General features: G+C 70.3%; 58 protein-coding genes and 4 pseudogenes (1 of these 62 only partly in view). 45 read left to right on the plus strand and 17 right to left on the minus strand.

The genetic code is table 11. The annotated features are described in order from the left end of the window. Positions 1–570 precede the first annotated feature (570 nt). Positions 571–1,368: an SAM-dependent methyltransferase gene (locus ACIHCL_RS31360; RefSeq protein WP_399867316.1), complete on the plus strand. Its 798-nt coding sequence runs from the start codon at positions 571–573 to the stop codon at positions 1,366–1,368. A gap of 526 nt (positions 1,369–1,894) precedes the next feature. Here the strand turns inward: ACIHCL_RS31360 and ACIHCL_RS31365 are convergent. The 4 genes from ACIHCL_RS31365 to ACIHCL_RS31380 form a co-directional block, all read right to left on the minus strand. Continuing rightward, positions 1,895–2,200, minus strand: a complete 306-nt coding sequence (locus ACIHCL_RS31365; RefSeq protein ID WP_399867318.1) for a DUF6087 family protein — start codon at positions 2,198–2,200, stop codon at positions 1,895–1,897. Positions 2,201–2,680: 480 nt separating this feature from the next. After that, positions 2,681–2,968, minus strand: coding sequence for a hypothetical protein (locus tag ACIHCL_RS31370; RefSeq protein ID WP_399867320.1), 288 nt, complete (start codon positions 2,966–2,968; stop codon positions 2,681–2,683). Positions 2,969–3,342: 374 nt separating this feature from the next. Further along, a complete protein-coding gene (locus tag ACIHCL_RS31375) occupies positions 3,343–3,573 on the minus strand; it encodes a DUF397 domain-containing protein (RefSeq protein WP_399867322.1) in 231 nt (76 codons plus the stop codon). Next, positions 3,564–4,433 carry a helix-turn-helix domain-containing protein gene (locus tag ACIHCL_RS31380; RefSeq protein WP_399867324.1) on the minus strand — a complete coding sequence of 290 codons (870 nt, stop codon included), beginning with the start codon at positions 4,431–4,433 and terminating at the stop codon, positions 3,564–3,566. The genes ACIHCL_RS31375 and ACIHCL_RS31380 overlap by 10 nt, the downstream gene beginning before the upstream one ends. A 487-nt stretch (positions 4,434–4,920) precedes the next feature. On the opposite strand from ACIHCL_RS31380, the gene ACIHCL_RS31385 reads away from it, so the two are divergent. From ACIHCL_RS31385 to ACIHCL_RS31440, 12 genes and pseudogenes are all read left to right on the plus strand, one after another. After that, positions 4,921–5,280 carry a hypothetical protein gene (locus ACIHCL_RS31385; RefSeq protein WP_399867327.1) on the plus strand — a complete coding sequence of 120 codons (360 nt, stop codon included), beginning with the start codon at positions 4,921–4,923 and terminating at the stop codon, positions 5,278–5,280. Between the two features lie 65 nt (positions 5,281–5,345). Beyond that, on the plus strand, positions 5,346–5,708 hold the full coding sequence (locus ACIHCL_RS31390) for an ATP-binding protein (RefSeq protein WP_399867453.1): 363 nt from the start codon (positions 5,346–5,348) through the stop codon (positions 5,706–5,708). A 62-nt stretch (positions 5,709–5,770) separates the two neighbouring features. Further along, complete coding sequence (locus ACIHCL_RS31395) at positions 5,771–6,130, plus strand: hypothetical protein (protein ID WP_399867330.1); 360 nt, start codon at positions 5,771–5,773, stop codon at positions 6,128–6,130. Then, on the plus strand, positions 6,127–6,330 hold the full coding sequence (locus ACIHCL_RS31400; RefSeq protein ID WP_399867332.1) for a DUF5999 family protein: 204 nt from the start codon (positions 6,127–6,129) through the stop codon (positions 6,328–6,330). Before ACIHCL_RS31395 ends, ACIHCL_RS31400 begins: the two co-directional genes overlap by 4 nt. After that, on the plus strand, positions 6,327–7,007 hold the full coding sequence (locus ACIHCL_RS31405; RefSeq protein WP_399867334.1) for a hypothetical protein: 681 nt from the start codon (positions 6,327–6,329) through the stop codon (positions 7,005–7,007). Before ACIHCL_RS31400 ends, ACIHCL_RS31405 begins: the two co-directional genes overlap by 4 nt. Before the next feature lie 82 nt (positions 7,008–7,089). Continuing rightward, the gene (locus tag ACIHCL_RS31410) at positions 7,090–7,974 is read left to right on the plus strand and encodes an endonuclease/exonuclease/phosphatase family protein (protein ID WP_399867335.1); all 885 of its coding nucleotides are present in this window, start codon (positions 7,090–7,092) and stop codon (positions 7,972–7,974) included. 16 nt (positions 7,975–7,990) lie between these two features. After that, positions 7,991–8,449, plus strand: coding sequence for a helix-turn-helix transcriptional regulator (locus ACIHCL_RS31415; protein WP_399867336.1), 459 nt, complete (start codon positions 7,991–7,993; stop codon positions 8,447–8,449). A 198-nt stretch (positions 8,450–8,647) separates the two neighbouring features. Continuing rightward, entirely contained in the window at positions 8,648–9,286 is a 639-nt protein-coding gene (gene tmk, locus ACIHCL_RS31420) for a dTMP kinase (protein WP_399867338.1), read from the plus strand. 5 nt (positions 9,287–9,291) lie between these two features. Continuing rightward, complete coding sequence (locus ACIHCL_RS31425) at positions 9,292–9,726, plus strand: NUDIX domain-containing protein (RefSeq protein ID WP_399867340.1); 435 nt, start codon at positions 9,292–9,294, stop codon at positions 9,724–9,726. A gap of 72 nt (positions 9,727–9,798) precedes the next feature. Then, positions 9,799–10,500 carry a peptidase gene (locus ACIHCL_RS31430; RefSeq protein WP_399867341.1) on the plus strand — a complete coding sequence of 234 codons (702 nt, stop codon included), beginning with the start codon at positions 9,799–9,801 and terminating at the stop codon, positions 10,498–10,500. A gap of 57 nt (positions 10,501–10,557) precedes the next feature. Further along, positions 10,558–10,719 (plus strand): hypothetical protein, encoded by a 162-nt coding sequence (locus ACIHCL_RS31435; RefSeq protein ID WP_399867342.1) that lies wholly within the window; start codon positions 10,558–10,560, stop codon positions 10,717–10,719. Between the two features lie 137 nt (positions 10,720–10,856). Further along, positions 10,857–11,081, plus strand: a pseudogene (locus ACIHCL_RS31440) (NUDIX hydrolase); the annotation flags it as partial. Between the two features lie 405 nt (positions 11,082–11,486). Here the strand turns inward: ACIHCL_RS31440 and ACIHCL_RS31445 are convergent. Then, positions 11,487–12,800 (minus strand): XRE family transcriptional regulator, encoded by a 1,314-nt coding sequence (locus ACIHCL_RS31445; RefSeq protein ID WP_399867343.1) that lies wholly within the window; start codon positions 12,798–12,800, stop codon positions 11,487–11,489. 315 nt (positions 12,801–13,115) lie between these two features. Here ACIHCL_RS31445 and ACIHCL_RS31450 point away from each other — a divergent pair, with 315 nt between their 5' ends. From ACIHCL_RS31450 to ACIHCL_RS31515, 14 genes are all read left to right on the plus strand, one after another. Next, positions 13,116–14,036, plus strand: coding sequence for an HpcH/HpaI aldolase/citrate lyase family protein (locus ACIHCL_RS31450; protein WP_399867345.1), 921 nt, complete (start codon positions 13,116–13,118; stop codon positions 14,034–14,036). Next, positions 14,036–14,569 carry a MaoC family dehydratase gene (locus ACIHCL_RS31455; RefSeq protein WP_399867347.1) on the plus strand — a complete coding sequence of 178 codons (534 nt, stop codon included), beginning with the start codon at positions 14,036–14,038 and terminating at the stop codon, positions 14,567–14,569. The genes ACIHCL_RS31450 and ACIHCL_RS31455 overlap by 1 nt, the downstream gene beginning before the upstream one ends. 17 nt (positions 14,570–14,586) lie before the next feature. Beyond that, a complete protein-coding gene (locus ACIHCL_RS31460; protein ID WP_399867349.1) occupies positions 14,587–15,207 on the plus strand; it encodes a GNAT family N-acetyltransferase in 621 nt (206 codons plus the stop codon). Beyond that, positions 15,204–15,749: a sterol carrier protein domain-containing protein gene (locus tag ACIHCL_RS31465; protein ID WP_399867350.1), complete on the plus strand. Its 546-nt coding sequence runs from the start codon at positions 15,204–15,206 to the stop codon at positions 15,747–15,749. The genes ACIHCL_RS31460 and ACIHCL_RS31465 overlap by 4 nt, the downstream gene beginning before the upstream one ends. A 129-nt stretch (positions 15,750–15,878) precedes the next feature. Beyond that, positions 15,879–16,766 carry an aminoglycoside phosphotransferase family protein gene (locus ACIHCL_RS31470; protein ID WP_399867352.1) on the plus strand — a complete coding sequence of 296 codons (888 nt, stop codon included), beginning with the start codon at positions 15,879–15,881 and terminating at the stop codon, positions 16,764–16,766. An 89-nt stretch (positions 16,767–16,855) separates the two neighbouring features. Continuing rightward, positions 16,856–17,083, plus strand: a complete 228-nt coding sequence (locus ACIHCL_RS31475) for a hypothetical protein (RefSeq protein ID WP_399867354.1) — start codon at positions 16,856–16,858, stop codon at positions 17,081–17,083. 75 nt (positions 17,084–17,158) lie between these two features. After that, entirely contained in the window at positions 17,159–18,217 is a 1,059-nt protein-coding gene (locus tag ACIHCL_RS31480; protein ID WP_399867356.1) for an Ldh family oxidoreductase, read from the plus strand. Positions 18,218–18,233: 16 nt separating this feature from the next. Next, positions 18,234–19,364 carry an LLM class flavin-dependent oxidoreductase gene (locus ACIHCL_RS31485; protein WP_399867357.1) on the plus strand — a complete coding sequence of 377 codons (1,131 nt, stop codon included), beginning with the start codon at positions 18,234–18,236 and terminating at the stop codon, positions 19,362–19,364. Then, complete coding sequence (locus ACIHCL_RS31490) at positions 19,361–20,887, plus strand: Gfo/Idh/MocA family oxidoreductase (protein ID WP_399867359.1); 1,527 nt, start codon at positions 19,361–19,363, stop codon at positions 20,885–20,887. Before ACIHCL_RS31485 ends, ACIHCL_RS31490 begins: the two co-directional genes overlap by 4 nt. After that, positions 20,884–21,894 (plus strand): phosphotransferase family protein, encoded by a 1,011-nt coding sequence (locus ACIHCL_RS31495; RefSeq protein WP_399867361.1) that lies wholly within the window; start codon positions 20,884–20,886, stop codon positions 21,892–21,894. Before ACIHCL_RS31490 ends, ACIHCL_RS31495 begins: the two co-directional genes overlap by 4 nt. After that, positions 21,891–23,186, plus strand: coding sequence for a phosphodiester glycosidase family protein (locus ACIHCL_RS31500; protein WP_399867363.1), 1,296 nt, complete (start codon positions 21,891–21,893; stop codon positions 23,184–23,186). Before ACIHCL_RS31495 ends, ACIHCL_RS31500 begins: the two co-directional genes overlap by 4 nt. Further along, on the plus strand, positions 23,183–23,911 hold the full coding sequence (locus ACIHCL_RS31505) for a PIG-L deacetylase family protein (RefSeq protein ID WP_399867365.1): 729 nt from the start codon (positions 23,183–23,185) through the stop codon (positions 23,909–23,911). The genes ACIHCL_RS31500 and ACIHCL_RS31505 overlap by 4 nt, the downstream gene beginning before the upstream one ends. 155 nt (positions 23,912–24,066) lie before the next feature. Continuing rightward, positions 24,067–24,975 (plus strand): hypothetical protein, encoded by a 909-nt coding sequence (locus tag ACIHCL_RS31510; RefSeq protein WP_399867367.1) that lies wholly within the window; start codon positions 24,067–24,069, stop codon positions 24,973–24,975. Positions 24,976–24,992: 17 nt separating this feature from the next. Beyond that, the gene (locus tag ACIHCL_RS31515) at positions 24,993–26,333 is read left to right on the plus strand and encodes a protoporphyrinogen/coproporphyrinogen oxidase (protein ID WP_399867369.1); all 1,341 of its coding nucleotides are present in this window, start codon (positions 24,993–24,995) and stop codon (positions 26,331–26,333) included. On the opposite strand, the gene ACIHCL_RS31520 is transcribed toward ACIHCL_RS31515, so the two are convergent. Both ACIHCL_RS31520 and ACIHCL_RS31525 read right to left on the minus strand, forming a co-directional pair. Next, positions 26,267–27,226, minus strand: a complete 960-nt coding sequence (locus ACIHCL_RS31520; RefSeq protein ID WP_399867370.1) for a hypothetical protein — start codon at positions 27,224–27,226, stop codon at positions 26,267–26,269. The two genes, ACIHCL_RS31515 and ACIHCL_RS31520, sit on opposite strands and share 67 nt — an antisense overlap. A gap of 120 nt (positions 27,227–27,346) precedes the next feature. Continuing rightward, entirely contained in the window at positions 27,347–28,687 is a 1,341-nt protein-coding gene (locus ACIHCL_RS31525) for a hypothetical protein (RefSeq protein WP_399867372.1), read from the minus strand. 251 nt (positions 28,688–28,938) lie between these two features. Between ACIHCL_RS31525 and ACIHCL_RS31530 the strand changes: the two genes are divergently transcribed. Together ACIHCL_RS31530 and ACIHCL_RS31535 are read left to right on the plus strand one after the other, a co-directional pair. Continuing rightward, a complete protein-coding gene (locus tag ACIHCL_RS31530) occupies positions 28,939–29,157 on the plus strand; it encodes a hypothetical protein (RefSeq protein WP_399867373.1) in 219 nt (72 codons plus the stop codon). Positions 29,158–29,225: 68 nt separating this feature from the next. Further along, positions 29,226–29,582: pseudogene (locus ACIHCL_RS31535) on the plus strand (GNAT family N-acetyltransferase); the annotation flags it as partial. Between the two features lie 138 nt (positions 29,583–29,720). Here the strand turns inward: ACIHCL_RS31535 and ACIHCL_RS31540 are convergent. Together ACIHCL_RS31540 and ACIHCL_RS31545 are read right to left on the minus strand one after the other, a co-directional pair. Then, positions 29,721–31,077, minus strand: a pseudogene (locus tag ACIHCL_RS31540) (ISL3 family transposase). Between the two features lie 96 nt (positions 31,078–31,173). Next, positions 31,174–31,449: pseudogene (locus ACIHCL_RS31545) on the minus strand (transposase); the annotation flags it as partial. Here ACIHCL_RS31545 and ACIHCL_RS31550 point away from each other — a divergent pair. The 6 genes from ACIHCL_RS31550 (at position 31,388) to ACIHCL_RS31575 (ending at position 35,298) form a co-directional block, all read left to right on the plus strand. Continuing rightward, positions 31,388–31,951, plus strand: a complete 564-nt coding sequence (locus ACIHCL_RS31550; protein ID WP_399867374.1) for a hypothetical protein — start codon at positions 31,388–31,390, stop codon at positions 31,949–31,951. The pseudogene ACIHCL_RS31545 and the gene ACIHCL_RS31550 sit on opposite strands and share 62 nt — an antisense overlap. Positions 31,952–32,133: 182 nt before the next feature. Further along, positions 32,134–32,589 carry a GNAT family N-acetyltransferase gene (locus ACIHCL_RS31555; protein WP_399867376.1) on the plus strand — a complete coding sequence of 152 codons (456 nt, stop codon included), beginning with the start codon at positions 32,134–32,136 and terminating at the stop codon, positions 32,587–32,589. 247 nt (positions 32,590–32,836) lie between these two features. Next, positions 32,837–33,625, plus strand: coding sequence for a calcium-binding protein (locus ACIHCL_RS31560; protein ID WP_399867378.1), 789 nt, complete (start codon positions 32,837–32,839; stop codon positions 33,623–33,625). Positions 33,626–33,848: 223 nt separating this feature from the next. Continuing rightward, a complete protein-coding gene (locus tag ACIHCL_RS31565) occupies positions 33,849–34,250 on the plus strand; it encodes a phosphotransferase (protein ID WP_399867380.1) in 402 nt (133 codons plus the stop codon). Further along, the gene (locus ACIHCL_RS31570; protein ID WP_399867382.1) at positions 34,247–34,369 is read left to right on the plus strand and encodes a hypothetical protein; all 123 of its coding nucleotides are present in this window, start codon (positions 34,247–34,249) and stop codon (positions 34,367–34,369) included. Before ACIHCL_RS31565 ends, ACIHCL_RS31570 begins: the two co-directional genes overlap by 4 nt. Positions 34,370–34,716: 347 nt before the next feature. Next, positions 34,717–35,298, plus strand: a complete 582-nt coding sequence (locus tag ACIHCL_RS31575) for a class I SAM-dependent methyltransferase (protein WP_399867383.1) — start codon at positions 34,717–34,719, stop codon at positions 35,296–35,298. A gap of 684 nt (positions 35,299–35,982) precedes the next feature. On the opposite strand, the gene ACIHCL_RS31580 is transcribed toward ACIHCL_RS31575, so the two are convergent. The 3 genes from ACIHCL_RS31580 to ACIHCL_RS31590 all read right to left on the minus strand — a co-directional run bounded on the left by ACIHCL_RS31580 (position 35,983) and on the right by ACIHCL_RS31590 (position 39,648). After that, on the minus strand, positions 35,983–36,204 hold the full coding sequence (locus tag ACIHCL_RS31580; protein WP_399867384.1) for a DUF397 domain-containing protein: 222 nt from the start codon (positions 36,202–36,204) through the stop codon (positions 35,983–35,985). Then, positions 36,201–37,058 carry a helix-turn-helix domain-containing protein gene (locus ACIHCL_RS31585; protein ID WP_399867386.1) on the minus strand — a complete coding sequence of 286 codons (858 nt, stop codon included), beginning with the start codon at positions 37,056–37,058 and terminating at the stop codon, positions 36,201–36,203. Before ACIHCL_RS31585 ends, ACIHCL_RS31580 begins: the two co-directional genes overlap by 4 nt. 1,189 nt (positions 37,059–38,247) lie before the next feature. After that, entirely contained in the window at positions 38,248–39,648 is a 1,401-nt protein-coding gene (locus ACIHCL_RS31590; protein WP_399867388.1) for a Twin-arginine translocation pathway signal, read from the minus strand. A gap of 367 nt (positions 39,649–40,015) precedes the next feature. Between ACIHCL_RS31590 and ACIHCL_RS31595 the strand changes: the two genes are divergently transcribed. The 9 genes from ACIHCL_RS31595 (at position 40,016) to ACIHCL_RS31635 (ending at position 51,932) form a co-directional block, all read left to right on the plus strand. After that, positions 40,016–41,329: a hypothetical protein gene (locus ACIHCL_RS31595; RefSeq protein WP_399867390.1), complete on the plus strand. Its 1,314-nt coding sequence runs from the start codon at positions 40,016–40,018 to the stop codon at positions 41,327–41,329. Positions 41,330–41,546: 217 nt separating this feature from the next. Continuing rightward, positions 41,547–43,088, plus strand: a complete 1,542-nt coding sequence (locus tag ACIHCL_RS31600) for a condensation domain-containing protein (RefSeq protein ID WP_399867392.1) — start codon at positions 41,547–41,549, stop codon at positions 43,086–43,088. 67 nt (positions 43,089–43,155) lie between these two features. Continuing rightward, positions 43,156–44,166: a sugar phosphate nucleotidyltransferase gene (locus ACIHCL_RS31605; protein ID WP_399867393.1), complete on the plus strand. Its 1,011-nt coding sequence runs from the start codon at positions 43,156–43,158 to the stop codon at positions 44,164–44,166. After that, entirely contained in the window at positions 44,163–45,722 is a 1,560-nt protein-coding gene (locus tag ACIHCL_RS31610) for an AMP-binding protein (protein ID WP_399867395.1), read from the plus strand. The genes ACIHCL_RS31605 and ACIHCL_RS31610 overlap by 4 nt, the downstream gene beginning before the upstream one ends. Beyond that, positions 45,722–47,605, plus strand: a complete 1,884-nt coding sequence (locus ACIHCL_RS31615) for a transketolase-like TK C-terminal-containing protein (protein ID WP_399867397.1) — start codon at positions 45,722–45,724, stop codon at positions 47,603–47,605. The genes ACIHCL_RS31610 and ACIHCL_RS31615 overlap by 1 nt, the downstream gene beginning before the upstream one ends. Next, positions 47,602–48,738 (plus strand): 3-dehydroquinate synthase family protein, encoded by a 1,137-nt coding sequence (locus tag ACIHCL_RS31620; RefSeq protein WP_399867398.1) that lies wholly within the window; start codon positions 47,602–47,604, stop codon positions 48,736–48,738. Before ACIHCL_RS31615 ends, ACIHCL_RS31620 begins: the two co-directional genes overlap by 4 nt. Next, a complete protein-coding gene (locus ACIHCL_RS31625) occupies positions 48,735–49,736 on the plus strand; it encodes an N-acetylglucosamine kinase (protein ID WP_399867400.1) in 1,002 nt (333 codons plus the stop codon). Before ACIHCL_RS31620 ends, ACIHCL_RS31625 begins: the two co-directional genes overlap by 4 nt. Then, positions 49,733–50,572, plus strand: a complete 840-nt coding sequence (locus ACIHCL_RS31630) for an inositol monophosphatase family protein (RefSeq protein ID WP_399867402.1) — start codon at positions 49,733–49,735, stop codon at positions 50,570–50,572. Before ACIHCL_RS31625 ends, ACIHCL_RS31630 begins: the two co-directional genes overlap by 4 nt. Positions 50,573–50,585: 13 nt before the next feature. Continuing rightward, complete coding sequence (locus ACIHCL_RS31635; RefSeq protein WP_399867404.1) at positions 50,586–51,932, plus strand: hypothetical protein; 1,347 nt, start codon at positions 50,586–50,588, stop codon at positions 51,930–51,932. On the opposite strand, the gene ACIHCL_RS31640 is transcribed toward ACIHCL_RS31635, so the two are convergent. The 4 genes from ACIHCL_RS31640 to ACIHCL_RS31655 all read right to left on the minus strand — a co-directional run bounded on the left by ACIHCL_RS31640 (position 51,916) and on the right by ACIHCL_RS31655 (position 54,390). After that, positions 51,916–52,476 (minus strand): NUDIX hydrolase, encoded by a 561-nt coding sequence (locus tag ACIHCL_RS31640; protein WP_399867406.1) that lies wholly within the window; start codon positions 52,474–52,476, stop codon positions 51,916–51,918. The genes ACIHCL_RS31635 and ACIHCL_RS31640 overlap by 17 nt on opposite strands. Before the next feature lie 95 nt (positions 52,477–52,571). Beyond that, complete coding sequence (locus ACIHCL_RS31645; protein ID WP_399867407.1) at positions 52,572–53,246, minus strand: hypothetical protein; 675 nt, start codon at positions 53,244–53,246, stop codon at positions 52,572–52,574. Further along, positions 53,243–53,833 carry a hypothetical protein gene (locus tag ACIHCL_RS31650; protein ID WP_399867408.1) on the minus strand — a complete coding sequence of 197 codons (591 nt, stop codon included), beginning with the start codon at positions 53,831–53,833 and terminating at the stop codon, positions 53,243–53,245. Before ACIHCL_RS31650 ends, ACIHCL_RS31645 begins: the two co-directional genes overlap by 4 nt. Further along, positions 53,830–54,390, minus strand: coding sequence for a hypothetical protein (locus ACIHCL_RS31655; RefSeq protein ID WP_399867410.1), 561 nt, complete (start codon positions 54,388–54,390; stop codon positions 53,830–53,832). The genes ACIHCL_RS31650 and ACIHCL_RS31655 overlap by 4 nt, the downstream gene beginning before the upstream one ends. 80 nt (positions 54,391–54,470) lie before the next feature. On the opposite strand from ACIHCL_RS31655, the gene ACIHCL_RS31660 reads away from it, so the two are divergent. Next, positions 54,471–55,250: an isoprenyl transferase gene (locus ACIHCL_RS31660; RefSeq protein ID WP_399867412.1), complete on the plus strand. Its 780-nt coding sequence runs from the start codon at positions 54,471–54,473 to the stop codon at positions 55,248–55,250. 2 nt (positions 55,251–55,252) lie between these two features. Here ACIHCL_RS31660 and ACIHCL_RS31665 read toward each other — a convergent pair whose 3' ends face one another. Continuing rightward, a protein-coding gene (locus tag ACIHCL_RS31665) for a hypothetical protein (protein ID WP_399867414.1) crosses the window boundary here: on the minus strand, positions 55,253–55,407 show its end. The gene runs 691 nt beyond the window's last position; 155 of the gene's 846 nt are visible here — the last part of the coding sequence; its start codon lies off the right edge, out of view; its stop codon occupies positions 55,253–55,255.

The raw sequence follows: 55,407 nt of genomic DNA on the forward strand, positions 1-55,407 counted from the left end.
CGACACCCTGAACATGGCCGCGACCTCCGCCCGGTCCCGGCCCTCCACCAGCGCGGACACCGCCAGCAACCGCACCGCCTCCTGCGCGTCCGGCGGCCACGTCCGCGCATCCCCCACCAGATCACTCACACACAGCCAACGAGCCTGAACCCAAAGCGTTTCGGATCAATATGACAGGCCCGCAGCAGCCTCCTCCCAACCGGCCGGTCGGACGCCGACGACCTCGAACAGCATCCCTGTCCCACGTGCGCTGCGCAGCCCTGCACACCGTGATGCGGGGGCCGTGGACGCGTTACTGTCCGCTCTGCCGACCTCCCTGTCTGATCTGCTGCGCGCGGGGGAAACGCGCGTCGGCTCGCGCGGCCTGCCGAGCCTCGGGGCACCCGGCTGTCGACCAGCACCATCTCGAGGCGTCGGTGATCTGCAGGCCGCCTTCCGCCAATTACGGTTCTCAGGAGGGCTCGTTGCCCCACGCTGCTCGCGCATCGGCTTCTCCGGCCAGCGGATGAAATGGGCTGAGCGCGGGGGTACCGTGACTGGACCCGGACTACCGCACGAGGTGACGAACTCATGGACGACGCACTGCGCTTACCGCACCCGACGAGCGCTCATCCCGCCCGCGTGTACAACGTCTGGCTGGGCGGCAAGGACCACTATGCGGTGGACCAGGAGGCGGCCGAACTCGCCGCCCGGGCGAATCCGACGATTGTGCCGTCGGTCCGGGCCAACCGGGCCTTCCTCGGCCGAGCCGTGCGTCACCTCGCGGCGGCAGGAATCCGGCAGTTCCTCGACATCGGCACGGGCATCCCCGCCTCGGCGAACACGCACGAGGTAGCCCAGCGAGCCGCGCCCACATCACGTGTCGTCTACGTCGACAACGATCCGATCGTGCTCTCCCACGCGAGGGCTCTGCTGGTCAGCGGCCCCGAGGGCCAGACCGACTATGTACAGGCCGACGCACGGGACGTGGACACGATTCTCGAGTCCGCCTCTCGCACCCTGGATCTGGACCAGCCCGTCGGTCTCATGCTGGTGGCCATCCTGCAGTACATCAGGGACTCCGAGGACCCGTGGGACCTCGTCCGCCGGATGCTGGACCGCCTCGCCCCCGGCAGCCACCTCGTCCTGTCTCATCCGGCCGTCGACATCGCCGTCCGTGAAGTCGCCGAGTCCATGCAGATCTACAACGAGCGCGCCGCCGCCCACGCCTCCGCCACACCCCGAACCCGCGACGGGGTCCAGAGGTTCTGCCACGGTCTGGACATCCTGGAACCGGGGATCGTCACCCTGACCCAGTGGCGCCCCGACCCGGCCGATGCCCAGGACGACACCCTGCCCATGTGGTGCGCTGTCGCCCGCAAGGCCTGAATACTCGATCGCCACCCGGCGGACAGCCCCTCACGGCCGTAGAGAGGAAGCCCTCAGTGGCGGCGCGGTGGATCAGGCCTGTTGGGATGTGTTGAGGCGGTCGATCACGTCGGCGATCCCAGGATGGGCCGAGTGATCAACCAGTCCTACGCCTCGATCTTGCCTGGTCGCACGGACATTCCGGCCGGGCGTCGGGTTGGCGCTCCTGGCGGGCCGGGCCACCGAGGAAACGCTCGGACGTGCCAATGGCGCAGAAGCCTGCTGGCTGGCCGGCGAGGCCTGGACCAAGCAGGAGAAGCGGTGGGACGACGAACGCCAGCCGCACATGCCGCCCTAAAACTCGCGCCGCACGACCGATCCGGCCGCTGTGCGTAGAGACAACGCGACTGGGGTGGTCACGCCGGCCCCGGACCGCCGGACCAGCCATTCCGCGCGGCCCGAGCGTCGCCCCCACATACACAACCCGCTCAGTGGGGCGACTCTGCACGCGGATCGGCGCACGTTACGTTGCCCGACGCCCAGGGATTCAGGCGTTACGCCGGATCTCCTCCTGATGCTCGGGCGGCAGGCCGCCGGCCGCCCACTGCTGGGCGGCCGCGAGGTTCGGCGCGGTGCCATGCGGGACGTAGGCGAAGCCGTCCCAGTACTCGAGGAATCTCGACTCCTCGGGCCGCAGGTGGCTGGCCCCGCCGCTCACCGGTCGATGGCGCCGGTAGATGTCCATCGGCGCGCGCCGCCGCCGCTTGTACGGGGCGAGCGGGTCGTCGGGGTCGATACGTGAGAACGCCTGGGACGGCTGGTCCGGCGGTCCGGGACGGCTGTGCCTGCCCACGGTCTTGCTGCCCTCTTTTGGTCGTCGCGTCGATGGTCACCGGGGGATTGTCCCGCATGCACGATGGCGGGCGGCCTGATCCGGTCGAGCCACTAGAGGTTCCCGGGCCGGATTAAGGTGATCGGCGTGATCTTCCTGCCGCCTCACCGCACCAAGGGCTGCCCCATGCTGGGCGCCGCATCGCTTGACCTGCCCGGACCGTTCGGTACCGGATGAGAAGAGGAAGGGCTCGACGATTCACTGCTGCTAGACACGTCGGTGGCCGAGTCCGAAGGTCAGGGCAGCACGCATTCATGACTGCGGCCCCGGGTGCCGGGCGGGGACCGGGGCCGCTCAACGGCACGGGCCCTTCGTGGGGTCAGGACCCGGTGCACGCGTCGCCTTCCCCAACGGCACCGGAGGCGTGAAGGACACGGCCCATGCCCACCGACACCGCGCAGCCACCTTGGGACGCACCCCGGCCGCATGTCGGAGGCACTGTCAGTCCTCTCGGGCCGTCAAGAGCTCCACGGCGTTGTCCCTCAGCGCCCCATCCAGGTCCCGCAGACCGGCCAGACCCTGGTACTCGTCGCGGCCGGCGGGGTCGACCCCGCCGGCCTTGAGCTTCTCCCACAGCCCGTCGACGTAGTCGTACAGCTCCTCGCGGGCTTCGCGCTGCTCGCGCAGGTGTGCGGTGCTCAGGGTCTCCAGGCCGGTCCTGTCGTGGGGGCTGATGTCTTCGCCCAGCTCCATCGCGGCGAACTGCAGCGACTCGAATTCCAGCGCCATGTGCCACGGTCAGCGCTCCTGCGGACCGAGGCAGATCAGCTCACCAGGATCACGCCGGTCCACGAGCAGTCGCACCTCGGACACCAGGCGGCTGATACCGGGGCGAGCCCCCCGCCCCGCACAGGGAGACGGGAAACAACCGTACGGGCACCGCGCCGGGCCGTTCCACAGCGCGTGCAGGATCTGCAAACGGGCACACGAGAGCGATCGAGACTCGAACAATCGAGCCTGCTGCGGCCTACACTCCCCATTACGCCCCCTTCGGCATGCTGGGGGCGGTGGTAAGACGATGGCGGCCCCCCTCAATGACGCTGAGGGGGGCCGCCATGCTTCATGCTCGCTGGTCAAGTGCGCATCAGTGATGGCTTCCTCTTTTAGAGCGCTTGGACTTCTGCGATGAAGTTGGTGAACGCCTCGCGTGTGAGCAGCAGCGCCGGACCGCTCGGGATCTTGGAGTCTCGGATGGCGATGCCGGAGTGCGTACGAGTCACATCTGCGACCTCGACGCACGAGCCACCGGTGTCGTTGCTGTAGGAGGACTTGAACCACGCGGACTCTTTGGCCAGGTCAGGGGCCATGATGTTGGTGTTGATGGCTACTTCCACTCTCGTGCTAGTTGTTGTAGGAACCCGGCGGTTCGAGCCGGGGGCAGGGCACTGTCGCGCATGGCGTCGAAGCGACGGATGTTCCGTTGAACTTCCTGGCGCTCGTCCGTGACGCTGATCGTGTTGGGCATGTCGACCTGCACGACAGGGTCGAGGGTCTCGGAGAAGTCCAGCAGTGCGAAGTTGGATTCCGAGCGGTAGGTCACGACGTCGTGGGGCAGGACCTGGATCGTGACGTTTTCCAGCTCGCCCAGTTTCACGATCTCGTCGTACTGGCCGCGCATCACGTCGGGGCCTCCGACCATTCGCCGGACGGCGGTCTCGTCCATGATGACGCGTAGTTCCAGAGGGTCTTCCGAGCGAGTGATAAGTTCCTTCCGCTCCAGACGGAGCCGGACGTTCTGCTCCACGTACTCGCTCGTCGTCTCGTCGACAGGCTTGGCGATCTGGTACAGCGCCCGCGCGTAGCCCTCGGTCTGAAACAGACCGAAGACGAAGTTGGGCTGGAAGGCCCGCATCACCGTGGCGTCCTGCTCCAGGCCGCGGTAAGTCGGCATCTTCGATGGCATGTACGCCTTGTACGGCGTCCACGGCTCCTTACTCAGCGACTCCCGGTGCAACTGGAGCAGCGTCTCCAGGTCCTCTCGGGGGAGGGCCGGATCGAGGTAGTCAATCAGGGCCTGGAGGTCACCCACCCGCGGTAGGTCGTTCTCTCCTATCTCTACCCGAGCGAGCTTCGTGTGGGAGAACCCGAGGGCCGAAGCCACCGCTTGGAGCGTCTGCCCCTTCTTCTCCCGGAGCGCCCGCAGCTCCTTGCCCAGCTCCCGTCGCCGGAACGTCGCCCCGCGCTTCGCTGCCACTGTGTAACCCTCTCCCCAGTCCTGTCGGTGCTCAACGTGACCTCTGTCTGGTGTTGTTGCGGGTCCTGTCCCTGAGTGTGCCACCCCCTGTACCCCCTCGGACAACCCCATGTGTGTGTTCTGGCATTTGCCAATTTCTGTTCTCTTGCGATTGCCCTTGCACAGTAAATCGCACATGCAGCACGGTAGTTCCGCTAGCTGCTCGTGAACACCGGCGGCGGCAGCGGTCCTTGGGGGCCGCTGACCTCATTCACCTGTGCCGCTTCCCGTACCCGAGCCTAGCCACAAGGCAAGGGCTGCCAGCGCCCCCACCCCGACGGAGCCGAGGCAAGCAATGCGCCAGAGCAGGACCGCCCCCGATACCGGGGCTGACTGGATGGACCAGGAACGCGATTGGGATCGACAGTTCCACCCCGAGAAGTCCGTCGTCTCCCCCAGCCCCTGGCCGCGGCTCACCGGGCTCCGGAATGAACTCTTGCATCAGGTAGTGGCCAGCGTTCGATCCAGGGGTCGGCTTCCACACGTCTGCCTCTACGCACTCGCGTTCCACGGCTGTGCACCGCGCGCGTCTCTCGCCGCGGCCGCGGCGTACGCGGAAGAGCACTCCTGGCAGGTGCGGGCCGACCAAGCATTCACCGACCCCTACCCGCCGGGCCGCCTGCGGGATCGGCCTGGCTGGAACCGAGTGCTCCAGCAGATCCGGGGCGGGTACGCGGACGGCGTCGTGGTGATCACCGCCGACGTAATTACCACGGACCCGGACGAGTACGAGAGGGCACTCGTCTGGTTCCAGGCCGCGAGCGGGTTCATCGCCGTGACAGCTCCGGACGTGGCGGTGCGACGATGACCACCCCCGCGTCAACTGAGCCGCACAGCGCCTCCTGCATTCCTCCGGGGCCGCACCTATTCGAGGTGGCGTTCCTGCCCGGCCCCGAACGCATCGCTCAAATGCGGAGACTGACTACCGCCCACCTGAGGTACTGGCAGGTACCCGAGCCACTGCAGTCCGACATGGTCCTGGTTGTTACGGAGCTGATCACCAATGCCATCCAGCACGGGAAGGGACAGGTCGGGCTCCGCATCAAGTCCACCGGAACTCAGACGCTGATCGAGGTCAGTGACGAGAGCCCGACTCCCCCAAGGCTCCGGCGCGCAACCAATGATGAGGTGTCGGGCCGCGGCATGCTCATCGTAGACGCCCTCTCGAAGAGCTGGGGTGTCAGCAACAACGGCATGACAACCTGGTGCACCTTCGCCACGGGGGGTTCCCGGTGACACTGCCGCCTCTCTCCGCACGCCAGAGGTTCTATGCCGAAGTTGAGCAGTGGACCCCGCCCTTGAAGTCCGACGCGAGCGTCCGCGCCGGCGGGCGGCTCGGTCTGGTGCAGCCGCTCGATGTGGTCCTGAACGACATCAGCGACATCCCCACCGATCAGCCTCCCCTGCCGGAAGAACTCGGGGACCTCACGCGCCGGCTGCGCAGGTGGCTCGGCAGGCTGGTCAGCATCGCCGCCGCGGCCGGGAGCACGGATACACAGAACGTCGAGATTGTCCGCCGACCCGACGCCCCGTGCAACGTCCGGGAGCTCGCGGCCAGCTACGACCACGCCCTCGGGAACCTGCGGCGGAGGACCAGGATCGCGCTTGCCCTCATGGAGCGTCCGGCGGAGACCAGCACAATGAAGGAGATCGCGTGAACAGCTGTCAGCACTTCCCTCCCTGTCCCGAGTCCGGTGCGCCGGACTGCGAGAGCGCGAAGATCACCGCCCGAGCCGACGTGCAGGGCTGGGCCAGGCTGTGCAACGGGACCGTCATCTTCGACGACTTCGGTGCCCTGCTGCCCGACGGCCAGGTCTCCGCCTCGCGCCGCCTCGCCCTCGCGGAGACGGCAGCATGACCGGCGTCACGACCACCAAGCAGCCACGGCAGTTCCAATGGCACGGCCTGCGTGTACCGTACGTCGCCCTGTGGAGCGGCGAGAGGGAGCAGATGGCCCCCATGGCCAGGATGGTCGGGGGCGAATGGGGCAATGAGCGTATCGGGTACACGGATGAGCTGCCCGCCGACCGCCGTCAGGAAACGCTCTGGGTGCGGTACTCCGCCAGCCCCGGCTCCGGCACGCCGAACCTGGCGCTCATGCACCCGCTGCGTCAGCGGCGGGCGATGGAGCACATGCTCTGCCAAGTCTGCGGAAGGTCGACGTACGACGACGGGTTCCGTCGCTGGGGGGATCGTCATCTGTTCATTCGGCGCGACCCCGAGAACCTGCCGATCAGCGATGGCGAGCTGACGACCACGCCTCCCGTGTGCGAGCCATGCGCCATCGAGTCGGCCCGTTCCTGCCCTCACCTTCGCCGGGGATATACGGCGGCCCTGGTGGAGTACGCGCAGCCGTGGGGTGTCTCCGGCTTCGTCTACGACGCCGCACTGAAGCGCGACCCCGCCGTCACATCGATTCCGTACACCGACCACCGCATTCGCTGGGTCCAGGCTCGCCGCGACATTGCGACGCTGCACGGCTGCACGCCGATCAGCCTGGACGACCTCGCGACCTACGAGAGCGCGGGGGTCTGAGTCCACCTCCGAACCGAATCCGGTGAGGACCATCCGCATCCCCCCTGGCACATCACATCGAAGAACCCTTGAAAGGAACCTGATGAGCACGAGCTTGTCCCCGGAGCAGGGCGTCCTGCGGATCGGCACATACAACATGTTGGACGGCGGCCTCGACGGCTGGGGGAAGAACACCAACAACACTCGCGGCCTGTCGACCGAGCACTGGAAGAGGCAGATGGAAGTGCTCGGGGAGCTTCGACTCGATGTGCTCGCCCTCCAGGAAGCCAAGCACTACGACTCGGACGACTTCGCGCTGGCCAAGGCCACCGGATCGGCGCTCGGCATGAACTGGAAGCTCGCGCCCTCGGCCCGGCACGGCTGCCACCTGATGACCCTGGTACGGCCCGCCCAGGTGGAGATCCGCGATTTCGTGATGGACGCAGCAGCGGGCGCGTTCCATCACACCGTCTCGCGCGCCCGCCTTGTCATGGTACGCACTGGTGAAGAGCTCGACTTCTTCAACACCCACCTCGCCCCGTTCTCGCCGCAGAAAAGGTGTGAAGAGGTGACATGGCTCACCGAGCACGGCGGGCGCGGCGACGCTGTTCTGGTGGGCGACCTCAACGGGCCGGGCGTGGCCGACCCCGAGCCGACGGACGAAGAGTGGAAGACATTCCCGTCGGAGTTGCACTCGCGCCACCGCTATCTCAACCCCGACGGCAGCTACGGCATGTCGGACCGGCGGCCCCTGGCCACGCTGCGCCATGCGGGATTCCGCGACGTTGTAGCCGACCTGGGGTATCCGTGGGCGCCGACGGTCGGGCACTGGAGCGCCCGCGAGCCCCTCCGGATGCGGTTCGACCACATCCTCCCCGCCAAGGGCATGGCCTCTCGCCTCGGGGACGTCGAAGTCGTGGACACACCTGTCACTCGCGGCCTGTCCGATCACCTGCCGGTGGTCGCCGAATTCACACTGCTTCGCTGACCACAAGGAGACGTCCGTGATACCCGTCCGACTGACCGCTGGCGAGAAGGCACTGGTAGAGCTCTTGGCCAACGGTCTGACGGTCAAACAGGCCGCCGTCGCACTCGGCATCTCGCCGAACACGGCGGAAAGCCGCTATGCCTCCGCCCGGCGCAAGGCGGGTGGTGTGCCGGGGGCGCCGGGACTGGTCCACCAGTCGTACATGGCCAATGCCCTCGACCGGCCCGAAGCGGTCGATGACGCTGATGCGGTCCATCTCACCGGAGACCAGAAACAAACCCTCGACCTGATGGCCGAGGGCCTGAACGCATCACAGATCGCGCAGAAGACGAAGAGGCCGCTGCCCGTCGTGCGGCGGGATGCCCGAGACGTGACCGCCGCAGTCGGCGGTACCTCGCCCGCGCACACCATCAAGCGGGCCTGGCAGCTCAGGCTCCTCGGCGTGGCGGAGCCCGTCGCGCCGGCAGCCCCTTGACTGCCGGGGACCGCCCACCGTCCCCGCCGGCGGTCCCCGGCACTTCCCCCCGCACTTCAGGCTCGAGTCAGATGCAAGGTTCAAGGAGAAATAGTGTCAGGTGAGCGCTTCAGGCCTCCTGCACAAGGTCCGCTCCACCCTCGCCGCGCTGACCCGCGAGCAGCACCAGCGCAACCACGGGGCGCAGGAGTCAGCGGCATGACCCAGCGCGGACGGTTCATCAGCATCGACGGCCCCAGCGGCGTCGGGAAGTCGACCGCCATCAAGGCCCTGCACACCGAACTGGCCTGCCGGGGCATCGCGGTGCACCAGACCGCGGAGCCGACCAGCAGCGACCTCGGCCGTTTCATCCGCAGCCACTTCTCCCACATCCGCGGGCACGCCCTGGCCTGCCTCGTGGCCGCGGACCGGTTCGCGCACGTCGATCACGAGATCGAGCCCAGGCTCGCTGCCGGGGACACGGTGATCACCGACCGGTACGTCGCCTCGAGCCTGGTCATGCAGCGGCTCGACGGCGTGCCGCTCCCCTACCTGCTCGCCCTGGCCGGGCCCGTCCTGATGCCGGACCTCGCGGTCATCCTGACCGCAGCCCCCGGCCTCATCGCCGACCGGATAGCCGCGCGCGGACCCAGCAACCGGTTCCACCGCGACCCGACCGCTCCCGGCCGCGAAGTACGGCTCTACGAACAGGCCGCCCGCGCCCTCCGGTCGGCCGGTGTGCCGGTGCTCGTCGTGGACACAGGCACCGCCACACCGTCGGAAGTCGCGGCCACGATCTCCGGCGCCATTCCGGACCCGGCGACTACCTCACCACTATCAAAGCCGACAATTAGCTAGGAACCATGACGCAACACGCACAGCCGGTCATTGACCTCCACATCATCGCCCGCACGGGCGACAAGATTCTGCTCTCCCAGCGCGGCGGCTCGTACGGTTACGGCCGCTGGCACCTTCCGTCAGGCAAGCTCGACCCGGGCGAGGCCCTGACGGAAGGTGCCGCCCGCGAGCTGATGGAGGAGACCGGCCTGACGGTCGAACCCGGCGACCTGAGTCTCGTGCACGTCGTGCACCACAAGCAGGACGCCGGCCGGATCGGGTTCTTCTTCCTGGCCACCCAGTGGTCCGGCGAGCCCGACAACCGGGAACCGGGCAAGTGCCTGGCCCTGGAATGGCACACCGTGCACGACCTCCCCGAGGACTTCATCGAGTACCCCCTGGAAGGGCTCCACGGGTACCTGGACGGCGAGAAGACGCTGACCGAGCACGGCTGGACCTGACCGAGACGACCGATGTCCTCTCAGCACATCCATCGCGAGCTCGGGCATGACCGGAAGGAAGAACCACCCCCCATGAGCCCTCTCTACCCCTGCTGCAACAACCCGGGCACCGGGCCCGTCGTGCACAGACCGGTGCCACCCCTGACCCAGTACGCCAGCCCGGACCTGATCCACGCCATCGCCTACAAGGGACACGATCCGGCCGACGACCCCAAATGGGCCCGGACCGGCGCGCCGACCCGGGAGGAGTACGGCCGGTGGTGTCGGCACCTGTGCGGCATGGTTTGCCTCCAGATGGTGCTCACGCACCGCGACAGCATCGCCCCGCCCCTGTGGGACCTGCGCAACGGGGCGCTGCGCGCCGGCGCGTACACGGTCGACGGTAACGAGATCCGCGGATTGATCTACCAACCGTTCGCCGAGTACGTCACAGACACGCACGGGCTGGGGGCGGCCGTGCACCCCCGTATGAACCTGGACGACCTGGTGACCGAGACACCGGCCGGCCGCATGGTCATGGTCTCCGTCGCGACGAGCATCCGGACTCCGGACGTGGAGCCGGAGCGGCGCGGCGGGCACCTCGTCCTCGTCCACGGCATCGACGGCTCCGGCCGCGTGCACTTCACCAACCCCTCCGGCCACACGCGCGAGAGCCGCAAAGCGATGCTGCCGCTCGCCCAGTTCGGGCAGTTCTTCGCCGGGCGTGGCGTCAGCCTCGACCTGCGCCCGGCTTCTCGGACGACGTCCAGCACACCCAATTCACTCGCAGTCTGACCGCGGGCCGCCGCCTCACAGCGGCGGCCCACCCCTCTGGAGATCGGCATCCACCCCATGACGTTGAAAGAGATCGCTCGCGTCGTCGGAGGCGACCTCACCGACGTTCCCGACCCGGACACGATCGTCGACCAGCCCGCCGCGTACGACTCACACCAGGTGACGCCCGGCGGCCTTCCCCAGGCCGAGCCCACCCCGGAAGGGGCATCCACCCCGTGACACAGCAGAAGCCCACCTACACCTCGTCGGCCGTGCCCCGGCGCGCCTGGCTGCCCCGTCAGGAATGGTTCAAGACCCAGCCCCAGGCGCTCGTCGCCTCGTGCGTCCTGCTCCGCGACGAGCACGGCCGCCTCCTCATGCTGCGCTACTCCGCCACCGAACCGGGCGCAGGGAAGCGGTGGCTGCCCGGCGGCATGCTGGACCACGGCGAAGACCCGCTGGCTGCGGCACGGCGCGAGACGTATGAAGAGACCGGCATCACCCTGCGTCGTACCCCGACGCTGATCGGCTATGACCACCGTGCCGACGTCGGCGGCGCCGGCCCCGTGGTCGACTTCTACTGGAACGGCGGCACCGTCGCTGGCCCGATCCGCCTGAGCGGTGAACACGACCAGTACGCCTTTTTCGACCTGCCCGGCCTCAAGGCAATGCCCCTGTCCGCGGACGTGCAAACTGGCCGCGCTGCACGACGCTGCCGAGGCGGGGAGCGTGGTCTGCCTGCGCGAAGGACGGCTCACCGGATCCGCCGAATCACCGTTCTAGTGGCCGTGAGCAGCAACGTTACCCGGGAGGAGCGCCGTCTGGTGCGTGCGATCGCAGGGCTGCCCGGAAGCTGTCATCCACGCTGGCCTCGTCGAGCTGTACGCGCTCACCACGCGGCTGCAACTGCTCTCCTTGGCAGGGTCTGGTCTGACATGCGGCCTCGCTCTCAGCGGTCACTGGTGCGGCGCCGAGGGCGTCACGTCCGGCAATCGGCAATCGGCTGTTCAGGCTGCAGCCTTGGCCAGCAGTTCAGGTACGCCCTGCGCGGTGCTGAAGCCCCTGAAATGCGGGATGAGTCCATGAACGAGTGCCACGCATCTGGGAGCGCCGATACGCTGCGCGAGTTCCAGGGATTCGGTCGCAACGGCGGCGGCTTGGTCGGGCTCGCCAAGAGCGAGGTGAGTCTTGGCCCGGTAGGCGAGGAAGACGCCGCGCGTCTTGTCGCGGCTCGGGGGCAGGAGTGCCTGTCCTTCCTCGATGAGTTGGTGGGCCCGGCGGGTCTCGCCGAGGTCGTTGAGGCTCTGACCCGAATCCACGGCGAGATCTGCCTCGGAAAGCCACGAACACCACCCAGGAACGGGGTCGCGGGTCGGTGTACTGAGAAGGTGCTCGGCTGCGCTCAGGGCCCGGAGTGTGGCGCGTCGTTCGCCCTGCGCTGCCAGGGAGCGGGCGAGACGGAGCTGGAGCAGCGACCGGGCGGCGGGGTGATGGGTGCGAGTGAGTGCGCGTTCCAGGATGCGGGCGGCTGTTCGGGGGTCGTCACGCCAGGAGGCTTGGTAGGCGAGGTCGCTGAGGAAAGCCGCACCCATGTCGTGGTCGCCACTGGCGTAGGTGCTGTGGAGACCGGCGATCCAGAATCGGCTGGCTTCGCCGTGGAGCCCGTGGTCGAAGCGGTGCCAGGCCACTGTCTGGGAGAGGCTTGCGGCCAGGGCGTGCAGTCGGATTCCAAGCGGCGGCGAGTACCGGCCGTGGGCGATCAGGTCGGTCACGGTTGTGAGATAGGCGTCGAGCAGCGGACCGGTGTGTTGTCGTTGCTGAGTTGCAAGAGTCGTCAGCTGCGTGCTGGTTTGTTCGAGCAGAGCAACGAAGTCCTCGTCGATGGCTTTGCCCTGGGCGCGTTTGGTGGCCTCCGACCATGTGCCGGTGGCCCAGGCCCCGGCCAAGGTGACCAAGGCCGTGCCGGAGATCGCGGACAGGACAGTACGGCGGGATCGGTCCATCGATGCTCTCAATGCTTCTCGGAGGGCTGGAAGGGTGCTGGCGGGAGCCAGTGGGATCACACCGGCGTCGGGCAGCCAGTTCGGCCACGCCTTCACGTCGACTTCGTCAAGGGGAACCCCGAACACCTCGGCGATGTACTCCTGGGATTCCCGGTCCGGTGTGATACCGGCGACTTCCCACTTGCGGACGCGCTGCCTATCTGCGCCGGACCGAAGGCCCCGGCGTTCAGCCGCGGCGCGGATCTCGCGGGCGAGGTCAGGGCCAGTCATCCCGCGCGCGCTCCGGGCCAGTGCCAGGGGGTGGGTGTTCTCGGTCACTCTCGCATCCAATCAGCAGCCGATGCGCGGAGCGTAGCTGCGAACCGGCCGGGACTACCGCCGGGACTACCAGCAACTCCTTTAGATCGGCGATCAGTTGAGCGACGCTCGTTCAACTCGGCGAGCTTGTGCGCTTCGGCGGTTCAACGTCGGGCCTCGACGGCGACCGCGCCCGGCGCCCCTTGCGTCCGGTCAAGCAGGCGCAGCCTGATGCCCGTCTGGGGCAGAGGCTGCTGCGTAGAGGGCTATGAGAAGCGCGGTTTCCGGGATCTGTGCGCCTGGCCGTAGTGGGACGTTTCCTGAAGGGAGATCAACATGCAGTCGATGACGAACCCGGCGTTCTCGGTCGGACCTGCGCCCGGCGCATGGCTCGGCCTGCAGACGTGGCTGGTCACGCCGGGGGTCACTCCCCAGCGGTTCTCCATGGCCGTCGCGTCCGGTGCTGGTGTGACGCTACTCGACCTGGAGGACTCGGTTCCTGCGGGGGCCAAGGACGGCGCCCGCGCGGACGTGCTCGCCTTCCTCTGCGGCGACGGGCGGCCGACGGCTGGTGCCGGTCCGTTGCTGGGTGTGCGTATCAACGCGGCGCACTCTCTGCACGGTCTGAGGGACCTGTCCGCGATGGCCGAACGCGCTCTGTGGCCGGACCTGCTCCTGGTGCCCAAGGTCGAATCCCCGAGTGATGTCGAAGTCGTGGCGCAGGCTGCCGACAGCTGTGGCCCGCAGACGCAGATCTGGGCGCTCATCGAGTCGCCGCGAGCGATCATGAATCTGTCCGGCATTGTGCGCAGCCGGGGCTTGTCGGGGGTGCTGTTCGGGGCGGCCGACTACGCGGCTGCCGCCGGGTGCCGGATGACGGCCAGGGCGATGTGGTATCCGCGTACTGTGCTTGCTGCCGCTGCGGCGTCGGCCGGCCTTCCCGCTGTGGATTCCCCGTTCTTCTCGCTCGACGCCCCGGACGCGCTGCGGCGGGAGGCGAGCGAGGCTGCCGAGATCGGCTTCATCGGGAAGGTCGCCATCCACCCGCGGCAGCTTCCGGTGATCAAGGAGGCGTTCGCGCCCAGCCGGAGCGAGCTGGAGGCGGCGCACGCCGTACTCGCGGCGGCCGAGATAGCGGACGGAGGCATCACCACGTCGGATGGCGCGATGGTGGGGCCGCCTCTGGTTGCGGCGGCGCGCGCCGTGGTCACTCGGGCCCGTGGTTCGTTCGCCGTCCCGGCTGGGAAGGCGATCTGATGACGGATGACCGTGTCCCGCGCGGCTTCCGGCGCATCGGGGGCAGTCAGGTCCGGGAGGTCGTCGGGCTGGGCCTCGACGAGCTTGTCCCGGGGCTGGTCATCGAGCACCGGCCGGCGCGGACCGTGACCGAGGCCGAGCACGTCCAGATCCTCGCGCTGATGGGCAACGAGGCGCCCATTCACTCTGACGCGGAGTTCTGCCGCCGTACCGGGCACGAACGGGTTCTGGTGTGCGGCATGCTCACCCTGAACATCGTTCTGGGTATGACGGTGCGCTCCACCAGCGGCATGACCACCAGCAACATCGCCTTGGATGAGGTGCGCTTCGAGAAGCCCGTGCACGTCGGCGACACGCTGCGATCTCAAAGCACCGTGCTGGCCGCCCGCCGCTCCTCGAGCCGCCCGGACCAGGGCATCGTCACCTGCCGTATCGAGGAGTTCAACCAGAACGACCAGCGGGTCGTCAGCTGCACCCGCACTTTCTTCGTCCCCGCGGCCCCCAACGCCCTGCGCGACGCCACCGACTACTAGAAAGGGAGTACCGATCCATGGAACTGACGTTCGCCGAGGCCGACGCTGTCATGTGGGAGGAGTACGACGTCCTTGCCCGACGTGCCTACGGCCAGGCGGTACCCGACATCGCGCGCCTCGGCCAGCACGCCGACCGGCGGGTGGCGCTGCGCGGCGGCAGGGTCGTCGCCGGCGGCCTGGGGCTGCTGATCCCGCAGTGGTTCGGTGGCCGCCCGGTCCCCAGCGCGAGCATGGCGTGCGGCTGCGTCGCCCCGGAGGAACGGGGCGGCCGGCTCGCGGCCCGGCTCGTCGACGAGCGGCTGCGCGCGCTGCGGGAGCAGGGCGCGGCCCTTGCCACGCTGTGGACGGCGTCCAACGGCTACGTGCGCCGGATGGGCTGGGAAGCCCCGGCGCAGGTCTTCTCCTGGACGGTACCGACCGACGCTCTGAAGGAGTTGGGCGCCGACACCATGGAGATCACCTTCGGTGACAGTGACGGGCTGGCAAAGCTGCGCGACGAGCTGGCCAGGCGGTGGAATGGTCCGTGGCAGCGGCCTGCCTGGTGGAACAGCTGGCAGCAGGACCAGCATCCGGACCTGTTCACTTACGCTTCGCCGCGCCGGGCGGGCCGGCAAGCGGGGTGCTCGCAGCGGCCGTGAAGCGGCACCCGACCGACGGCCGGCAACTGGTCGTTCACGACTTCTGGGCGGCCGATCACCCGACTGCCGCCGCGATGCTTGCCTTCCTCGGCCGCCACCACAGCCGCATCCCCACCGTGGCGTTCGAGCGCACCGGCCTGCCGCCCGGCACGCTGCTGCACCGACTCGGGAAAGGCGGCGCCGCTGCCGCCCGGGCCTGGCACCCATGGATGCTGCGGGTCCTCGACCCGTGCCGCGCCGTGGAGCTGCGGGGCTGGCCCGAGGGCGCCGACGCTGAGATCGTGCTGGACCTCGTTGCGGCGGACGGTTCCAGCACCGACCGGTACACCTTGCGGGTCGGCGGCGGCCGGGGGGAGCTCCGCCCCGGCGGCGGCACCGTCGACGTCACCTTGACGGTGGGGCAGTTCGCCGTCTGGTACGCCGGCGGGTACCGCAGCGCGGCTGCCGCAGCGCTGGCAGGTGTGTGCGGAGCACCGGCCGTGATTGCCCGCCTGCTGGCCACTGTCGGCGACAGGGAGCCGTGGCTCGCCGACTACTTCTGACCTGGTGTCTGAACGACCGCACCCGCCGACCGTTCCGCCCGTTGGACCCGCCGCGAGGTAAGTCGTCCCGAGCCGAAACGGGCCCCTGCCCAGACCATCTCCTCCTGCTTGTTCGGAGACGTTCATCCCATGACCGAGAAACCCTTCCCGCCCGAACTGCGTGCCTGGGCAGCTGAGTACCTGTCCGGCCTGGACACGATCGAGGACCGCTCCTGGCCCCGGAGTAGCTCGCGGGTGTGGCGCGTGGCCGCCGGGCCGCGCTCCGCATTCGTGAAGCTCAGTCCCAGCAGACTCGACTACGACCGCGAGGCTGCCGGATACGCCTACACCGGGCGGCTTTTGGCCGAACACGAGGCACCGCGTCTGCTGGCTGCCGACGCACACCTGCGTGCGCTTCTGAGTTCGCCGCTGCCGGGCCAGGTCGTCCGGGATCTGCCGCTGGACCTGGATGTCGAGCTGCGCCTGCACGAAAACGCCGGACGGCTGCTGCGCCTCTGGCACGACGCCTCGGACTCCGGGTCGGCCGCAGATCGCGCCGCCGTGCGCGCGGCGATGCAGGAGCAGGCTCAGGAGGCCGCCGACTGTTTGGAGGACACTGCGGTGCACCTGGCCGCAGACCGGATCGCGCTGGTCGAAGCCGCGTCGAAGGACCTGGTGGAACTGGCCGAGCAAGTACCGCTGGTATTCCGGCACGGCGACTACGCAACCCGGAACTGGCTGTACGACGCCAAGACCGGCCGCCACGGCCTGATCGACTTCGCGATGGCCCAGTACGGCGTCGCCGCCGAGGAGTTCGTGTGGCTGGGTGGCGCCGTCTGGCCCACGCGCCCCGACCTCAAGGACGCCTACTTCACCGGCTACGGCCGTCCCTTGACACAGGAGGAGGAACAGCTGCTGCGGCTGCTGATTGTCCGTCTCGGCGTCTCCTACCTGCGCAACGGCCTGGTCAAGGACCGCGGGGACCTCGTGGCGCGCGGTCACCTCATCCTCGACCGGATGGCCTCCCACCGCCCGTAGCCAATCACGAACGGGGCCGGCCGTGGCGCCCACGCACCATTGCCGATCTCCGCCCCGAGCTCGCCCCCCCGAAGCGGCAGTAGTTGGTCATGACCCTCGTGTCCGACCGTCCCGGCGGTCTCATGCCCACTGTGTGGAGCGGTGCCCCTGAGGCGCGCATCGCACCGATCGTCGCCGAGCTCATTGACACCGGCGTCGCCACACTGGCCCGGCACCGCGCCGAGCAGACCGCTACGTGTACTCCCGAGTGCCGCCCGGAGCGGGACAGCGAGCTCTGGTCGTCGCAGCGCTGGCACCGCTTCCGCATCCTCACCTGATCCGCCTCGTCTTGCTCTTCCGGCCGCTGCTGCGCGGCCGGTGCGCTTCGTCCACGCCGATTCATAGGGAGAGCCATGTCTGAACCCGCCCGCCACAGAAACCCCCGAGGCTCGGCGCGCCCCGATCCGGGCCCGGTGGCCGTGCGGATGCCGATCAGGGAGCTGGAGTCGCTGATGACCATGGTGTGCGCCGCCGCCGGTGTGCCCGAAGAGGAGTCCAGCCGGGTGGTGCGCCACTACCTGGCCGGGGAACTGCGAGGCGAGCCCTCGCACGGGATCGCGAAGTTCGCCTTCGAGTCGCGGTTCTTTCCCGAGCGCCAGGCCCCGCCCGAGGTGGTGCGTGAGCACGGCGTGTTCGCGGTCATCGACGCACACCGTGAGATCGGGCCGCTCAGCGCCGACTTCGCCGTCTGTGTGGCAGTGGAGCGGGCAAGGCTGCTCGGCGTGGGCGTGGTCGGGATGATCAACACCCAGCGGTACGGCATTCTCGCCGACTGGAGTGAGGCGATCGCCCGGCGCGGGCTGATCGGGATCGTCACGAACACCTCCCGCGCCGAAGCCGTCGCGGCCGACGGCCGCACCCCGGTGGTCGGCGTCAACCCCCTCTCCTTCGCCCTGCCGACCCTCGACGAGCCGCTCGGCGCGGACATGGGCACCACCCTGGCGCCGATGGGCGTGTTGTGGGAGCACCGGCGATCCGGCCGACCGCTGCCGCCCAGCTGCTTCGTCAGCGCCGATGGGCAGCCCACCCGCGACCCGGACGAGGCGGTCTCCGCCGTCGTGTTCGGCGACCACCGCGGTTTCGCGCTCTCCCTGCTCCTGCAGGCCCTGACCGGCTCCTTGTTCGGTTTCCCCATGGGCAGCGACGTGGACGGCACCTACACCACCGGCTACACCTTCATCGCGCTCGACCCCGACTTTGCCGACCCCGGCCGCACGGCCGCCGCCGCGAACACCCGTCTGCGGGAGCAACTGCGCGCCGCGAGCATCGCCGACGGCGACACCTGGCGCCTGCCGGGCGAGCAGGCCCGGGTCCTCGCCGCCGCGGCCCGGGCGGCCGGCGCCGTCGAGCTCCCCGCCCCGGTCCTGGCACGCCTGCACGCTCGCGCCGCCGGTGACTTCACTTCCGACTGACCACCTGGAGTCCATCATGCAGTTCCACTGGTTCCTGCCCACCGCCAGCGACGGCCGCACCCTGACGACCGGGATGCGAGGCACCCACGGACCCGGCCACGACGGCGACCTCGCGGACACTGCCTCCGACCGGCACCGTGCTCCTGACCTTCGGTACATGACGCAGATCGCGCAGGCTGCCGAGCACATGGGCTTCGAGGCGATCCTCACCCCTGTCGGTACGTTCTGCGAGGATGCCTGGCTGACCTGTGCCGCCCTCGCCCAGGAGACCGAGCGCCTGAAGTTCCTGGTCGCGCTGCGCCCGGACGCGATATCCCCCACCCTGGCCGCCCAGATGGCCGCCACCTTCCAGCGTCACTGGCGGGGCCGTCTGCTGCTGAACGTGGTCACCGGCGGTGAGGCGGCCGAGCAGGCCCGCTTCGGCGATCACCTGGACAAGGCGCAGCGGTACGCGCGCACCGCCGAGTGGCTCACCGTGCTGCGCGGCGCCTGGTCCGGTAAAACGTTCGACTTCACCGGCGCGCACTACGACGTGCACGGCGCCACCGTCTTCGCCCGGCCCGACCCGCTACCCGCCGTGTACTTCGGCGGCTCGTCGCAGGAGGCCGGCCCGGTCGCGGCCCGGCACGCGGACACCTACCTCACCTGGGGCGAGCCGCCTGCCCAGGTCGCGGCCAAGCTGGAGCGGATCCGTACCCTGGCAGCGGCCGAGGGGCGCACTGTGCGGTTCGGTATCCGGTTCCACGTCGTCGCCCGCGACACCTCCGCGCAGGCGTGGGCCGCCGCCGAGCACCTCGTGACCGGGGTCGACCCGGCGCAGGTCGAGCGGGTGCAGGCGACGCTCGCCGCCAGTCAGTCCACCGGGCAGGCCCGCATGAGCAGCCTGCACGCCGCCTACCGTGGCAGTGGCCGCACCGCGGACCTGGAGGTCTACCCGAACGTGTGGGCCGGGGTAGGGCTGCTGCGCGGCGGGGCGGGCACCGCGCTGGTCGGCTCCCACCGCGACGTCGCCGACCGGATCGCCGAGTACGCGGCCCTCGGTATCGAGGAGTTCATCCTGTCCGGGTTTCCGCACCTGGAGGAGGCGTACCAGGTCGGCGAAGGCGTCCTTCCGCTGCTGGGCGCCGGCACGGCGGTGCGCCGGTGAGTGCCGTCAACGTGCTGGTGATCGGCGTCGGCCCGCACACCCGCCTCAACCACCTGCCCGCGCTCGCCGCAGCCCAGGACGCGGGCCTCGCGGGCACCCTCACCGGCATCGACCTTCCCCACCTGGCCGACGCGCTGGTCGAATACAGCGCGTCCGGCCGACCCCGGCGGATGCCGGTCATCGCGGTGGAGGCGTTCCCCGTCACCCGCTCAACCCTGCCCCACCGGGTGCGCGGTGTGCTGGACAACGTGGTGGCCCGCGAGCGGATCGGCGCCGTCGTCGTAGCGACCGAACCGTCCGTACATCTGCCGTACGCGCTGTGGGCGATCGAGCGGGGCCTGCCCGTGCTGCTGGACAAGCCGCTGACCATTCACCCGGGCGCGTCCACCGACCCGGCGGCCGCCATGGCCATCGCCGATGACTTCGACACCCTTCTGGGCGCCTACCGTCGGGCGCGCCGACGTGACCCGCGGATGGTGGTCAGTGTGCTGTGCCAACGCCGCTGGCACCCTGCCTTCCGCACGATGCGGGAGTTGGTCGCCGAGGTCGCCGAGGCCACGAACTGCCCGGTCACCTCGGTCCAGTCCAGCCACGGTGACGGCCAGTGGAGGCTGCCGGACGAATTCGTTGACCTGAGCTACCACGGCTTCGACCGCGGGTACGGCAAGGCTTCGCACTCCGGCTACCACCACTTCGACACCGTGCCGTGGCTGCTGGCCGCTGGCGAGCGCCCGGGCAAGGAGATCGACGAGATCGAGGTCCACGCGGCCTGTACCCGTCCTGCCGACAGTCTCGCCCAGCTCACGGTCGCCGACCATGAACGGATCCTGCCCGGCTTCACCGCCCGGAACCCGTATTCCGTCTCCGACCTCGAGCGGCTCACCGACGGGTTCGGGGAGGTCGATGTGTTCCTCAGCATCGCCTACCGCAGCTGCGGGCGGATGATGACGCTCGCCAGCAGCAACCTCGCGCACAACACCTTTTCCCAGCGCGGCAGCCTCCACCCCGTGGTGGACGGCCTTTACAAGGGCAACGGCCGCATCGGGCAGGAGACGCACATCATCCAGCAAGGCCCGTTCCAGGCCCTGCACCTGCACGTCCTGCAGACTCTCCATGAGGACGAGGAGGGCGTCGACCCGACGGCGCCGGGCGGCGCCGACCACATCGCCCTGCACGTCTTCCGTAACAACCGGCTGCGCCCCGACTGGGAGCGGCACCGCGCCCTTGGCTTCGCCGATCTGGTCCAGGGGGCCGGACCGGCGGCGGTGCTGCCGACCCAGCGCTCGGCCCGCACCTGTGCCGTCACAGAGTTCCTCACCTACCTCACCGGCGGCATTCCCCGAACCGGGCTGACCTCCGATCTGGCCGATCACCGGCGCTCCGCCCGGCTGATGTCCGCGGCTTACCTGTCGATGGCCCACCGGTTCGCCAGCGGCCGATCCACCACCGCGGCACTCGATTTCCGCCCCGCACCGGATCTGCTCTCCGACCGGGCCCTCGTCGCCCTCGGAGTGGCGGGATGACCGAGACGACCTCCACCGGCGCCATGTCCGACCTGTCCGCGCTCCTTGGGCCGCACGTTCAGCCGGTCCTCGCCGCGTGCCGCCCGCACACCGGGACCGTCACTCGGATCCGGGTGTGCACCGGCGGCAACGTCAGCCACGTCTTCCGCGCCTACGGCGAGAGCGGCTGTGTCATCGTCAAGGTCCGCGGTCGCCGCTTCGCCCGGATCGGGCACCTCGCCACCGACCCGGCACTGATCGCCGTCGAGCACCGGGCCCTGACGCTCTACCACCAGGCGCTGCCCGACCTGTTCCCGCAGGTCCTTGCCTTCCTGCCCGACGCGCACGCCATGGTGATGACCGATGTGTTCCCCGACGGCCGTACCTGGCGCGAGCACCTCGACAAACGGCCGGCCGACGTCGAGGAATGCGCGCGGCTCGGCTACGCCCTCACCCGGATCCACCACGCCACCACCGGATTCCCTGCGGTGAGAGAAGGCGACGGCGACGACCGCTTCCGCGAGGAGCACGCCTACGGCTACTGCCTGCGCACCGCTGGGCACCCGGTGCTGGCCGACGCCTGCCGCCGCCTGGATGCCCTGCCCGGGCGGCAGATCGTCCTCGGCGACGTCTGTCCCAAGAACCTCAGCCTCGCCTCCGGGCGCGCTGCGTTCGTTGACCTCGACAACGTCCACCGGGGCTCCCCGCTGTACGACGTGGGATACCTCCTCGCCCACCTCGTGCTGCACCACCTGACCCGGTCCGCAGTCCAGCACAAGGTCGCCGCCGCGTTCCTCGACGCCTACGCCCTCCCCGGCCCCACCCGGATCTGGCGCTCGGACGCGCTGCTCGCCACGATCACCGCCGGGGTCCTGCTGTACCGGCTGGAGGCCCGCGTCGTTCCCTACCCGCCTACCGCTCCGCCCGCGACCGCCGATCGCTTCCGCCGCCAGATCCTGCATTTGCTGGACACCGGTCCGTTCACCGTCGCCGACCTGCTGGACGCCGCACAGTTGGAGGCGGCATGAGCATCCCCTTCGCCTCGGTCGCCGACCGCCACGACCGCGCCGCGCTCGCCGAGCTGCGCGCCCGCGGCATCCACGCGAACAACATCCAGTCCCTCGCCCGCGACCAGAGCCCGTTCGCCCGGCCCACCCGGTCCTGGGTCCGGCACCTCGCCGGAGGTATCGACCTCACCGCCCGGCCGGTCGACCTCGGCGAGGGCTGCTTCACCAACGCCTACACACTCGACGTCGACCTCGACCGGGCCCACTGCCGCCCCGTCTCCTCGCCAGCCGGCTACCACCTGCGCAGTCTCGTCGGCGGCAGCACGGTCGCCGCGGTCAGCGGCGCTTTCTCCTTCATCTCCGACGATCCCGACTACCAGCCCGCCGAACCCTGCCTCGACCTCGCCATCCGCAACGGCCGCACCGCCAGCCTGCCGACCGCCGACAAGCCCGCCTTCCTCCTCCACCACGACCGCCCGACAGTACGTGCCCTGGCCGCCACCGGCACGCTCACCGTCGCAGGCCACCCGCACACCTGGACCGGCTCCAAGCGCCGCCACCCGGCCTGGCCCGGCGAGTTCACCGTGTTCGGCGCGGGAAACTGCCGCATCCGTTACCACGACGACCCCCGCACGGGGTTTCGCCGAGACGTGGACCCTGCCGCCAACACCACCCCCCGTCACCCCGACGCGCTCGACTGCACCATCACCAGCACCGGCGCCGGGCTGCGAATCGCCGCCCTGCACCCCGGCGGCGGCACCGACCTGTTCACCGGCGCCTTCGTCCTGCGCACACACCGCCCCTGGCCCACCCACCTCACCCTCGGCGCTCCGGTCCACGTCACCACCCTCGACACCCTCGACACCGCAGACATCGACGGCGCCCTCTCGCTCGGCCCCACAGCCGCCGACGCCGCCGCCGGCCGCACCGACGCCTGGGACCAGAGCCTGGGCACCTCCCCCTTCCGCCCCCACGCCCGCTACGCCCGCACCCTGCTCACCGTGAACGACCGCCGACTCACCCTCCTCGTCCTCGACGGGGCACCCCTGACCCGCACCTTCCAGGGCGCCACCGCCCAAGAAGCCGCCGACCTGTGCGCGAGGGCCGGCTTCGACCCAGCCACCGTGTTCCATCTCGACGGCGGCCAGACCTCCAAGATCGCCTACACCAACGGCCACCAAGCCGACGCCGTCGGCAGCCTCCACTACCTGCGATGGCCCCGGCACCCGCACCAGCCGTTCCGCTGGCACGGCCTCGACGGCCGCCGGCTGCGCAGCGCCCTGGAGATCACCACTATCGAGGAGACCCGTTGAACCCGACCGCCCGATCCGTCCTCGTCGTAGTCGCGCACCCCGACGACGCCGAACTCGCGATGGGCATGCAAATGCTCGCCCACGCCCGTGCCGGCGACCGGGTCCGCGTCCACTGCCTGACCACCGGACACCCCGATGACAGCGACGCCCGCCGCTCAGAGTGCCTGGCCGCCGCGAAGATCCTCGGCGTCACCGGCTACACCTTCTCCGCCATCCCCGACACCCGCTTCGTCGAACACCGCGGCCGGATCAACGCCGACCTGTTCACCGCCTTCGCCAAGGACCGCCCCGACATCGTCTACACGCACTTCCCCGACGATCAACACCTCGACCACGCCATCACCGGCGAGGAAACCACCACCGTCGCCCTCCGCGAAGCCAACGACCTGATCTACTTCCGCTCCCCCTACAGCCGCAACTTCGAACCCAACCAGTTCTTCACCGGCACTCCCGACCTCCTCGCCGCGAAGGAGGCCGCCCTGCGCTGCTTCACCTCCCAACAACAGCTCGACATGGACGTCTTCCGCACCCTGACCGCGATCGCCTACCGCCAGCACATGCACCACCGCGTCGTCGAACGCCTCCCCAACGGCACCCACGGCGCCGAAATGTTCCGAACTGCCCGTCAGATCATCCATGCCACGACCAGCCCCCGCAGCTGCCACTGCACAAGACGCCGTAGCAGCGGCGCTCGGCTCGAGAAGGATCGGGGCAGTCCATCGTGAGCGGCCACCTTGAACAGGAGCAGGCCGCGAGCTTCTTCCCACTCAGCGAAGCCGCTAGGGACCGGCCACTCCCACCCTTACTGACTTCGGCTCGTTAGGGTGATCTCTTTCGAAGTCCCTGATCGACCTGGGGCGTTGGCTGTATTCCGTGGTGTGTGAGATATGCGGATGGGGGCGGGCTGACCGCTGCGGGACGTGAGCGCCGTGAGTCGGTGCGGATGCAGGCGGCTGAGCTGTTCGAGCAGGGGATCAAGCCGTTGGAGGTGGCGCCCCGGCGCAAGGTCGGCCACCTGGCCGGCTGGTGCATGCCCGACGCACCCGTTCCGGTGCTCCACCTCACTGCCCGGTACCTCGCCTGGGTCTTCATCTTCGACGACAGCGTCGCCGAGGACCAAGAGCGGCTGCGACAACACGCGGCCATGAACCTGCCCCGGGTCCTGGAGACCGGCGTCGTCCCACCCGGCCGCAGCAGCGCACTGGTCCCGGTCCTGGCGTCCGTGCACCAGGACATCGTGGACGCCGGCGGCGGGCCGCTGCTGCCGCGCCTCGCGGCCGGACTGCAGCACTACCTGGACAGCTGCGCGCGGGAAGGGCCCTGGCGCGCCACCGGCACCCCGTCCACCCTGGACGCCTACCTGGACGACCGCACCCACACCTCCGGCGGCCATCCGCTCTACCTGCACCTGCTGGCCCCGGGCATGCCACCGCTCGACGAACCGCTGCCCAGCCCGGTCATAGGCCTGGCCGAACTCGCCTTTCTCATCGGCGCGCTGGCCAACGACCTGCTCGGGTTCGCGGCCGAGGCGCGGCACAGCGATCCGGTCAACGCGGTCACCGTCCTCGCCCACGAGTTCGCCTACAGCACCACGGACGCCTACCGGGCCGCCACTGTCCTGCATGCCGCCCACAAGCACCGCTTCGACACCGATTACGCCCGCCTGCTGGGCGAGGCGGGCCTGACCGAACCGCAGCGAACATTCGTGCGCGCCATCGGCGGCTGGGTGGCGGGCAGCGCAGCGGCGATCGAACCGTACCTGCACCACCTGCTGAACCTCGAACCCTGATCCCAGAGGAGTGCGCCGTGACCCCATCCGCAGCCGGCACCGTCCACGTGGTCGGCGCAGGCATCGCCGGACTCACCGCAGCCTGGCAACTGCAGCAGCACGGCATCACCGTCCGCGTCTTCGAACGCGAACCCGAAGCCGGCGGCCGGATGCGCACCGTCACCCAGGACGGCTTCCGCATCGAACTGGGCGCCAGCATCCTGGGCACCAACTACACCCGCATGCTCGCCCTGATCAAGGAACTCGGCATCACCGACCAGTGGGGCCGCGCCACCGCGGAGTGCGGCTTCTGGCGCGACGGCCGGGTCCACCGCCTGCGCGCCGACTCCCTGACCGACTTCATCCGCACCCCCCTGATCGGCTGGCGCTCCAAGCTCTCCCTCGCCAAGGTCCTGCCCACCCTGGTCCGCAACCGCAAGTACCTCGACTGGGACACCACCGACCGCAACACCGAACTCGACCAGGTCAGCGCCTCCCACTACACCCTGGACAAGCTCACCCCCGAGATCCACGACATCCTGTGCGAACCGCTCTTCGGCGGCGGCATCGTCCTCGGCGACCCCGCCGAACTCGCGGCCGCGGACATGTTCTTCTACGCCGCCAAACTCCTCGTCCCGCACTTCAACTCCGCCCACGGCGTCGGCCTGCTCACCCGCACCCTGGCCTCCCGCCTGCCCGTCACCTGCGACGCCACCGTCACCGGCGTGCGCACCACCGACCAGGGAACCACCCTGTCCTGGACCCACCACGACATCCCTCAGCCCGACGAACACGCGGACGCCGTCATCGTCGCCCTCCCCGCACCCCACGTGCCCGGCATCCTGCCCCAACTGTCCGCCCAGGACGCCGCCTACCTGCGCTCAGTCCCGTACTCGCGCGGCCTGGTCGCCTCCTACGGCCTCTCCCGGCGACCCGCCGAGCCGTCCCCCACCGTCTTCACCGCCCGCGCCACCCACCCACACATCGCCGGCATCGAACTGCACCACAACAAGATCAGCAACCGGGTCGACAACGCACAGGGCCTCATCACCGTCCACCCACGAAAGGAATTCACCGATTGCTGGTGGGACAAGGACGACACCGCCATCACCCAGGAACTCCTCAACGCCGCCGCCACGATCCTGCCCGGCATCGAGAACACCGTCGTCACCACCCTGATCAGCCGCCGAGACCCAGCCCTCGTCGTCCGCCCCGTCGGCGGCTACGCCGCCCTACGCGCCTTCAACGCCCGCCGCCCAACCGCCGATCCCCGCATCCAACTCGCCGGCGACTACTTCGGCCCCTCCAGCACCTACGGCGCACTCCTGTCCGGAGAACAGGCAGCAGACCGCACACTCGACCACCTCACTGCCCCATAGCTACGCCCTGGGACCAGGTGAAGCGGCGGCGTGTTCGGTGGGACGATCCTTGCAGGCGTCAGCGAGCTGGGAAACCGGCGTTTCACGGAATTGACTTTACCCATGCCCAGTCGCCGCCCTTGGTGAGACAGACCGAGATCGAGCGCGCGGGTCGGCGGGCGCAGCGTGGCGACGGGTTCGAGGCCGGAGACGGCGGTGGAACCGTGCGGGGTGAGCATGCGGGTGGCGTAGGTGCCGAGCAGGCGGGCCAGGCCGGGGGCGTTCAGGCCGTCCGGGATCTTCCAGCCGCCGGAGCTGAGGGCGCCCCAGGTGGGGATGCACAGCTGCAGGCACTGGCGTTTGCCGTCCTTGGGCGTGTGGTAGGTCCGGGCCCATGGGTCGAGGCCTCGCTGGGTCAGCAGCCGCCTGGCCTTCTCGATCTGCTTCACGGCTTTGTGGGTCTTCGGAAGCAGGCCGAGGCGCTGAACGAAGTCCTTCTTCTCGTCCCCGCCCATCGGGGGCAGGCCGAGCTCGGCAAGCGCCGTGCCGGTGAGGACGACCAGGGCGTCACCGTCCTTGCCGTGCCGGTGCAGCCTCGGCGAGCGAAGCTTGGTCTCCAGCGCCCACTCCGCAACGTCCGCGGGCGTGCGGCCGGACGCGGACGCCGCGCGGCGCGGCGGCGGGCACAGGGAGGGTGGCCTGGCGGGGCTCAGCGACCGAAGCGACCGGCCCGGCCGACACCGCGGGCGCCGGGACGGGAGCAGGCGTTGACGGCGGGCAGCCGGGCACCCGTCCTGGCCGTTCACCCTGCTCTTCCGCGACGGCGGTCCGACGCCCGAGGCCGTCGCGGCGGTCGCTGAGGCGACGGCTTCGGGCAGCCACGCCGGTGAGATCCGGCGGTGGGTGGAACTCACCCGTGCGGAGCCGGCCAAACCCGCCTGACCTGTCACCCGGGAGCGTGCCCGGGGCGGCCAGGCGAGCGGCGCAGCTGCCCGGCCGCCCGGCCGCCCGGCCGCCCGTCAGCTGTTGATCCGTCAGCTGTTCTTCAGGGAGCGGATGTAGACCTGCCAGTCGGAGCTCCTCCTGCCGTCCGGGACCAGGTCGGAGTTGGTGTCGCTGAACAGCACCGTCCTGCCGTTGTCGGTCACGAAGAGGCCGGCCGCGGCGCCGGCCAGCGGCGTGCCGTCGGGGGCCCCGGTGACCAGTTCGGTGCGCCCGGTCCGGAGGTTCTGCCGGTACAGGTCGAAGCGCGCCCGGCCGGCCCGGATGATCGTGTCGGAGCAGCCGCCGGCGAAGTAGATCCACCGGTCGTCGGCCGTGATGGCCGCGTCGGGCTCCCCCCAGCAGATCGCGTCCGGGTTGGTGGAGGTCCGGATGCTCTGGACCCGGTTCGTCCGCAGGTCGTTGACGAAGAGCTCGGTACGGGCCTTGCCGCCCGGCAGCGGGATCGCCCTGAGGGCGTAGGCGACGTAGCGGCCGTCGGGACTGAGACGGATGGTCGGGGCCGCCGCGCCGGGCGTCCCGTCGGGGTCGAGGCCCGCGACGACGGTGGTGCCGCTGTCGAGGTCGGTGGCGTAGAGGGTGGTGAAGCGCAGCCGGGCCAGGTCGGCGGTGCCGCCGTCCGTCGCCGGCAGGAGGTTCCTGGCCTTGGAAGTGAAGCCGACCGTCCGGCCGTCGGCGCTGATCGTCGGGTGCTCCGAGTCGCCGCTGGCGGCCTGCCCGTCGGCTCCGACGCTGACCAGGCGGGTGGCGCCGGTGACGCGGTCGATGACGTAGACGTTCCGCGTGTTCGGCGCGACGGGCGCCCCCGGCACGAGATCGGTGCGGGTCGACATGAAGACGATGCGCCGGCCGTCCGCGCTGATGGCCGGCTCGTAGGACTGGCCCGTGCCGGACGCGGTGCCGTTGGTGACGGCGCTGGTGCGGCCCTTCACCCGGTCGCGGACGTAGACGTTGTACGCCCCGTTCGCCTCGGCGGAGAACACGATGTAGCGGCCGTCGCCGCTGATGCCCGCCTCATCGGTGACCGAGGGGAACGGGGCGCCGTCGGCAGTGCGGCTGACCAGCTCGGTGCGGCCGGTCCGCAGGTCGCGGACGTACAGCCCGCGGCCGGAGGTCGCGTCCGGCACCAGGTTCGTCGCGGCCGAGTGGAACAGCGCGTAGCGGCCGTTGCCGCTGATGCCCAGGCTCATGGACTGCTGGTTCGCCCCGGCGCCGTCCACGCCGAGGTCGACCTGGGTGATGCGGCCCCACGCCGGAGCGGCCTGGGCCGGTGCGGCGGTGACGGTGACGGCGGCGGCCACGGCGAGCAGGCAGGCGGCGCGCGCCAGTCGGCGGCTGCGGGTCGTACGGGCGGTTCGGTTCGTCGGTTGCACGGTGTGCGTCCTCCCCTGACGTCGATACGGCCCGCCGCTACTCCCCGTGGGCGGGCCCCGGGGAAGAGCCAAGCGTCGGACGTCGCCCACGGTCAACGGTTCGGACGGAAACCGGCCGGGAATACGCCGTGGAGCTTTGGACGGATCATCCGTCCAGGGCTCCACGACTACGGCCCCAACATCACCCTGACAAGCCGAAGTCAGTAACCGCCTTCCGGCAGACTCACAGGAATCGGTGACGGACCGATACGGTGCGCGCCAGGCAGCACGCCACCCACCAAGCCCCGGCCCAGCTGCTCACCGGCCGCAGCAGCGGCGAGTTCATCGCGCCGGAGTTCGTTGACATGCTCTTCGAGCAGCTCGCAGCCTTACGCCGCCTCGACGACCGCACCGGAGGCGGCCCGCTCAGCCAGCGCCAAGCCCGGCTCGCCCTCCACGACTCCCTCTCCCTCATCCACAACGGCCAGTAAACCGCCGCCACCGGCAACCGCCTTCTGCAGCGCGCCGCCGGGGCCGCGCAACTCGCACCGAGGCCACCGAATTCGAGCCACCCAACGGTGTGTTCTTCCTCGCCGCCCACGCCGACGGCACCGCTTTGGTCTGCGGCGGCTGGCGCACCGCCGGCCCCACCGCCGCCGAGATCAAACGCATGTACGTCACCCCGGCTGCCCGCAGCCACGGGCTCGGGCGACAGATCCTGGAGGCTTTGGAGCACGACGCGCACCGACACGGGATGAGCGAGGTAATCCTGGAGACTGGCGTCAGCAACCACGCCGCGCTCGCGCTCTACACCCGCTGCGGCTATGCCCTGGTCGCCCCCTACGTCGCCGGACGCGACCCGCGGATCAACCGGGCGCTCAGCAAGGCCCTCGGACCGTCGGTCGAGGCGCCGTAGTCCGGCGGCGTGACTCCCGGTGTACGGACACCCGATGCGCCTGCTCAACGGCTTCCATCACCGAGCGCTCCGGACCAAGTCCATGGTCCGGGCAGGATTAGGCTCTGTTCCGTAGTCGGTGGTGACGCTGGGTGCTCGTCACTGGAGCAGGATGCGGTGGCGGAGAAGGTCGAAGCTCGCGCGGCCGTGCATCTGCCGCATGATCTTCTTGGTGCGGGTGTTGACACCTTCGGTACGGCCGTTGTGGTGGGGCAGGGTCAGGCCGGCGTTGACGGCGGCGCGGTCGAGTTCCAGGCCGTTGCAGGGTCGCCAGTAGGGCGGTGTCCTTGGTCCACAGGTGTTCCGGGTGGGTGAGCAGGAGCCGGGTCGCGTGGCGCGGGGTGGTCACCGGCCGGTTGCCCTCGGCTCGTCCCTGGTTGAGGTAGCGGACCAGGAGGTTGTGGCTGCCGGTATAGCCCTGGGCTTTGATCTCGCGGAACAACTGAGTGACGGCCACTGCGGGCTCGGCCGCGCGCCGGGCGCGCAGGTGATCGCGGTAGGGGTCGACCAGGGTGGGTCGGTACTGGGGAGCGATGCGCTCGGCGGTCGGCTCGGGGATGCGTGCGTAGCGCTTGGTGGTGTTCAGGGCCAGTCCCAGTCTGCGGGAGCATTCGAGCAGGCCGACGCCTTGGCCGAGGAGGTCGTGGACCTTGTGCCAGCGTTCGCGGGTGGTCTGCTCGCGGACTCCGCCGGGGCGGGGCGGGTTGACGGTGGCCCAGCAGGGGGCGTGGGCGCGGACCTCGGCCAGGACCTTGTCGCACAGGTTTCTCCACAGGTGCCAGCGGTCGCTGACCTGCACCGCATTCGGTAGTGCCTGGCGGATCGCCTCGGCGTAGGTGGCCGATCCGTCCCGGCACACGACCTCGATCCCCTGCTTCCCGCGCAGCAAGGCCTCCAAGGTGGCGGCCTTGCGGTCGGGGAGCACATCGATACGCTCCCCGCTCTCGGCGTCGATGATGACCGTGGCGTAACGGTGGCGGCGGCGAAGGGCGAAGTCGTCGACTCCGATCACCCGGGGGACGCCGACCTGTGGTACGGGGATGCGCCGCAGCAGGCGCAGGGCGGTGGCGTAGGACATGGGCGCGGCCAGCCAGCGGGAGAGCCGGGCGGCCGCGCGGCCGCATAACTCTTTGACCACGTTCGACACCTGGCCCGTCAGACGCGCGGTGCGACGTTGATGGCGCTCCAGCAGCCCCGGGATCTGTTCGCGGAAGGTCTGCCGCCGACAGCCCAGGACAGAGCAGACCAGGCGCCGCACCCGGACGCGGACCACGACCCGGCGGCCGTCCACCGGCACGTCCGCCACCGTCCGGTGGTGGTACGCGTGTACCTTCCCCGTCAGCGTCCCGCACATCGGGCAGGGCACCGGAACATCCTTGGTCCGGGCCGTGGCCCTGATCGCCTCACCGTCATCCGCCACATCTTCGATGACCAGTGCGGATAACCAGGAAAACACCACAGCAGCAAGGGAGTTGACGCTATCCATGCCTCATGGTGCCAGGCGGAGACGCAACGTCACCACCGACTACGGAACAGAGCCTAAGAGGGTGTCTCACGTGGTGAGTTTCGCGAGTTTCTTGTAGCAGGTCAGTGCTGCCGCGAGTCCGAGGAAGGCCAGGAAGTGGCTGCCTTTGCGTTCGTATCGGACGGTGAGGCGGCGGTAGGCGAAGAGCCAGGCGATGGACCGTTCGATCTTCCAGCGGTGCGGTCCGAGACGCTCGCTGGACTCGACGCCGGGACGGGCGATGCGCGGGACGATACCTCGCTTGCGCAGCCAGGCCAGCCGGTCCGTGGAGTGGTACGCCTTGTCCGCGCGGAGTCTCCCGGGCGCCGCTAAGGTCCTCTCGTTCGCGAAGCTCGCTCAGGCGCGCGCGCTCGCCCGCGCCGGGGAGGCGGACGAAGCAAGCACGGCTCTCGTCCTCTCGGAGAACCTGCTCGACCAAGCGCGGCCCGATACCGACCCGGCGTGGATGAACTACTACACGCACGAGCGTCTGGCCACCGACGCCACCGAGATCTATTGCGACCTGGGCCGCCCCGAGGTCGCGCTCGCGTGGAGCCGTCAGGCGGACGAGATGCCGACGGACCGCTACACCCGCGCTGTCGGCATCCGCCTCGCGGTGGAAGCCTCGGCGTATCTGCAAAAGCACGATCTGGACAAGGGCTTGGCGACTGCCAGGCGCTCCGTGGAACTTCTTTCCCAGGTCCGGTCTGCTCGCGCCCACAGCTACGTCCACGACCTCACCGCGACGCTCGCTCCCCAGCGGGGGGACAAGCGCGTCGCCGCCTTCGTTGCACACACCCGCCGTCACTTGCCCGCTGCGAGCTGACAGCCGGTCACCGAGGCTGGAGGAACCCCGGAGCCGATAGGGGTAGCGAGGAACAGCGACGTCAAAACATGTGTTCACCCAGGCCCGTTGGTGGGAAGGACGACTGTTCGTGGTGTGAGTGGTCGGCGGCGACCCATCCCGCTGGGGTGTCTGCGGTGTCAGTCGACGGATAGGCTCCTGGTATGGACATCCGGGCGGCGAGTCAGGAGCTCGTCGACGCTTTCGGCAGGTTGCTTCCGCAGTTGTCTTCGACCGCCAAGCCCCTGGACTACGAAGCGCTCGACCGGATGGTGACTTGTGATGCCAATACTGTGCTCGTTGCCCGCACTCCTGACTCGATCGTCGGCACCCTGATGCTGGTGCTGTTGCCCTTGCCGTCCGGCTTGCGGGCCCGCATCGAAGACGTGGTCGTGGACAGCGCGGCACGGGGTCAGGGAGTCGCGGGTCTTCTCACCCAGGAGGCCCTGCGGCTCGCCCGGGAAGCGGGTGCCCGGACGATTGATCTCACTTCCCGACCGGATCGAGCGGCGGCGAACCGGCTGTATGAGCGTCTCGGCTTCCACGTCAGGCAGTCCACGGTCTACCGCTTCGCGAATCGAGGGCGGGTTCTCGCAGCAGATGCAACTCACGGCCATTGACCGCAGATAGCAGGCCATTACCTGCGGCAATCGTCACGGAGAGTACATGTGCCGGTCTTCGTTCCGATGGTCAGACAGAGGCCGGAAGATGGCGTGAGCCCCGGGCTCGTCCTGGCAATCGTGTGATCGATGGGCAACCATTCCTGCGACCTGACAGTCGTATTCGTGCCACCCGCGTACTGGGTGGGCATTGTCAGCTCCGCCTCGGGACGTTCCTGAGGCGCTGGAACATGGGGGAAACGCCTTCATGCATCACCGCACCACCGTGGCAGGCTTCGCCGGGGCCCTCGCCCTGTCCGCGCTCACGATTCCGGCGGCGGCCCAGGCGGATGACTTCTCGGGCGACATCAAGATCACGAAGGTGGTCGTCAACGGAGGGAAGGACATCGTCCTGGGGACCAAGGACGTGAAGACGTTCACCATCGCGGTGACCGCCACGGACGACTCGGGCATCAAGGTCGGAAGTACCTTCCCGGTCATGTGGCACACGCCCCTCCGAAACGGCGACTACTACGGTCTCGTGATGCCCGGCAACATCGCGGGCACGTGCGTGCGCCAGAGCTTCACCACGACCACCTGCACCCACACCCTGAAAATCAATCCGCGCATCCACCCCCAGGACAACACCACGGCCGGGACCTGGACCGTGAGAGCCCACGCCCTGGCCAACGACGGTGACTACATCACCAAGGATTCCGCCGCCAAGGCGAAGGTCCTACGCAACTCCAGGCTGACGGTCAACGCCTCGCCGGAACCGGTGAAGAAGAACAAGACGATCACCGTCACGGGCACCCTGACCCGCGCCAACTGGGAGACCTACAAGTACGGGGGCTACACCAAGCAGCCGGTCAAGCTCCAGTTCAAGAAGAAGGGCACCAGCACCTACAAGACCCTCAAGACCGTCACGACGGACAGCAAGGGCAACCTGAGGACGACGACGAAGGCCACGGCGGACGGCCACTTCCGTTACTCCTTCGCAGGCACGTCCACCACCCCGGCGGTCGCCTCCACGGCAGACTACGTCGACGTGAAGTAACCCTCGGAAGGGTCATCTACCGCCAGCAAGCGCGGAAGGCCCAGGCCGGAGACTCTTCGGTCCGGGCCTTCTTGAGCCCTGGCTGCGTCCCGGCCGGCAGCCGGTCAGCCGCTGCATCCCTTCGCGCTCTCCAAGTTGATCGACGATCTCGCCCCCCGAGACTGCCAGCCGCACCGCAGCAATCCGAAAAGAAGATGCGCCGGGCGGGGGCGTCGGGTCGCTCGTGACCACGGCGCCTCCGGTCCCGCCCGCACCGGCCGTCGCCGCGACGGCGCGCGTCGGCCCGGTGCCCGTCGGCTATATCCATGGCGACAATCAGCCGAGGAACTGGCTGTGGTCGCAGAGGCTGGCCCTCGTCGACTTCGAACGGTCCCGGCCGGCCGCCCGCGTCCAGGACTTCGTCATCCTCGCGACCACCCAGTGGGCCGACCATCCGGACCGCGAGACGGCGTTCCTCCGGTCCTACGGGAGGGAGCTGTCCGACGCCGAGCGGCACGCCCTGCGCTGCCTGACCGCCCTGGACGCGGTCAACTGCCTGGCGTGGGGCCCGGACAACGGCGACGCCGAGGTCACCGCCCGGGGCCGGCGGACCCTGGACCGGCTCATGAGGGAGGACCAGCCGTGAGCGCCGTACACCGGAGCATCGGGAACTTCATGGTCCTGCTTCAGCGTCCCGCCGACGGCCGGGTCCTGACCGTCCGACACCAGGCGAAGTCCTGGCACTCCCCCGGCGCCCCCAGATGATCGCCGCGGACCTCACCGCTGCCGCGGGCCTCGCGACCATCCCGGCCGCCGCCTTCGCCGGGGTGTTCGGCATCGGCCATCTGTACGCGGTCGCCGTCGTCCTGGGAATCACCAAGATCGTGCACGACGCGGCCGCCATCAGCTACCTGCCCGTCCTCGTCGAACCTCACCTGCTGCAGCGCGCGAACTCGAGGCTCGGTCCTCGGCGTCCGCGGCACCCTCACCGTCGGAGCGGTCCTCCAGATCGTCCCCGTGATCCTTCTGCTCGCCTCCCCTGTCCGCGCCCTGCGGGACATGCCCGTCCCGCCCGCGCGCACCGCCGTGCCGCCCGCCCGTGAAGGAGCCTCATGACGACGACCTCGACCGCCGCGTACTGGGAACCGCTCTGGGCAGGAGGTCGTCGCTACCGGCGACTCGACGGCCCCGAAACCCGGCTGATGAACGAGCACCTCGGCCCCGGCCGCGGCCGCCCCGCCCTCGACCTCGGCTGCGGCGACGGCACCCTGGCCCGCCACTTTCACCACGAGCTCGGATACCGCACCACCGGCATCGACATCTCCCCCAGCGCCGTCGCACTCGCCGCCACCCACGACGAAGGCCCCGCCCCCGGTCCGGCGTGGCGGTGCGGCGACATCACCACCAACGACCTCACGGCACTGCCGGAGCCCGCGTACGCGGTCATCACCTGCCGCCTGGTCTACCGGTGGTTGGACGACAAGGCGGCCTTCCTCAGCCGCGTCCGCGACCTCCTTGTCCCCGGCGGGACGTTCTGGCTGGTCACCGAGATCGCCGGACGCCGCGAGGCAACCGACCCCCGCCACGGTCTCGGGATCAGCCCCGCCGAGACCGAAACCCTCACCTCCGGCTGGTCCGCTGTCCAGGCCGCCGACGACCTTGACGTGCTCCGCTGCTACGCCCTGCGCCCCTGACCCCCACTCACCCCTTTACCGATGGAGGACTCGGTGACCACCGAGAAGGACACCGTCGACATCTGGAACCCCTCTCGGCGGCGGGCACAGCATCCTGCAGACCGGAAGGCCAGGGATGCTGGGCTTCGCCGCTGCACAGCATCCCTTCTCAACCCTGTCCCGGCGAACACCGACCTCTATCTTCGCTCCCCAGCAGGAGAGGGGCCCCGGGCGCTACCCGGTTTGATGCCCGAGGTAGGCAGCCTGAGCCCAACCAGTCGAGGCAGCAGAAGCGTAAAGGGCCCCCAGCTCTCCGTTGGGGGCCCTCTACCAGGTGCTTAAACACCTCGTAAACAAGCAGCTCACTGCCGTCGGAGTTCCAGCTCCGATAGCCCTGGCGGCGCACGATTTGGGCCCCGGCGCAGAGGACCCAAACCCCCGAGCTCGGAGGAACAAACGTGCAAACGACTGCAAACCAGGCCCCCACATCGGTAGGGATCGGCGAATTGCCTTACCCCGCCGGTGAGTTCGACTGTGGGTTTGCCGCGAATATCCCGTCCTCTCGGCGGCGTTGCGCCGCCCGCTGCAGGGCTGTCCGGCGCGCAAGGCCTCGACCTGGTCGGCGCCGTAGAGGTGCTTGCCGCCCTGGCCGGGAGGTGCCACCGGGTGAGCTGCTTGCGGGCGCTTCCGGTGACGGAAGGCTGCCTACGCCCTCTTAATTCCCTCAACCCATACTCCATACTGGGCTGCTGAGAGAATCAGGGAGGGGCCGTTCGGGCGTTTCGAGTCGCGTACGGCAATCGCACCCCCGTCGAGGACGGCCACCTCGACGCAGTTGGTTCCTCCGCTGCTGTAACTGCTCTTCCTCCATTCAGCGTTGTCGAGTTTTTCCCGCATCTGCAGGGACGGGTTAGTCATCGGGTTCATTCGAGATCCTTGGCGATAGATTCGAGGAGGGGGACGGAGGCGTTGTGTGACAAGGCCTCTGATTTCAGCAGGTCGGCAGCGGTGCGGTACAGCTCCACGTTGTCCGGCTGATTCATGTGGAGAGACGCCCTCATGGATTCGATGACGATGACATCGGGGCCGGCGGGGAACGTCATATGGATGAAAGGGCCGTCCATGCCTGCGTGGGCTCCAGCCTTGTATGGAAGGACCTGGATGGTGACGTTGGGGCTTTTGGTCGCCAGAGCAATGAGGTGCTGCACCTGTTTGCGCATCACCTCGCGTCCGCCGACTTCCTGACGAAGTAGCCCTTCGGAGAGAACGGCCCACATCTTCAGGGGCGGCTCCCTGTCACCCATGCTCTTCTGGTGTTCCATCCGCAGTTCGACGAAGTGATCGATATCCTGCAACCGCTTCCACACCCGACTGCCTTCCGTGACCGCATGCGCGTAGTCACGCGTTTGCAGAAGGCCGTGGACTGCGTTGGGGTTCCAGACGAAGAGGCCGCTGGCCATTTCGACCTGGGAGAGGTAGTCGCCGAGTGGATCATCCACGACTCCCTCGTATCGCTGCCACCAGTCCGGCTCTCCGGCTCGCTGCACGAGTTCCCTCAGGCGCCTGCGCAGACCCTCGTCGCGAACCTGGTACACCTCCAGGACGTGCGGCAGTTGCTGCACAGTGACACGCTGGGTTCCGCCCTCGATCTTGCTGACCGTGGCGAGGGACTTGTAGCCCAGGCGCTGGGCCGCCTCGTCCTGAGTCCACCCCAGCTCCTCTCGGATACGTCGCAGCTCGGCGCCCAGCCGCCGGCGGCGCGGGGTCGGATCGACTGCCATGACCACCTCCTCGGTACGGGGAAAGCGTAGTGCCCGAAGGGAAGTTGAGAATATGCCAACCTAGCCCGCGGGAAAGCCTTTCCTGTGGGAAGGTTGCCCATGGGCTAGGTGGCGGTCCATCATCGAAGTCGCCAGGCGGGTGCACCGCTCGCCGGGAGCGGGGCGTTCCCCGGCTCCCGATCGTGCGTTCTGGAAGGTCTGGGCCGCCCGGCGCTCCATCAGTAACTCCGTTGGAACTACTGCCAGTTCGCCGTGTTCATTCAGCACGGCGTCCGCACTGCCGGCATGAGCCGGCTGTCGTGAGCCGGGTTCCCTGCTCGTTTCGCAATCGACCGCCGCGCGCCGGGCCGGTCGCCATTCACGTCCCGCGCCACCTCGAAGGACTCCCCCGTGGACTTAGCTTCGACCTCAGCCCGTTCGACACCTCTGACGAGTCAGAGCACCACCCCTGTCAGCACACCCCGCCCCGACCACGTGGTCTCCCCGGCGGGCGGCACTACGAGGTTGCACGATCTGCGCGGCCTGACCTGCGCTCCCCGTACCCCCGGACGAGCCCGGCACGCGCGCCGAAGCCCCGACGGCACGTTCTCCGGCGCGGCCATTCTCGCTGGGAACGTTATCGGCGTGGCCCTCGTGGCGTGGTGCGGCCTCGGCGAGATCGCCTCCACACACGCTGCCCCCGCTCCTGCGCCCGCCACGGTGCCTGACTAGCCGGTCGCCGTGAATCACCCGGCCGGGGCCCTCGCACCCGCGGCGTGCGGGGGACATCGGCCCGCTTCGCGGATGCTGCGCGCGGCTCCCAAGACCGGGCCTGCCGCTGCGGCCCGCGAGCCACTCCCACCCTCTAGACGCCGGTGGCCACCCAAGTCCTTCCCTCCCCGCAGACAACGGGCGGTCGCCGGTTACCAGCCCATTCTCTTCGCGTCCTGGCAGGCCGAACCGCCCCGAGCGGCAAGCCCGCAAGAACTCGCTTCCCCCTTCGAACTGAGGAGCGCCTGATGATCAGTGTGTCCACTCCAGCAAGTACGCGGATGCTGGCCGCCATCGGGACGGTGAGGCAAGGACTCGCATGATCCGGATGCTCTGCCAGACGTCCCTCCCTGGGCCGTACTGCCATGGCACGCCCGCTCCGGCCCGCTCGGCGGCATCCCGAACCTCCCTGCTTCGGGGTGCCCGCTGTGCAGGGACGCTATGCAGCTGTCCCGTCAAGGCGGACGGGCGGGGGGAGGCTGCGCAGGCGCTCGGCCAGTTCGATGCCCGGACCGTCCGCACCGAGCACCCGTTCAAGGCGGGTGAGGCGGGTGCGGGCCGTGGCCCTGAGCCGTGCGGGCGGGATGAGGTCGAGGACACCCAGTGCGCGTCCGACCGCCTGATCGGGGGCGTCGCGGGCTTCGGCGAGGGCGAGGACGAGGGTGGCGGCCACCCATCCCGGGGTGTGTTCGGGGGCTGCCGCGATGGACGTGTGGGCGACATCGGCGGCCCGGTCGTAGCGCTGCAGGGTCAGGTGGGCTTCGGCGACGTGGAGGCGGTGCTCGGCCCGGTCGTATCCGAAGCGGCCTGGGATCTCGGTGGCGGACTTCATGAGCTCGTCGCTCTCACCGATGGCATCGTCGGCGCGGGAGATGTCGCCCAGTGCGGCAAGGGCGGGCAGCAGGGCCCAGCCCAGGAGTTGGGCCCTGCGCAATCCGGCGGGGGCGTGCTGGAGGCCGTATTCGGCGTGTTCGCGGGCGTGATCCCAGTCGCAGCGGGTGGTAGCGACCATGGCCAGGGCTCCACTGGACCATGCGGTGAGGGGCCCATCGCCGGTGGATTCACCGAAGGCCCCTGCCAGGGTCAGGTGGGCCCGTGCCCCGGCGCGGTCGTCCAGGTGGTAGGCCAGGTTCCCGAGAAGCGCCGAGAGCCAGCCGACCTGTCGGCGAAGGCCCCGGGCGGTCTTCTGGTCGGCGGCGGCCACCACGGCCGACAGCAGGCTGCGGGTCGCGCGGACTTCCTCGTGAAGGATCGCCGGCGCGTGCTTGCTGTAGTTGAGCGCGTAGTGCTCCACGGCCGCCTCGGCCACGGTCACGAGGGAGGCGGAGCCCTTGGGCGCGTCCAGGACGCCCCACTGCACGGATTCTCGGATGGCGGGCAGCCCGCTCGCGGTCGTCATGGCTTCCTCTCGGCCGGTGCTCGGTTCCTCGTGCTGCCGCTGACCGTAGTGGAGCGGCGGCGGGGCGGCGCACGTACTGCACCACAGGCCGCGCGTCTCCAGGCCGAGCTGCTCGGGGCGGGCCCCGTAGGCCCGGGAGATCATGATGCGGTACTCGGTGCCGGGCTCTGCCTGCTCGTGCTCGTACCGGCACAGCAGGGCCTGCGTCAGGCCCGGCGGCAGCAGGCCGTCCGCCTGGTAGACGGCGGCGACCTCGCGGACCGCCTGGGGCCGCGACCACCCGAGGGCCAGGCGCCATGCTTCCAGCGCCGTGAGTTCCGGCAGCACCGACCGGAGGGTGGTGACGATCCGTTCCTGGGTGTGACCGTTCCTCTGGCACTGGGCACGGATCCGGGATGCCTCCCGCTGGATCTCCGCACGCCGGCCTCGGGTGACTCTCACCGCTGCCCGCCTTCCCCTGTTTCCGCCCAGTCCTTGGCGTCCTTGGCCCATCCTCGCCGGTGGGGCCGCACGGTGGACATTGCACAGACTGGTCAATGTTTCCGCAGAAGACCGTCAATGACGTCTGACTGGTTGCGGGTGCATCGTGATACGAGACCTGCACCGCAGGGGCCGCCTCCCGGTTGGTTTCACGCGCCCTGGATTGACGTGGGGGCGTTCGATCTGCCGGGGCCCGTGCCCTGTCACTGGCAAGAGCCGGTTCCGCTTCGCCGGGGCTTCATCCTGTCGCTGTCCCGCCTTTGGCTGACACGACGACCGCCGCGCAGGAGCTGCTCCGCAGTTCCTGCTTCATTCGCCGGAGACGATCATGGCTGATGACACTGCCTCCGTACCCTTGCAGGTTTCCACCGGCGGGGCGCCATTGGCGCCCCGCCAGGGCCGGCGGCGGCCTGCGAAGCAGTCGAATCCGCAGCTGCAGCAAGCCGCCGCGCGGTCCGGACGCTCGTACGGACAGATCGCCCGGGATCTGAACGAGATGGCCGGTCAGAGGGGTTACAACCTCGCCACGGACCGGGGCCGAGTGGCGCACTGGGTGCTGGATGGTGAGCAGCCCAAGGCGCCGGTGCCCGACCTCCTCGCGGAGCTGTTCACTTCATACTTCGGGCTCGGTCACCCCCTGGCCCCTGAAGAACTGGGCTTCCGTTCGACCCGCCCTGTTTCCGGAAGCGGGATCACTCCCGATGTGGTGCGGTCCTACACCCGGTCCGCACGGGCCAGCGACCTTCAGCTGGGAGATGTGGAGGATCTCGAGCTGTATGTGGCCCAGTTGTCGGGGACCTACTCTGCTCACTCCCCAAGGGACTTGTGGGAGCAGGCCGCTTCGGTCCGGGCCCGTGCCGCGGTGCTCCTGACCCAAAGACGCCACACCCTGCGCGAAGGCCGGGATCTGTCTCATCACGCCGGGATGCTCTCCGTTGTCCTCGCGTGGATTGCCCACGACCTGGGCGAGGGCGAGTTCGTCGACGCGTATTGCAGCGATGCGTGGGAGCAGGGGAAGCAGGCCGGCGCCCTGGAGATCGGCGCCTGGGCGGAGGACGTCCGCTGCACCGACGCTCTCTACGACGGACGCGAGCTCGACGCGCTGGCTGCGGCGACTCGCGGGCTCGCCGTCGCACCGCAGGGAAGCAGGGTCGCCCTGCGGCTCAGGACTCAACTCGCCCGCGTATATGCCAAAATGGGGCAAGAGGTGCAGTTCGAGGAAGTCATGCGGCGCGTGCGGCAGGACAGCGAGAGGCTGCCGCTTCACAAGGCAGGGCTCTTCAGCCTGGACGCCGCGGTGGTCACGTCCTACGCGGCGTCGTCTCTGGTGTGGCTCGGGCGGCACGAGGCGGCCCGGGACTCGGCCCTCGAAGCGATCGAGCGATACCAGGGGATGCCGCTGAGCTTGGGGGCACCGACGAGGCTGGCTATCGCCCGGCTTGATCTCGCCCTGGCCTGCGCGTCGCTCGGCGACCCTGAGACCGCCATCAGTATGACGATGGCCGCACTTACCGAAGGCCGGATCGTCCAGTCGGTACAGAGCCGGGCCCGGCACGTCCACTACCGGCTCTCGCTGAGGTATCCGGCAGCTGACGGCCTGCCCGACCTGCAGAAGGCTCTGGACAACCTGGCGGCGCAGTAGCTCGCGCGGCCACCCCTGCGGAGACGAGAGCGGGGAAGGGCGAAGGCCCGGGCGGGCGTTGCGGTTCAACCGCAACGCCCGCGCCCCTGGTGGCGCAACGGCCCGAGCCATCAGATTCGACGGGCCGTGAGGAACTCCCGGCACTGCCGCGTTGCCGCGCTGGACCCCTGCCTCTGGGCATGCGCACGGCAGCGCCGGACGAAGAGAGGAAGCCCTGATGACGCCACCGATACCGCCGTCCGGCGAGGACGATGTCACCGAGGTAGTGCGCGGCGTCTGGGCCTCGGCCCTTGACCACCCGGTCTCCATGAACGATGACTTCTTCGAGCTCGGCGGCGATTCGCTCACCGCACTCGCCGTCGCCAGTGCCGTCGCCCAAGCGACCGGCCGGGTGGTCCCGGACGGGTGGCTGTACCGTTACCCGCGGCTCGCGGACGCGGCCCGCGCTCTGCTGCGGGCCCCGGCCGCCGGGACCGGTGCCCCGGTGGCCCTGGAGCGCCATGGCCGGCATCCGGTGTCCTTCCAGCAGGAGGGGCTGCTGTCCGTCATCGGGCACATCGGCGGGGGCCACCAGTACCAGGTGGCGTACGCGGTCGCGCTGGAGTCGTCGGTGGACTCGGGGCGCCTGCGCGCCGCGTGGGAGCGGATGCCGCAGAGGCATCCGGCTCTCGTCACCCGGCTTGTCCGCACCGCCAACGGTCCGGCGCAGGACGTGTGCGCGGTTCCGCTGCCCCTGGAACTGGTCGCGCTGAGCGGGGAGGTCAGCGAGGCGACGGACCGGTGGGCATCCGACGCGATACCGCTCGACGGGCCCCTGCTGCGTTTCGGGCTGGTCCAGGCCGCGGGTGAGCGGCAGCTCGTGCTCGCGGCTCACCAGTTGGTGATGGATCCCTGGTCCTGGGCGCTGCTGCTCGCCGATCTGGCCGCGCTGTACGAGAACCCGGACGCCGGGGGCGCGCCGGAGCTGGCGTACGGCGACTACGCCCGCTGGCAGCGCACCCACCTCACCGGACAGGAGTTCGGCCGACACCTGGATTTCTGGCGGGGGCGGGCGGAGGGCTTTCCTGCTGCCGGGGTTCGCCTGCCGGGAGCACCGTGTCCGGCCGGTCCGGCGGGCCCTGCCGCGCGGCTGCCCGTTCAGGTTCCGGGCGGGCTGGTCAGCGGGCTGGAAGAGCGGGCCAGAAGTATGGGGGCGTCGTTGTTCGAGGTGCTGCTCGGCCTGTTCCACCTCGCTGTCGGCCAGTGGGCCAGCACGGACGATGTTCTGATCGCCAGTGCCACGGCAAGCCGCACCGTCCCGGGCGTTGAGGACGTCGTGGGCTTCTTCGTCAACGGCCGGTTCACCCGGGCCTGTGTGGCGGCGGGGACCGTGGCGGACGTGGTCGACCAGGTCAGGGACTCCTGGCGGGCGGTGGACGATCACCGTGAACTCCACCTGGAGAAGACGCTCTTCGACCTGGGCCGCCCGGACATGGCGAACGTCAAGTTCTCGCTGAACACCGTTCCCGGGCTCGCGCGTCTGCCGGCCCTGGGCGGCAGGCAGCTGCGCGCCGTTCCGGTGGCCGGGGCGGCCAGTGCGCGACGCCACGTGAGCGTGGGACTGACTCGGACCGCGGGTGGTGCGCTGGCCGGAGCGGTGACCTACCGCACCGATGTGGTCGACCGCGACGCGGTGGCCGCTCTGATCGGCACCTTCGGTCAGACCCTGCACATGTTCGCCGCGGATCCCGGTCAGCCCGTGGCCTTGCGTCACCCGTAATTCCGCCGGTCCGCGAGAAGGCGGACCCCACCTGCCGCCTGTGCGCGGTCCAGGGGAAGGACAACCATTGAAGGCTCTCGTGCTGGCCGGCGGGCAAGGGTCCCGCCTGAGGCCGCTCACACCCACACTGCCCAAGCCGTTGGCGCCGGTGGCGAACCGCCCGGTCCTCGTCCATGTCCTGGAGCACCTGGACCGCGCAGGCATCGAGGAGACCGGGGTGATCGTCCCCGTCGCCGACCTGACGCTGTACCAGCGGATCACCGGCTCCGGCACACCCGCCGGTGCGCCGGTGCGGTGGCTGCCCGAGGCGGCCGCGGCGGGTACCGGCGGATGCCTACGCCAGCAGGCCGCGTTCTTCGCCGGCGAGCCGGTGCTCGTGGTGCCCGCCGACATCGTCTCCTCGGCCGACCTCACTCGCCTCATCGGCCATCACCGCTCGGTGGGGGCGGCGGTGACCGTTGCCGCCGTCTCGCGGGACGGGGCCCTGTGGGCCGGTGACGTGCTCGTGCCCGACCGGGCGCGGCCGGGCACGGCTGCCGGGTACCACTTCAAGCCGGCCCCCTCCTCCGGCCGGCTGCTGGGGTCGACCGGAGCGTGGGTGGTCGAGCCGGACGTGCTCAACCGGATACCCGAGCACGGCTTCACCGACTTCTCCAGCCAGACCCTGCCCGGCTTGCCGGCGCCCGGGGTGCCGCTGGGTCTGTTCGACGCGGGCGAGATCTATCTCCGAGACATCGGCACGCCGGCCAAGCTTCTGACCGGCAACCTGGAGGCCGCCGCCGGGAGGGCACCGGCGGCCGTGCCGACGTCGCCTGGTGCCGGAGCCGAGATCGACCCGAGCGCCCACGTTGCCGGGCAGGTCCTGATCGGCGAAGGGGCCCGTATCGCCGCAGACGTGCGCCTGAGGGGCCCGGCCGTGATCGGCCCGCACGCCGTGGTCGGCGCCGGGGCCCATGTGGAGAGCGCTCTGGTGCTGCCGGGCGCCCACGTCGCTGCGGGGACCCGGGTCGTCGGCGAGGTCGTCGGCGACCCGGTCCGGACACGCGAGGTGCTGCTGCGGCTGGCGGCGCGGCGATGACCGGCCGGGAGCCGTCTGTCGCCGCGCAGGTCCTGGGCTGGTGTGCCCGGACGCCGGACGCCATCGCTGTCTCTCAAGGGGAGCGCCGGTGGACGTACCGGGAGTTGGGGCAGGCTGTGGGCGGCGTCGCCGCCGAGCTTCAGGCGGCCGGTGTGCGCCCGGGGCAGGTCGTCGCGGTCACCGCGCACCGGAGCTTGGCCCTGGCAGCCGCGTGGGTGGCGGTGCTGCTGCATCGAGGTGTCCTGCTCCCCCTCGATCCCGCGCTCCCCCCGGCCGCCCGCAGCGGCATGCTCACCCGGGCCGGGGCCCGTGTGGACCTGCTTGCCGGAAACATCGACGCCCCCGCACACCCCGGTGTTCCGGTGCTGCGGGTCTGCGGGCAGCCGCGGGTCTTTCTTCGCAGGGTCGGCCCGGCAGCAGACCCGGGGCCCGTGGGGGCGGGGTATGTGTTCTTCACCTCGGGCAGCACCGGTGTACCGAAAGCGATCCTGGGCCGGCACCGGAGCCTCGCCGCGTTCCTGACGTGGCTCCGCTCCGCCCTGGGTGTCACACCGGCCGACCGGATCGCGCACCTGTCCGGGCCCGGGTTCGACGTGTCCCTGCGGGAGGTGTTTCTCCCGCTGACATCCGGGGCCCGGCTGTGCCTGCCGCCGCCGGGGCCCGTGTCCCCGGGCGCGGTCCTGCCGTGGCTCGCCGAATCCGGTGTCACCCTGGTGCACACGGTCCCGACCGTCGCCCGCGCCTGGCTGCGCTTCGCCCCCACCGGGGTGCACCTGCCGCAGCTGAGGGCAGTGTTGTTCAGCGGCGAGCCGCTCACCGACACGCTCATCACCCGGTGGCGGACCCAACTCGACTACCAGGGCGTCATCGTCAACCAGTACGGGCCGACCGAGACCACCCTCATCCGCTGCTGGCACCCGGTCACCATGCCGGTGCCCGGAATCCAGCCGCTGGGCCGCCCGATCCCCGGCAGCGAGGCGTGGATCGAGGACCCGTCGGACGTCCACGCCCCTGCGGGCACGGTCGGCGAGATCGTCATCCGCACCGCCTACGGCACCAGCGGCTACCTCGGCGACGACGCCCTCACCGCCGCCAAGTTCACCTTCGGCGGCCCCGGCGGCGAGGTCACCTACCGCACCGGCGATCTCGGCAGCATCGACGAGGACGGGCTTCTCCACTTCCACGGTCGCACCGACGACCAGGTCAAGATCCACGGAGTGCGGTTCCACCTCCACGGCGTGGAAGCGGCCCTCGAAGCCCAGCCCGGTATCGACCAGGCCGCCGTCACCACCGAACCCGGCGTCGACGGCTCACCGCCGCGCCTGACCGCGCACCTGCTGCTCTGCGCCGGTCATGACCGGATTCCGGCCGGCCTGCGCGCGGCCCTTCTCGACCGCCTTCCGGCGGCGGCCGTTCCCTCCCGGCTGCTGGTCGTGGACGCGCTGCCGCGCACCTTGGCCAGCGGCAAGCTCGACCGCCACCGCCTTACCACTCCCACACCCTCCGAGCCGCACGGCATCCGGCCCGCGGCCTCCCATTTGAAGGACACCCTCTGATGCGTACCTGTTTCCGGCGCCAGCTGGCCCCGAAGGACCTGCCGACCATCGCGCAGGGCCTGCGCGCCTTCGTCTTCGCCGCCAACAAGCACCCGGGCGGAGCCTCTTCCATGACGGAGGCGATCACCGCCCTGTACTTCTCCGGCGCCACCACCTTCGCCGAGCCGGGCACGGGCGGCGACCGGCTGATCTACTCCAAGGGCCACGCTGCCGCCGGCTGGTACGCCGCGTTGTGGATGCTCGGCGCGATGCCCGGGATGACGTGGCAGGACGCGGTCGGCTTCGGGCAGGTCGGCCACCCGGTGCCCCGCATGCCCGTACGCGGCAGCGTGCCGGGTGTGGAGATGAGCACCGGCTCCCTCGGCCAGGGCCTGTCCTTCGGGGCCGGGCGCGCGCTCGCCGACCGGCGTGACGGCCTCAGCACCCGGACCTTCGTCGTCCTCGGGGACGGCGAGTGCACCGAGGGCCAGGTGTGGGAAGCCGCACAGACCGCCTCCCGCCTGGGCCTGCGGAACCTGGTGGCGCTCGTCGATGCGAACGGTTCCGGCAGCGTGATCAAGCTCGACCGCACGCAGTGGGCGCAGAAGTTCAACGCGTCCGGCTGGCGCGCGGTGGACGTCGACGGACACGACATCGGCGCCATCACCCGCGAGCTGCTCACCGAGACCGACCGGCCGACCGCGATCATCCTCGACACCGTCAAGGGACGGGGCCTGGATGCCGAGGTCGAGGGGTCCAACTCGCTGTCGGCCGAGGTCGAGGAGCGGCACCTGCCCGACTGGGACACCGGCGCCCTGATCGACGCGGCCCTGGCCGTCGTCGACCGTCACCACTCCCACGCCGTGCAGGCCCGTACATCGGTCGGCGGCCGCCGGGCCGCCGCCCCCGCGGTACGCCCCTCCCGCGCCAAACTCCTTTCCGGGATCGCCGGGCACCCTAAGGGCGCCGAGGTCGTCGCGAAGAAGGCGCTGGGCGGGGACCTCGCCCAGGAGCTCGCGGGGCTGCCCATGCTGTGGATGGCGCCCGACGCGATCCGCAACTCCGGTCTCCTGCCCCGGATGGACAAGACCGGCTCGTGGCACTGGGACACCCCCAGCGCGGACGTGCTGCAGTGCGCGATCGCCGAGCAGGACGCGGCCTCCCTGGCCGCCGGCGCCGCGAGCGCCGGCCTGTGGCCGGTGCTTTGCTCCATGGAGGGCTTCTACTGGCGGATGCTGGACCAGATCCGCCAGTCGATCGCCTACCCCCAGCTGCCCGTCCTGCTGGTGGGCACCTCCGGCGGCCTCGGTGACCTACTCGGGCCGATGGTGCAGTCCGACGGCTGCCTGATGGCGCTCGGCGCCATCCCCGGGCTGGAGATGTTCGAGGCCGCCGACATCAACACCGCCAAGCTGCTCGCCGTCGAAGCGCTCGCCTCCAACCGCCCCGCCTACCTGCGCCTGCCCCACGAGGCCGTAACCGCCCGCCACACCCTGCCCGAACTCGCCAGCCGCCCGACCAACGCCGGAGCCTGGACCCTGGCCGAGGCCACCGACCCCGACGTCGTTCTGGTCGCCGCCGGTGCCCTGCGCGAGCAGGCCCTGGCAACGGCCGAACGGCTGCACGCCCACAGCTACACCGCCCGGGTCGTGGAGGTCTTCAGCACCACCCGCTTCGCTCGTCTCGACGCCGACCAGCGCGCCCAATTCCTGCCGCCCGGGGTACGGGCCGTCAGCATCCACAACGCTCCCAGCCGCGTGCTCGGCTCCCTGCTGGGCGACGGCGGGATGGCCATCGGCGTCGACACGTACGGCATCGCCGGCTCGCCGCAGACCGCCCTGTACGAAGCGGCCGGCCTGACCACGGACGCGCTCACCGACCGCATCCTCAAGGAGCTGGCGTGACCTCCTCGCACCTCGGCCTGTCCTTCGTCGACCAGGGCCCGATCCTGGTCAGGGCGCACCGGATCGACAACTACGCCGTCCACATCGAGGATGGTCTACTCAGCCGCCCGAGCAGCCTGCTCACCGACGTCCTGGACCGGCTCGACAGCCCGGACGTGGTGATCGCCGTCGACACCGGCGCCGCCGAGCACCACCTCGGCGCCGTCACCAACGCGGTCCTGTCCACGGGCCGGCCCTTCCAGGTGGTGCCGGTCCCGGCCGGTGAGGCGAGCAAGTCCCCGCACGGGCTGCGCGCCCTGATCGGCGCCCTGCACCGCCACTGTGCTTCCCGCCGCACCCTGCTGCTGGCGGTGGGTGGCGGCATGGTGTGCGACCTGGCCACGACCGCCGCCGCCGTGTACATGCGAGGCATTCCGTACGCGCTACTGCCCACCACGGTTCTCGCCCAGGTCGACGCGGCGATCGGCGGCAAGGGCGGACTCGACGACGACGGCGCGAAGAACCTCCTCGGCGCCTTCCACCACCCCGCGGCCGTCTTCGTCGACCCGCTGCTGACTGGCACGCTGCCCGAGCGGCACATCCGCAACGGCTTGGCCGAGGTCATCAAGGTGGCGCTCATCGACGACACGGACGACTTGTTCACCGCCCTGGAGCAGTACCCCGACCGGCTGCCGACGGGTCAGGCGCTGACCGGGATCGTCCGCGCCGCCATCGCCGCCAAGCTCCGCCTCCTGGCCGGCGACCCCTTCGAGCAGGGCGACCTGAGGCGGCTGCTGAACCTGGGGCACTGCATCGGGCACCCCTACGAGGCCGCCACCGGCTACCGCGTCCTGCACGGCGAGGCCGTCGCCGTCGGCATGGCGGTCGCGGCCACGACCGCCCACCTGACCGGCGTCGCCGCCCTGGCCGAACGGGACCGGATTCTTGGCCTCCTCGACGCCTACCGGCTTCCCGCCGCCCTGCCCGAGGCGATGCGGGAACTCACCTGGGAGGGGATGGACACCGTCCGCCGCGTCCGCGGCGGACCGCTCCACCTCGTCCTACCCCGTACTCCCGGCAACTGCACCGTGACCGACGACATCGACCGCGCCGCCTACGACAAATCCGTGTCCGAGCTGGCGGCCCGGCCATGATCGACCGGCACTGGCTGCTGATCGAGGGCGGCGGGAGCCGCACCTGGGTCGCCCTGGCCACCGGCGGCTCCGTCCTCACCGAGCGGGAGGGGCCCTCGAGCAGCCCCCGCTCGGTGGGGCACGACCAGGCGCACGACACCCTGGCCGGGCTGGTCCGCGCACTCCCCCACGGCAAACCACTGCGGGGAGTCGTCGCCGCCCACGGCGCGGCTTCCACCCGCGCCTGTGCCGACGAGTTCGCCGCCCTCACCCGGCGGGCGCTGGCCAGCGCCGGCCACCCGCGCGTCCCGGTGCTGGTCACCAACGACATCGTGCCGCTGCTGCTCGACTGCGACGGCCCGATGTGCGTGGTGATCTGTGGCACGGGCACCGGCTTCGCCGCCCGCAACGGCGACCGCTGGGCACGGGCCTCCGGGCTGGAGTGGCTGCTGTCCGACGAAGGCGGCGGTCACGACCTGGCGGCCCGCGCGCTGCGGGCCGTCGTCCGGGCTCTGGACGGCCGCGGCCCCGCCACCGCGCTCGTTGGCGCCGCCCGCCGATGGTGCCCGCCGGACCCCTGCGCGGACTCCTTCCTCGGCGAGACCCTCTTCCACGCCGTGCACGGCGATCCCGCCCGCAAGCCGTACGTTGCCTCGTTCGCGCCATTCGTGCTTGACGCGGCCCGCTCCGGCGATCCGGTGGCGGCCGGGCTCCTCGACGACGCCGCCCGGGAGCTGGCCGAAGGGGCCGAGGCGGTCTGCCGAGCCGTAGAGATAGCTGGCGCGGTTCCGCCCGTCCTCGTCCTGGCCGGTTCCCTGCTCCACTCCGACGTCCTGCGCGAGCGGTTCCTCGACCGGGCCCGAGCCCAGTTCGGGGACGGTGTCGTTCCCCGGGTGGCCGCGGGCCCGGGGCCCGGGCTGCTGCACCTGCTCGACCTGTGGCGGGACCCGGCGGCGATCGCCGCCCTGGGCCGGGCCATGCCCGTACACGCCGACCCCATCCCGGGGAGCCGGTCATGAGCGCGCGGCGCACGAACCGCACCGAGCCGGGGGCCAGCGCAGACCTGTATCTGGAGCGCACGCTGCGCCCGGCACTGGGCACCTGCCGCCAGGACATCGCCCGCTTCCGCGCGGCCCCGGCCCCCGCACGGGACAAGGCCAGCGTCCACGGCGGCCACGAACCCGTCACCGATCTCGACCTCACCCTGCAAGACCGCCTCACCACCGAGATCTCCCGCGCGTTCCCCGGGATCCCGGTAATCGCCGAGGAGGGCCTGGCCGAGATCCCCGAACTGCCGGACGACTGCATGCTCGTGGACCCTCTGGACGGCACCGCGCCGTTCCTCGCCGGCAGCAGCGACTACGCGATCGCCATCTGCCTGGTCCGCGACGGCATCCCGGCCCAAGGGGTCATCGACCTGCCCGCCCACGACATCCGGGTCAGCGCGGCACCCGGCCTCCTCCACCTCACCGGCGACGTGACCCGGCTGCCCCACCACAGACCCCGCACCGTCCTGACCAGCCCCGGCCACGCGGACACCGTCCAGGACCGGTTGTCCGGCACCGGCTGGTCCGCGCAACCGGTCGCCACCGCCAGCGTGAAGATCACCTACGTCGCCCTCGGCCGCGCACCGGCCGCCGTCTACCTGCCCCGGCCCGACGGTGGCGCCGCGCCGTGGGACTACCCGGCCGCCGCCCTCGCCGTCGCCGCAGCCGGCGGAACCGTCCACGACACCACCGGCCGCGACCTGGCCCGCGCGCGGCCCGCCCGACTCGACGGCTGGCTTGCCTCACTCCAACCACCCGACGCGGACCTGTCGGCGCTGCTGCGCCCACCGGCCGCTCCCCACCCGTAGAAGGGCTCCTTCGATGCGTTCCCTTGTCACCACCACCGACGGCTGGCGCGGCCTTCCCGGCCCGGACTGGGCCGAACCGCAACTCCTCGCCGCCCTCGACCACTGCGCCGCCCGGGGCGTCCTGGGCGAGCACGTCCTGGTCGGGCACGACGCCCGGGCCGGCGCGCAGGAAGTCGCGCACCTCGCCGCCGACCTGCTCGCCCACCACGGGCTGACGACCCACCTCGCTTCGACCCCCGGGCCCACGCCCGCGTTCGGAAGCCTTGTGCACCACCGGCCCGACCTGTCCGCGGCCGTCGTCGTCACCGCCAGCCACAACCCGCCCGGATACATCGGCATCAAGGTCCGCGACCGCTCCGGGCACGGCATCGCCTGGCCCCAACCGCCGGTGGACGCCGCCTTCGACCCGGGCCTGCTGGAGGTGCGCCACCACCAGCGAACCGACGTCCTCAGCCCCTACGTCGGTGCCGTCGGCGACCCGCTCAGCACAGCCGCCGGCGCCTTCGACAGTGACGTCCTCCTCGACGCCGCCCACGGCGCGGTCGGCGTCCTGACCGGGCTTCTGCCCGGCATCCGGGTACTGCGCGGGCGCCCGCTGCCGTACTTCGCCGGCCAGACCCCTGACCCCGTCCCCCGCATCCACGCCGAACACACAGGGCGGAACCACCTGGACCAACTCGCCCACCGCAAACGGGCCCTGCTGGCGATGACCGACGGCGACGGGGACCGGCTCGTGCTGTTCACCCACCGCTCCGGCTACATCCCCAGCGCCGAACAGGCCGCCGCGCTGCTGTACGCGGGACTGCCAGTGCAACGGCTGATCACCACCCACGTCGCCCCCCGCATGGCACTGCGCGCCGCGAGGCGGGCACAGCGCGGCCTCAAGGTCACCGAGACCGGCGTCGGGTTCAAGCACCTCGTAGCGGCATGGCGCGACCAGCCCGTCCCGGCACTGGGACTGGAGCCCAACGGCGCTCTCGTCCACGTCACCGGCCCGGACGGCTACTTCGAACGGGACGCCCTCACCGCCCTGACCACCCTCCTGCGCACCTTCACGTCCCTGGAGGACCTGGACGACGCGATCCAGGACGTCCGCCAGGCCCACCCGCACACCCAGCTCGTCCACACCACGCCCGCCGCGCTCACCGACGTGCTGCGCGCTCTTCCCGGCCTGCTGCCCACCTGGTGCGCCGACGTCGCCGGTGAGGTCGCTCACTACGACGACGGCGCGCACGGCCACATCGCCGTGCGCGCCTCCGGCACCGAACCGGGTACCCGCCTCTACATCGAGGCCCCGGCCGGGGTAGCCGAGCTGCTCACACAGAAGCTCGGCGGGCCGGCGTTCAGATTGTCTGCTTGAGCAGGCCGGCGGCCACCAGGCCGGCCAGGCCCATGTCCGCGTCGGTCAGCTGACCGCCCAGGACATGGGCCACGTATTCGTTCAGGGGCAGGGTGATCGGCTCCACGAACTCGTCGCCGTCGGGCCGGGGCTCGGCGACCTTGCGGCAGCCCTGTGCGAGGACCGCGTAGCGGACGTGGGTGGCGTACGAGGCCAGGTAGGTCTGCATGACGACGGTGAGCGACCGGGCCTCGAAGCCGGTCTCCTCCAGCAGCTCGCGGGCCGCGGCGTCCTCGACGGGCTCGACCGGCCCGACCAGACCGCCCGGCAGCTCCTTCAGGACCTTCCCCGGGCCGGGGCGGAACTGGGACACGAGCACTCCGTGGCCGTCGTCCGTCAGCGCCACCAGCGCCACGGTTCGCGGGCCCTTGAGGATGTCCCAGTCGCCCTCGCGGCCGTCGGGGTAGCGGTAGGTGCGGCAGCCGACCTTCAGGAAGCCGGCCGGCTCCGGCCGCTCGCCGACCAGGGCCCATTCCAATGCATCTCGATCAGTCACGGTACGCATCCTATTCATCTCGGAGAGTGGGATTACTCGGGAAGTGGCGCAGGGCGGGGTGTTGCGGAGTTCGCGCAACACCCCGCCCTGGCCCGGTTCTTGGTTCAGGTCGCGGCGATGACGCCTTGGTCGGCGAGCTGCTGCCGCATGGCGAGATACTCGTCCAGGGTGACCGGCCGCTGCCCGCGCGCGTGCTTGGGCTTGCCCGCCTGAGATGCCTCTGGCCAGTCGTCGGCGGCGGGCAGCATGTCCAACGCGGCATGGGACCGGTCCTTGGCCCGCGGCCCCCGGATGAACAGGGTGACCGTCCCCGGCAGCATGACCGTCTGGTGGATCATCGGGTGCCCGAGGGTGTACGCGGAACCGGGGTGCTCGATGGTGATGACGCCCGGCTCGATGTCGGCGGCGGTGAACTCTCCTTCGCCGGTGCCGGTGCGACGCCGCCACACGTGGATGTAGGCGCCTTTGAGGATCTTCACCGTGAAGGAGTACTTGTGGTCGTGCGGCACCAACTCGCGGCTGCCGGGCGACATGTGCAGGCGGATCTGCAGCCCGCGGGCGTCGTCCTGGTAGAGGACGAGCCGGTTGATCAGCGGGTGGATCTCGCTCTCGGCCAGGCGGTGCGGGTCGTGCTCGATCTCGTGGACGAGGCGGGTCAGCAGCGTCTGGTCGGCACCGAGGCGTTCGAGGATCTCGCTGCGGAGGCGGTGGCTGGCCCGCAGATCCGCGTCGTCGATGGCCGGCAGGTCGTCGAGCCAGCTCGGGGCGGCGGTCGTCATCGCGCGCTCACCTCCGTGGCCGCCTGGCCCCCGGTGAGCACGGGCGTGATCAGGGCCTGGGCGGCCGTGACCATCTGCAGGTAGGCATCGGCGTCGAGAGGCGGCCCATCCGGCGCCAGAGGGGCGCGGGCGACGACCAGCTGGACGCCGTCCGGGCTGGTCTCCAGGGTACGCAGGGTCCCCGGGTGGCAGGCGTAGATGCTCTCGGGCTGGAAGGTGCGCAGGTACCAGGGGTGATCGGCCTCGGCGTCGCCGCGATGGCGGAAGCACTCCAGGTAGTGGGTGCCGGCCAGGGTGAGGGTGACGGTCTTCTCGGCCGCCTCGGCGGGAGCGGGGGTGCCGGCGGCGTGGCTCCGGAGGTAGAGAGCCACGTCGTCTTCGTGGTGCAGGAGGAGGTGGGTGTGACCGCTTCCGGTGAACGACGCCGCGGCGTTGGCGGCGCCCGCTCCGGCGATCAGGGTGAGGGTCTGGCGGGCCGCGTACGGCAGCCATCCGCCGTGGAGGATGTCGGTGTTCGGGACGTCGGAGGGGGCGCTGCTCTGGTCGAGCAGCGCGGTCACAGGCGCAAGCAGGGCAAGGAGGGTCACGGGCGGGCGGGCCTTTCTGTGGTGATGACGCCGAGGCGTGTCAGATCCGCGACGCGGTTCTGGGGCGGGGGACATGGGGGCGGAGCGCCGGTAGCGGGTGTCGTCACGGGCCTGGCGTCCGTGGTCGTCACGGTGCAGGTCGTGCAGGTCTGATGCCGAGTGCCCACCGGCGCCGGGCCGCGCAGGAAGAGGGTGACCGAGCCCGGGAGGGCGGCGGTCTGGTGGACCAGGGAGTGCAAGAGGAGGTATCCGCTGCCCGGCCCTTCGGCGGTGACGGTGCCGGCCGCGAGATCGTCGGAGGTGAACGGCCCTGTCTGGGTCTGGCCGGTGCGCCGGTTCCACGTGTGGAGATAGCCGCAGTGGAGGACGCGGACGGCGAAGGGGTACTTGTGGTCGTGCGGGATCAGTTCCAGCTCTCCCATGGGGAACGCGTGCAGACGCAACTGCCACCGGTCGGCCCCGGCGCCCAAAACCTCCCTGCTGGCTTTCGCGCAGGCGCGCGGCCGGTTCCAGTCGATCGCGTCGAGCGCGGTGGCGAGATGTGTGGGTGTCAGCATCGAACTCCCTTCGGACGGGTGAGGATGGCGGTACGGTGACGCTGATCTGGCAGCGCGGGTGAACAGAGAAGAGGAGCGGTGTGACGCTCAAGGCCGTCCGGTCGGCGTTGGAGAAGGTGTACGTCAGGCGCCTGGCCGGCAAGCTGAAGGGCGCGCCCCGGCCCGCGCACGTCGGGATCATGCTCGACGGCAATCGCCGCTGGGCCCGTGGGCAGGGCCACTCCGACCCGCGTGAGGGCTACCGGGTTGGCGGAGCCAAGGTCCGCGAGTTCCTGCGCTGGTGCGTCGAGGCGGACCTTGAGCACGTGACGCTGTGGATGCTCTCCGACGACAACCTCAACCGGCCTGCCGAACAGCTCGGCCCGCTGCTGGAGGTCATCGAGGAGACCGTGCAGAAGGTCTGCGCCACGCCGGGCCCGTGGGAGATCGAGGTCATCGGCGCCCTGGACCTGCTGCCCGGGGACAGTGCGCAGAAGCTGAAGGCCGCCGCCGCACGGACCGCCGGCCGGGGCGGGATGAGGGTCGGCGTCGCCGTCGGCTACGGCGGCCGCCGGGAGATCGTGGACGCGGTCAAGGCCGCCTTCGAGAAGCACACCGCCGCCGGCGGCGACCCGATGGAGCTCGTGGAGAAGTTCGACATCGAGCACATCTCCGAGCACCTGTACTCCTCGGCCGGGCGCGACGCGACCGACTTCATCATCCGTACCTCCGGCGAGCAGCGGCTGTCCGGCTTCCTGCTGTGGCAGTCCGCCTACGCCGAGGTCCACTTCGTCGAGGTTCTGTGGCCGGCGTTCCGGCAGATCGACCTGCTGCGCGCCCTGCGGTCGTATGCGGCCCGCGAGCGCCGGTACGGTCGGTGACATCAGGCCAGATACGCGGTGCGCGGGTCGGCGAGGATCGTCTCGACCGCTCGCTTCACTGAGCGGTCCTGGTCCTCGTCGTCGCTGTCGATCACAACGCACCGCCAGCTCTGTGCCACGTCCTCGAAGGCTTCCTGGACCTGGACCATCAGGTCCA

The sequence above is a fragment of the Streptomyces sp. NPDC052042 genome (genome assembly GCF_044548345.1).
In the GTDB taxonomy this organism is placed as follows: Bacteria; Actinomycetota; Actinomycetes; order Streptomycetales; family Streptomycetaceae; genus Streptomyces.

What these genes read in the sequence shown, in the direction of transcription:
- ACIHCL_RS31360 (WP_399867316.1), top strand. Translation starts at nt 571, where the DNA reads ATGGACGACGCACTGCGCTTACCGCACCCGACGAGCGCTCATCCCGCC.
- ACIHCL_RS31370 (WP_399867320.1), bottom strand. Translation starts at nt 2,968, where the DNA reads ATGGCGCTGGAATTCGAGTCGCTGCAGTTCGCCGCGATGGAGCTGGGC.
- ACIHCL_RS31405 (WP_399867334.1), top strand. Translation starts at nt 6,327, where the DNA reads ATGACCGGCGTCACGACCACCAAGCAGCCACGGCAGTTCCAATGGCAC.
- ACIHCL_RS31410 (WP_399867335.1), top strand. Translation starts at nt 7,090, where the DNA reads ATGAGCACGAGCTTGTCCCCGGAGCAGGGCGTCCTGCGGATCGGCACA.
- tmk (WP_399867338.1), top strand. Translation starts at nt 8,648, where the DNA reads ATGACCCAGCGCGGACGGTTCATCAGCATCGACGGCCCCAGCGGCGTC.
- ACIHCL_RS31425 (WP_399867340.1), top strand. Translation starts at nt 9,292, where the DNA reads ATGACGCAACACGCACAGCCGGTCATTGACCTCCACATCATCGCCCGC.
- ACIHCL_RS31430 (WP_399867341.1), top strand. Translation starts at nt 9,799, where the DNA reads ATGAGCCCTCTCTACCCCTGCTGCAACAACCCGGGCACCGGGCCCGTC.
- ACIHCL_RS31435 (WP_399867342.1), top strand. Translation starts at nt 10,558, where the DNA reads ATGACGTTGAAAGAGATCGCTCGCGTCGTCGGAGGCGACCTCACCGAC.
- ACIHCL_RS31450 (WP_399867345.1), top strand. Translation starts at nt 13,116, where the DNA reads ATGCAGTCGATGACGAACCCGGCGTTCTCGGTCGGACCTGCGCCCGGC.
- ACIHCL_RS31455 (WP_399867347.1), top strand. Translation starts at nt 14,036, where the DNA reads ATGACGGATGACCGTGTCCCGCGCGGCTTCCGGCGCATCGGGGGCAGT.
- ACIHCL_RS31460 (WP_399867349.1), top strand. Translation starts at nt 14,587, where the DNA reads ATGGAACTGACGTTCGCCGAGGCCGACGCTGTCATGTGGGAGGAGTAC.
- ACIHCL_RS31470 (WP_399867352.1), top strand. Translation starts at nt 15,879, where the DNA reads ATGACCGAGAAACCCTTCCCGCCCGAACTGCGTGCCTGGGCAGCTGAG.
- ACIHCL_RS31475 (WP_399867354.1), top strand. Translation starts at nt 16,856, where the DNA reads ATGACCCTCGTGTCCGACCGTCCCGGCGGTCTCATGCCCACTGTGTGG.
- ACIHCL_RS31480 (WP_399867356.1), top strand. Translation starts at nt 17,159, where the DNA reads ATGTCTGAACCCGCCCGCCACAGAAACCCCCGAGGCTCGGCGCGCCCC.
- ACIHCL_RS31485 (WP_399867357.1), top strand. Translation starts at nt 18,234, where the DNA reads ATGCAGTTCCACTGGTTCCTGCCCACCGCCAGCGACGGCCGCACCCTG.
- ACIHCL_RS31495 (WP_399867361.1), top strand. Translation starts at nt 20,884, where the DNA reads ATGACCGAGACGACCTCCACCGGCGCCATGTCCGACCTGTCCGCGCTC.
- ACIHCL_RS31500 (WP_399867363.1), top strand. Translation starts at nt 21,891, where the DNA reads ATGAGCATCCCCTTCGCCTCGGTCGCCGACCGCCACGACCGCGCCGCG.
- ACIHCL_RS31555 (WP_399867376.1), top strand. Translation starts at nt 32,134, where the DNA reads ATGGACATCCGGGCGGCGAGTCAGGAGCTCGTCGACGCTTTCGGCAGG.
- ACIHCL_RS31560 (WP_399867378.1), top strand. Translation starts at nt 32,837, where the DNA reads ATGCATCACCGCACCACCGTGGCAGGCTTCGCCGGGGCCCTCGCCCTG.
- ACIHCL_RS31575 (WP_399867383.1), top strand. Translation starts at nt 34,717, where the DNA reads ATGACGACGACCTCGACCGCCGCGTACTGGGAACCGCTCTGGGCAGGA.
- ACIHCL_RS31580 (WP_399867384.1), bottom strand. Translation starts at nt 36,204, where the DNA reads ATGAACCCGATGACTAACCCGTCCCTGCAGATGCGGGAAAAACTCGAC.
- ACIHCL_RS31585 (WP_399867386.1), bottom strand. Translation starts at nt 37,058, where the DNA reads ATGGCAGTCGATCCGACCCCGCGCCGCCGGCGGCTGGGCGCCGAGCTG.
- ACIHCL_RS31595 (WP_399867390.1), top strand. Translation starts at nt 40,016, where the DNA reads ATGGCTGATGACACTGCCTCCGTACCCTTGCAGGTTTCCACCGGCGGG.
- ACIHCL_RS31600 (WP_399867392.1), top strand. Translation starts at nt 41,547, where the DNA reads ATGACGCCACCGATACCGCCGTCCGGCGAGGACGATGTCACCGAGGTA.
- ACIHCL_RS31610 (WP_399867395.1), top strand. Translation starts at nt 44,163, where the DNA reads ATGACCGGCCGGGAGCCGTCTGTCGCCGCGCAGGTCCTGGGCTGGTGT.
- ACIHCL_RS31615 (WP_399867397.1), top strand. Translation starts at nt 45,722, where the DNA reads ATGCGTACCTGTTTCCGGCGCCAGCTGGCCCCGAAGGACCTGCCGACC.
- ACIHCL_RS31625 (WP_399867400.1), top strand. Translation starts at nt 48,735, where the DNA reads ATGATCGACCGGCACTGGCTGCTGATCGAGGGCGGCGGGAGCCGCACC.
- ACIHCL_RS31630 (WP_399867402.1), top strand. Translation starts at nt 49,733, where the DNA reads ATGAGCGCGCGGCGCACGAACCGCACCGAGCCGGGGGCCAGCGCAGAC.
- ACIHCL_RS31635 (WP_399867404.1), top strand. Translation starts at nt 50,586, where the DNA reads ATGCGTTCCCTTGTCACCACCACCGACGGCTGGCGCGGCCTTCCCGGC.
- ACIHCL_RS31640 (WP_399867406.1), bottom strand. Translation starts at nt 52,476, where the DNA reads ATGCGTACCGTGACTGATCGAGATGCATTGGAATGGGCCCTGGTCGGC.
- ACIHCL_RS31645 (WP_399867407.1), bottom strand. Translation starts at nt 53,246, where the DNA reads ATGACGACCGCCGCCCCGAGCTGGCTCGACGACCTGCCGGCCATCGAC.
- ACIHCL_RS31655 (WP_399867410.1), bottom strand. Translation starts at nt 54,390, where the DNA reads ATGCTGACACCCACACATCTCGCCACCGCGCTCGACGCGATCGACTGG.